Below are 55332 nucleotides of genomic sequence, written 5' to 3'. Positions count from 1 at the left end.
ACGGTGCGGGTGCCGTCCTGCGCGTCGACGGGCGGGGTCGGCACCGCGAGCAGCACGAGCACGACCGCCACGACCGGGACGAGGCCGACGACCCGGCGGGGACGCTGCAGGAACGCCGCCACGCAGAACCCGGCCGCGACCACCGCGACCGACACCAGCGGGGCCCCACCGATCGCGGCGAGCGGTAGGAACGGCCCCTCGACCTGCCCGAATGCGACCCGGCCCCAGGGGAAGCCGTTGAGCGGGAACCGGCTCTGCAGCCACTCCTGCGCGGCGAAGGCCAGCGCACCCCACACCGGCGCGGCGGGCAGCCGGGCGGCGAGGGCGACGAGCGCACCGCCGAGCGCCGGGAACCCCGCCATGACCAGCGACAGCCCCACCCACGGGAACGGGCCGTAGTCGCGGCCGAGGAAGTCCTGGATCCACATCAGGTGCGCCAGGTAGAAGGCGAACCCGAACACCGCACCCAGCCAGGCGGCGCGGCGCACCCGGACCCCGGACAGGGCCCACCAGAGCAGCGCGAACGCCACGATCGCGGTCCACCACACGGTGCGCGGCGGGAACGCCAGGTGCAGCAGCACCCCGCCGACGACGACCGCCGCGATCCGCAGCGCGAGTGCCTTCACCACACGGTCAGCATGATCCGGCCGCGGCGCGGGCCCGCGCGCGGGTCCCGGCGGCCACCGACCCCACCACCGCGACGACGAGCAGCGCGCCCGCGTAGGCGGCGACGAGCTGCATCGGCCGCCCGGAGAAGTCCCCCGCGAGCGGCGGCACCAGCACCGCGAACAGCACCACGACGCCCGTCAGCGCCGCCCGCGGCCGCGGCGGGAGCGGCACGCAGGCCAGCGGGGCCAGCGCCCACAGCAGGTACCACGGGTGCAGCACCGGCCCGAGCACGACGACGGCGCCGAGCACCAGGCCGAGCGCCGTCGTCGCACCGGTCCGGCCGCGGGCCTGTGCGACGAGCACCCCGGCGGCGAGGAGCGCGGCGAGCAGCGTCCCGGCGGTCCGCGTCGCCGTCAGTGCCGTGACCGGGTCGGCGCCGAGCACGCCCGCGACCGCCGCGGCCCAGTTGGTGGGCGCCATCCAGCTGAACAGCTGCCCGGGAGCGGAGACCGCGCCGAGCCAGCTCCCCCCGCCGGCGTCGACGGCCGACACCGCGACCGCGACCGCCGCGGCCACCCCCGCGACCAGTACGACCGCCCCCCACCGGCGGGTACGGCCGGGCGCGGACCGGGCCGCGGCGACCGCCAGGACCACGAGCCCGGCCGCCGCGGGGGCCTTCACCAACGCCCCCAGCACGACGAGCGCGGCGCCCGCGGCGAGCGCCGCCCACGGCCCGCGCAGCCCGACGGCGAGGCCCACGAGCAGCAGCGCGAGCATCGGGCCGTCGTTGTGCATCCCGCCGACGACGTGCCAGAGCACCAGCGGGTTCGCGACCCCCCACGCCAGCGCCGTCCCCGGTGGGATCCCGTGGGCACGGGCCAGGCGCAGCACGGCCCACCCGATCCCCACCACCGCGACGACGGCGAGCAGCCGGTACGCCGCCACCCCGGCGACCACCCCGTCCCCGGCGACGGCGGCGACCGCCTTCTGCCACAGGTCGGTCACCGGCCCGTACGGCGACGGCGTCTCCCTCCAGTAGCCGTCGACCCGCGCGAGGACCGGCGACCCGGCGGGCAGCCCGGCCGCCGGACCGGTCCGGTGCGGGTCGGCGCCGCCGAGCGCGACCATCCCCTGGGCGAGGTAGCTGTACACGTCGCGGGAGAACAGCGGCGGTGCGACGAGCAGTGGCGTGGCCCAGGCGAGCAGCGCCCGCACCGCCTGCACCGGAAGCACCGGAGCGCGCACCAGCAGCAGCCAGGCCACGACGACCAGCCCCGTCCCGGCCACCGCGGCGCCGAGCGCCACCGTCGACCCGGGGCGGAGCACCACCGCCCAGGCGCCGCCGGTCAGCAGCACCGACCCGGCGGCGCCGAGCGCGGTCGGTGCCGCGACCGGGCGGCGTCGCTCCCCCACGGCCGGGGTCAGGCGGTCGGGGCCGCCGGGCCGTCGGAGGCCTGGAGTGCACCGGCGGGGAGCCGGTCGGCGCCCCAGCTGCGTTCGATGTAGCCGACGATCGTGGCGATGTCCTCGGCGGGCACGCGCTCGGGCTCCCCGTGCTCCAGCGGGTCGCCGTGGAAGATGTAGAGCCGCGACGCGAACTGGTCGAACGGCAGCGACGCCTCGCCGAAACGCTCCCCGTTGCGCGCCGTCGAGACGACGACGCCGTCGCCCCAGTCCTGCCCGCTGTCGTTGTTCGGGTTGTAGAAGTACACCCGCATCACGTCGTTCGGGTCCGGCGCGACCCGCAGGATGGCGATGGCATGCCAGCCGACGTAGCGGGCGGCGCTGTCGGTGACCGCGATCCCGGCGGGCTGCGGGTGGATCAGCGGCTGGCCGCCGTTGTATCCGGGGTGGTAGCCGGCGTGGAACTGACGCAGGAAGGCGTCGAGGTCGGTGAGGTTGCCGGTCCCGACGTCGACGTTGATGTGGAAGCCGCGGGCCGCCCACCAGCCGTGGAACTCGGGGTTGACCCAGCGGTGCGGGTCCCCGGGCCGGTCGGAGCAGCGGCGGCCCATCTCGGCGTAGATCCGGTCCAGGTGCGGGACGACGACCAGTGACACCGGGTCGAGGTCGATCGGCAGCTTCTCCGCGACCCCGGCTCCGCTCTCCTGCGACGAGATCCGCTGGCCCTCGAAGTGCATGACGATCTCGTCGTCGCGGGCCGCCCAGACGACCATCTGCAGCAGGTAGTCCGGGTCGTTGTAGGCCCACATCGACAGGGCGCGGGCGGACTGGCAGGTGGGGTTGTCGCCCTGCCCGACGCCGAGCGGCTGGCCCAGCATCGACAGCACACCGGCCAGCAGCCGCACCTCGGGTGCGGGCTCCTCGCCGAACGCGGCGACCAGGCGCTCCCGCGCGGCCGGGCCGATCTCGAGCGCGATCTGGCGCCACAGCCCGGGCACGACCGGCGGCTCGTAGAGGATGCCGCGGTCGAGCAGCAGCGCCAGGCCGTAGATGCACTGCGCGGTGTGCGGGGTGACGGCCTCCTCGATCAGCCGGTGCACCAGGTCCCGGAAGCGCAGCAGGCAGTTCTTGCCGGTGTCGGACAGGCCGAGCGCCTCGGCGAGCAGGTAGTCGCTCTCGTGGCGCAGGAACTGCAGCAGCTCCGCGTGGTACGGCGACACGAGCCCGGTGTCGTGCATGGCCCGGGCGAACCCGGCGGCCTCGTACTGCAGGCCTCCGGTGTCCATCGCCTCCAGCCGGGAGCGGAAGACGTCGATGCCCGGGTCCTCGCGGCTCGCCTCGGTGGTCCCGAACAGCGCGGTGATCAGCCGGTCGAGTCCCTGCCCGGAGGACAGGTCCACGCTCGGGTCACCGCGCCACACCGACAGCCGGGTGATCAGCGACGACACCTGGTCGACCTGGATCGGGCGCTGGCGCAGGATCCGCCAGATCTCGGCGACCAGCTTGTCGAGGACGCTGTCGTAGCCGATGCCCTCGGCGATGTGGCGGAACAGGTCGCGGATCATCTGGGCCGTCCGGCCCTCGTGGACCCGCTCCGCCTCGGTCGGCGGTGTGAACAGCAGCTCGAGGTTCATCGCCAGCACCTGGGACAGGAACTGACGGGCCTCGTCGGCGGAGATCGCGGGGTGGTCGTACTCCCCGAGGGCGACCGCGAGCATCCGCAGCTCGCTGGTCGCCTCCATCACCACCGTGTCGGCGACGCCGCTGTGCAGCCCCGCCCCGACCAACGCCGGGACCAGGATGTCCGGGTGGGCCCAGTCGGTGCCGGCGAACACGCCGGCCTCCTCCAGGTCCCGGGCGCGGGCCTGCACGGCGGCGGGGCCCCCGTCCTGCAACAGGACGCGACGGAGCTGCTCCAGAACCCTGCGGATCTTCGTCGTCTTACCGAAGTCCGGGGTCCGGGCAAGGTCCCGGGTGGCGTCGTCGAGCGAGACCAGGCGCCTGTCCAGCACCGAGGTCCCACTCGCGACGTCGACGGTCGGTTTCACACGGCTTCCCTCGTTCGGGCTCCACGGCCGTGGGCGGGTACCCGCCCTCAGACGTAGAAGTCGAGTTCTTCCTGCTTCTTCAACAGATCGCGCATCCGGTAGGGGTCGTCCCCGAAGAAGTAGAGCAGACCCCAGTGCGTGCCGAACGCGGTCCTCTTCGTCACGGTCTCCTCGACCGGCGACGTGAGGTCGTGCGACTCGTAGTAGTCGTCGTCCTCGGTCTCCTCGGGGATCCGCAGGCTGCTGACGACGCGGCGGCGCGGGTAGACCCCGAAGCAGCCGGCCACGCCGGAGGCCCCCTCGACCTCCGTCGGGAAGAAGGCGTCGATCTCCTCCTCGGTGGTCTTCGGGTCGAACGCCAGCACGAGGCCCTGGTAGGCGTTGAAGCCGTAGGAGCGCTCGAGCAGCTCGAAGACCTTGAAGCCCGGCGGGCGGTAGGCGACCTCGCCGAAGTACATCTCGCCGTCGGAGGTGACGAAGTACTCCGGGTGGACGAAGCCGAACTCGATGTCGAAGGTCTTGATCAGCTTCTCGATCTGCGCGGTGATCGCGGGCCGGTACTTCTCCAGCTCCGGGGTCGCCGGCACGAACACCGAGTAACCGAGGGTGACGTACTCGGAGATGTTGAGGAACTTGATCTTCCCGTTGTGCACCCACGCCTCGACGGCGAACTCCCACCCGTCGAGGTGGGACTCCATCAGGAGCGGGAACTCCTCGTCCGGGATGTTGTCGATGTCCTCGTAGGTGCGCACCACGCGGTGCCCGAGGCAGCCCGCCTTGTCGAACGCCTTGATGTGGATCGGGTCGTTCGGGTCCCCGTCGAGCTTCAGCAGGGTCTGGTTGACGCGCTTGAGGAAGCGGACGATGTCGTCACGGTCGTGGGCCTCCTCGAAGATGCCCACCCGGATCCCGCCGAGCTGTGCGCGACGCTTCATCAGCGCCTTGTCCCGGAGCAGCATCGCCTGCCCGAACAGCCGCGGGTTGTCGAGCAGCACCGAATTGATCGCTCCGGCCCATTCGACGGTTTCCTCGAACAGCGGGATGGCGACGTCGACGCCCATCTCCTGCAAGGTCTCCGCGATCTCCATCGAGCGGTCGTTCAGCCGCTCGAAGTTCCACGGGACGTACGGGATCTCGTGCTCCTTGCAGTACTCCTCGGCCCAGTCCGGGGCCACGACGACGTAGCGGCGGTCGAAGCGGTCGATCGCCTCCACCGCATTGAGACTCCACCCGAGAAGCGCGACGTATCCCTTTTCCGGATTCTTGGTGGCCGAGTCGGACCGAGGCATGGAAAAGCAACCTCCCGATTTAGACGAATTTAGGCGGCGAATGCTTGAGTCCACACCGTACCCCGAGTACGCCGCAGCGGCGGATCGTGGCGGCGGGACTCAGTCGTCGTCGGGTCCGGCGACCCCGGAGAGCCGGACCAGCCTGCGCAGCCGCCCGGCGACGGTGTCCTTCGTCAGCGGCGGGTCGGCGAGACGGCCGAGCTCCGCCAGCGACAGCGACGGGTGCTCCAGACGCAGCAGCGCGGTCTCCCGCAGGTGCGGGGCGACGTCGTCGCCGAGCGCGCGCAGCGCCATCCGGACCCGCTCGGTCGTCGCGGCGGCGGCCGTCGCCGCCCGGCGGGCGTTCACCGTCTGCAGCGACCCGTCCGCGGTGGTCGCACCCCGCGGGGCGACCGGCACCCGGCTCAGCATCTCGGCCACGCCCGGCGCGCCGACACTGCGCAGCAGCGCTTCGGCGCTCTCCGGGTCCCGCACGACGACGCGGTGCTCGCTCACCGTCTCCTGCGGTGCGGCCAGCACCCCGAGCCCGCGCGCCGCCCCGACCAGTGCGAGCACGACGGCCGGCCCCGGGCAGGTGACGACCAGGCGGACCCGCCCGGCCGGTCGCACGACCCGGCCGCGCGCGATCAGCGCCCCGCGCCACACCCCGGCGGCCACGGCGGGCCCCGCCGCGACGACGGCGGGTGGCAGGCCGAGCACCGGCCGTCCGGTCCGGTCGACCAGACCCGTCGCCCGGGCCAGGTCGGTCCCCGGCGCCGTGACCCGCACCTGGTAGCGCAGGATCGCCCCGCCGCCGGTCACGACCTCGGCCCGCAGCCCGCCGCGACCGTGCAGCGCCCCGAGCTCGGAGCGCATCCGCAGCGCGGGGGCCGGGGCGTCGAACTCGGCGTGGATCGTCGTCCTGCCGTCGCGGACGTCGACCTCCCCCGCCAGACGCAACTGGGTGACGAGCCCGGCATGCCGGACACCGGGGCGTTCCTCGCGGACCACGCCGAGTTCACGGTGCAGCTCTGCGGTCACGCGCTCCAGGTCGAACACGATCGTCTCCTGCGGATGGGAGGCGGCAGGGCGGGGACACATCCCCCGAGGTGAACCCCGCCCTGCCCGGAAGGGCGGAGCGCCGGGGCGCCCCACCGTGGTGGGATCAGTCCTCGGACGGGTCGGCGTGCATCGGGCAGCGCGGGTCGATACAGGGCCTGCTCTCGGCCCCGGCCCGGAACGCCGCGTTCGCCAGCACCGAACACAGGCAGCCCTGGGCCTTCGCCCGCGGCCCGCCCGGCGCCAGATCGTCGACCGGCACCGGTCTCGGGCCCGGCCGACCCCCGCCGTTCGCCCCCTCGGACATGGCTCCCCCTCCGCACGACTGCGCGCCCGGAGTTCCCCGGCGACGGGGCCCGTGCGCAGATACATCCGGCGGTCGCCACGAGGGTCCGAGACCTGCCGGGGCGACCGGCTCGCGACGGTACCCTATACGCGGGGTAACGCCTATTTCGGCTCGACGCGCACAGGGAGTGGCGATTCGGGACTCACCGTGACCCCGTGCCGCCGGGCCAGCCCCTCGATCTGCGCCCAGATCAGGTCCGTCAGGTGGGTCGCGACGACGTCCCGCCCCGGGACGTCACCGGTCGCCCGGCCGCGCAGCCACCACTCCGCGGTCGCCTGCACCGCGCCGACGAGCGACTGCGACCACACCCGGACGAGGTCGGGCTCGTCGACGTCGAGCATCAGGGCGTAGGCGCCGAGCAGGCCGGTCAGCGCGGAGGCGATGAACTCCCGGCCCGCGTCGACGACCTCGCCCCGCTGCCCGGGCAGGCGTCGGCGGAACAGCAGGTCGACTCCGGGCGAGTCGTCGAGGAAGCCCAGGACCGCGTCCACCGAGTCGTGGATCCGCGTCCACGCCGGGCTCTCCCGGTAGATGGCGGGCATCAGCCGCTCCATGAGGCGGTCGGTGGCCCGTTCGGCCATCGCGTCGAGCAGCGCGGCCCGGTCGCCGAAGTGCCGGTAGATCACCGGCTTGGTGACGCCGGCCGCCTGCGCGACCTGGTCCAGGCCGAAGTCCTGCCCGTCCCGGCCCAGCACGATCAGCGCCGCGTCGACCACCTGCTCCCGACGGCGCGCGCGGTGCGCGTCCCAGCGCGTACTGCGGCCGTCGGACCGGAGGTCGTCCGCGGCCCCGGGGCCCGTGCGGTCGGACGACACGCCCACCATGCTCCTCCCTCGGCGGGCCCGGCGGGAGGAAGGCCGGACCCCGGGCGACAGTGGATCACGAAGGCCGTCGGCCGACTCGGTGCGGCGCGGTCATCCCCCGTGCGACGAGCCGGGCGAGGGCCGCCGCACCCTCGTCGTCGATCGGGCCGCCGTGCACGGCCACGCGCCAGAACGGCACGCTGCCGAGCAGGTCGACGACGAGCTCCGCCTCGACCCCGCCGGCCTGCTCCGGGGTGATCTCCCCCCGCGCGACGGCCCGGGCGAGCACCTCCCGTGACCGGTCCCGGCGCGGCCCGGACAGCCGCTCCCGGAACGCCTCGGCCAGCCGCGGCGACCGGCGTGACTCGGCGAGCAGGTCCGGCACGATCGACGCCAGCCGGGGGTGGTCGAGCCAGTCCCGCATCCCGACGACGAGCGCATGCAGGTCCCCGACGAGCGTGCCCGTGTCCGGCGGCGGCTCGGCCGGGACCCCGAACCGGCCGACGACGTCCATGACCATCTCGTCCTTGCCGGGCCAGCGCCGGTACAGCGCACTCTTGCCGACCCCGGCGCGCGCCGCCACCCGCTGCATCGACAGCCGGCCGTGGCCGACCTCGGCGAGCTCGGCCAGCACGGCGTCGACGACGGCCTCGGTCAGCTCGGGCCGCAGGACGGCGGCTCCGGACGGGGCACGGCGCGGAGTGGACACATCCACAGCATAGCGACTGGACGGGACGGTACCGTCTCGTCCATAGTCGTCGGGACGGAACCGTATCGACGCAACGGAGAGACCGATGGACGACGACGCCCGACGCCGGCGCGCCCACGCCGCCGTGGACGCGGCCCTGGACCGGGTGCTGGCCCACGACATGGCGGGCTTCGCCGCGCTCTGGGCCCCCGACGGCACGATGACCTTCCCGTTCGCCGCGCCCGGCTCGCCGCGCGCGCTCACCGGGCGCGACGCCGTCGCCGACTACGTGGCCGGGTACAACGACCTGCTGCTGCCCACCGCCGTCGTCGACGAGGTGCGGCACACGACCGGCGACCCGGACACCGTCGTCGTGGAGTTCGGCGTGCGCGGCACGGTCGTCGCGACCGGGGCGGACTACGCCCTGCACTACGTCGCGGTCGTGACCGTCGGCCCGGACGGCATCACCGGCTACCGCGACCACTGGAGCCCGCTGGAGGTCCAGCAGGTGCTCGGCCGAACGGGGCTGGCGGAGGCCACCCGATGACGGTCCTGGTCACCGGGGCCACCGGCACCACCGGGCGGCGGGTCGCCGCGCTGCTGGAGTCCGCCGGGGCCGACGTACGCCGGGCCGCCCGGTCCACCTCGCCGGGGTTCGACTGGCTGGAACCGGCGACCCACGACGCCGCGTTCGAGGGCGTCGAGAGCCTGTACCTGCTCCCGCCGCTCGCCACCCCCGACCCGGTCCCCGTGGTCGCCCCCGCTCTGGAGCGGGCGGTCCGGCGCGGTCTGCGCCGGGTGGTGCTCCTGAGCGCGGCCGCCGTCGAGCGCGGCACGCCCGGGCTGGGCGCGGTGCAGGACGTCGTCCTGGGCACGGTCCCGGAACCGTCGCTCCTGCGACCCTCGTGGTTCGCCCAGAACCTGCTCGGTGACCACCTCACCGCACGCGGGCTGCGTGCCGGTGACGTCGTGACCGCGACCGGGGACGGCCGGGTCCCGTTCGTCGACGCGGGGGACATCGCCGCCGTCGCCGTCGCACTGCTGCTCGACCCGGCACCGCCGGAGCCGGACGTGGTGGTCACCGGTCCCGAGGCGCTGTCCTACGACGACGTGTGCGCGATCTGGACCGAGGTCACCGGGCGGCCGGCCCGGCACCGCCCGGTGGGCGTGGCCGCGATGGCCGAGCGGCTCGTCGCCGACGGCATGCCTGCCGACTACGCCGACGTGCTCGCCGGACTCGACGGGCTCATCGCCACCGGGGCCCAGGCCCGTACGAGCGACGCGGTGCGCCGGATCATCGGGCGCGACCCGCGCAGCGTCCGGGACGTGCTGCGGGAGGCCTGCCCGGCCCGGTCATGACCGCGGCCACTCCGACGATCACCGCCGGGCACCCGCGTGCGAGGCTCGCCCACGGACGCAGTGGGCGACGCGAGGAGGCGTGGTGCGACGGGTGCTCTGCCGGGAGTTCGCCGATCCGGAGCGGTTCGAGCTGGTGGAGGAGCCGGACCCGGGGCCGGGACCGGGTGAGGTCCTCGTCGCCGTCGAGGCCGCCGCGGTCAGCTTCGTCGACGGGCTGATCGCCCGCGGCGGCTACCAACTACGACCGCCGCTGCCGTTCACACCCGGCACCGCGGTCGCCGGGACCACCCCGGACGGCAGGCGGGTCGCCGCCCTGCTCACGAGCTTCGGCGGGTTCGCCAGCCACGTCGTCGTCCCGGAGGATCGCCTGGTCCCGGTGCCCGGCGGGGTCGACGCGGGCGTCGCGGCCAGCTCGATGGAGAGCCACGGGACGATCGCCTTCGCCTTCCGGGACCGGGTCACCGTCCGCCCGGGCGAGTGGGTCGTCGTGCTCGGGGCGAGCGGGGGGATCGGGCAGGCCGCGGTCGACCACGCCCGCGCCGCCGGGGCGCGGGTGCTCGCCGTCGCGTCCACACCGGACAAGCGCGCGGCCGCGCTCGCCGCCGGAGCCGAGGCCGCCGTCGGCTACGACGCCCTCAAGGACACGATCCGCGAGCACACCGGCGGGGGCGCGGACGTCGTGATCGACCCGGTCGGCGGCGACGCCGCGGAGGCCGCACTGCGGGCGCTGGGCACCGGCGGCCGGTTCTGTGTGCTGGGCTTCACCTCCGGCGCGATCCCGAGACTGCCCGCGAACGTCGTGCTGCTGCGGAACCGGACCGTCGTCGGCGTCGACTGGGGCGACTGGTCGCGCACCGACCCCGCCGCGTCGCGGGACCTGGCCGAGGACGTGCTGCGCCGGATCGGCGCCGGGGAGCTGCACCCGGCCCGCCCGCGGGCCCTGCCCCTGGCCGACGCGGCCACCGCGACCCGCGCGTACGCCGAGCGCTCCGCGGTCGGGAAGCTCGTGCTCACGCCCTAGTCATCAACCCTGATGACGGGCGGTAGTGGCCGCGTCACACCTCTCGATAGGTCGTTCGTCGGAGCGGGCAGCTCCGGTCGGACCACCGTGAGAGGACCTCCCATGACCGCCACCCAGTCCTGGTCCGCCGTGGAGCCGGCGACGCAGCCGATTCCCGTCGTGCGGCGGGGGAACTCCCCGGCGACCGCCGGTTTCTGGCTGGGGATCGTGGGGCTGCTGGCCGGGTGGGTCCCGTTCCTGGGTCTGCTCGTCACGGTGCCGGCATGGGCGCTCTCGCAGGCCGGTCGGCGCCGGTTCCGCACCGGCGCGGCCACGACGGCGGGTCGTAGCGGCGCCGGGCTCGCCCTGGGCGTGGCGGGCAGCGTGCTCTGCCTGCTGACGACCACCATCGGCATCGTCGGTGCGGCGAACGCACCGCAGCCGGCGCTGCCGGCCGCGGCCCCGGCCGTCCCCGCCGCCGCACCCGCCCCGGCTCCGGTGCCGGTGCCGGTGCCGGACGTCGTCGGCATGACCGACGCCCGGGCACGCGAGGTCCTGGCGCAGGCCGGGTTCACGAACGTCGTGCTCGGTCCGCCGTCCGCGCCGGCCGCCGGGGTCACCGCGGGCACGGTCACCGCGCAGGACCCGGTGGGATCGACGACGCACGACCGCGCGGCCGCCGTCACGCTGGTCGAGGCCGCTGCACCGGCCGCACCCGTGGCCCCCGCCGCGGCGGCGACCGGCGCACCGGTGGACCCCGACGTCGACCGTCCGTACGTGCCCGCCCGCCCGCTCGTCGCGACCCCGCCCGCCCCGCGCACGGCCGTCGCCGCGCCCCGCCCCGCCCCGCCCCGCAGGCGTCGCGTCCGGCCGCTCCCGCACCGCGCCCGGCCGCTGCTCCCGCACCGCGCCCGGCGGCACCCGTGGCGCCGGCTCCGGCGCCGGCATCCGGCGGTGGGTCCGCCTACTACGCCAACTGCACCGCGGCCCGCAACGCCGGTGTGGCCCCGCTGTACCGCGGCGACCCGGGCTACCGCTCGGCCCTCGACCGCGACAACGACGGCATCGCCTGCGAGTGAGCCGACCCACGTGACCCGGTGCCCGGCGGGGGTCCCGCCGGGCACCGGCGCGTCTCAGGCCGGTCGGGCCGTCACCCCGGCCCCGCCGTCGCCGGACACCGGAACCGGGTCCCAGCCGTTGCGGCGGAGCCCCGACGCAACGGCCGCGGGTGGGGTGCCCTCGTAGAGCACGTGCAGCACCCCGCCCGGCGCGAGCACCCCGCGCAGCACCGCCAGCTCGGGCCCGGGGTCGCGGGTCCAGAACAGGTTGACGTTCAGCGTGAACGCGACGTCCACCGAGCCCGCCGTGAGCCGCAGCCCGGCCAGGTCCGACCGGAGCACGGTGAGCACGCCGCCGTCGACGGCGGCCGCGCAGCGCTCGGTGGTCCGCGCGACGGCGACGGCCGAGCGGTCCACCGCCCACATCGCGCCGCCCGCGCCCCGGTCGAGCCGGGGGCAGACCAGCGACGCCACGGCACCCGGCCCGCAGCCCACCTCCAGCACCCGGGTGCCCGGACCCGCGCCGACGACGGCGGCCGCGAACCGCGCCCGCGCCGGGACCGCCCTCGCCGCCACAGCGGTCATCCTGGCACGGACCGGGCACCCACAGGCATCATCGAGGAGGTGGACGAGGTGGTGGGACCCGAGCAGATCCGTATCTCCGACGCCGAACGCCAGGCCGTCGCCGACCGGCTGCGCGCCGCCCACGCCGAGGGCTACCTCGATCTCGCCGAGTACGACGAGCGCGTGACCGAGGTCTGGCGGATGCGCACCCGCGGCGACCTGGGCCGGGTGACCCGGGACCTGCCCGCCTCCTCGGCCCCCTCCCGCCGCGACGGCGTGCTGTTCTCCGCGACGGCCGGGGGCGTCGCGATGCGGGTCCTGACGGTCATCTGGCTGTGCATCACCGCCGCGGCCGCCGCCGGGACCTCGGTGCTGGCATTGCTGACCGACCTGAGCCCGTGGTGGTTCCTGGTCTTCTCCGCGCCGACCGGGGCGGTGCTGCTGACGTTGTGGGTGGCGGGCGCGGGGCGCCCGCGGCGCGGCGGCCGGTAGCCGCCGCGCCGGGACCCGTCAGCCGCCCGCCTTCTCCTGCTCGTAGCGCTTGGTCATGGTGTCGACGGCGTCGAGCTGGCTCTGGGCGTGCTTCTCGCGCGTGGAGCTGGCCCGGTCCTTGGCCGCCAGGGTGCCCGCGTCCCTGGAACTCGGGCACGACGTACTGGGCGATGAGCTCCCAGGAGCGCTTCGTCGCCTCGGGGTTGGCCCACTCGTGGCCGAGCAGCAGCATCGCGCCGAACCCGCCGGACTGGTCGACGAGCTTCTGCACCTGCGCCTTCGCGTCCTCGACGGTGCCGATCGCGCCGATCCCGGCGTCGTTGATGAAGTCGATCATCTCCTTGACGTCGCCGCCCTCGACCGCCATCTGCGGGAACGCCGCGACCTTCTGGAAGTAGCGGAACCAGTGCTCGATGCCGTACTCGACCTCGCGGTAGGCCTGTTCCCGGGTCTCGGCGACGTGCATGAGGCCGACCAGGCGCCACTTGCTGCGGTCGGGCGCGGGCTGCCCGTGGTGGGCGGCGCGCTCCTCGACGACGCTCCAGTGGTGGGCCAGCGCGTCGAAGCCGTCCTGGGTGAGGGTGGCGCCGGTGGACAGCAGGCCGATGCCGTGCTGCCCCGCCATCCGCGGCCCGGTCGGGGACGCGACGGCGGCGACCGCGATGTCGAAGCACGGGTCGCTGTAGGGCGCGAGCTGCGGCTGGGCGTCGATCAGGTTGTGGGTCCTGGTCTCGGCGTTCACGACCTCGCCGCGCAGCAGCCGCATGATGATGTCGAGGTTCACCTCGAGGAGCTCACGGGTGTCGGTGGGGTTCAGGCCGATCATCGACGAGTCGGTGGGCAGCGAGCCGGGCCCGCAGCCGAGCATCGTGCGGCCGCGGGTGAGGTGGTCGAGCATCACCATGCGGTCGGCCACCCACAGCGGGTTGTGGTAGCTGATGGAGGTGACGCCGGTCCCGAGCCTGATGTTCCGGGTCCGCTCCGCCGCCGCGGCGATGAAGATCTCGGGCGAGGCGATGATCTCCGAGCCCGCGGAGTGGTGCTCGCCGATCCACGCCTCGTCGAAGCCGAGCCGGTCGAGGTGTTCGACGAGCTCCAGGTCGCGCTGCAGCGCGAGGGTGGGGTTCTGCCCGGGCTGGTGGAACGGGGCCAGGAAGGTGCCGAATCGCAGTCTGCTCACGGTGACTCCTCGTGGCTCCGGTGCCCACTCCGTCGAGGACACCGCCATGACAGTCCTTACCTGCAGTGACCGGCGTCACGCAAGCGTTGCACGACAGTGGCAGACCGGGTGAACGGCCGGTGTACGGACGTCCGTGACGACCCGATAGGTTCCGCGATCATGGGACACCGCGAGGAGCTTCTGGACGGGGCCGCGCAGTGCCTCTACGAGAAGGGGTTCGGCCGCACGACCGCACGGGACGTGGTGGCCGCGTCGGGGACGAACCTGGCCTCCATCGGCTACCACTTCGGTTCCAAGGACGCCCTGCTCACCGAGGCCCTGCTGCGGGCGACGACGGCCTGGGGCGAGGAGCTCGACCGGGCGCTCGCCGAGCCCGCGGGCGGGACCACCGACCCGCAGCGCCGGGTCGAGGAGACCTGGAGCCGGGTGGTCGGCCTGTTCTCCACCCAGCGACGCCTGTGGGCCACCCACGTCGAGGCGCTCGCCCAGGCCGAGCGGCTGCCGGAGCTGCGCGCGAAGCTCGCCGAGGCCCAGCGGGAGGTCCGTGAGGGCCTGGCCCTGACCTTCCACACGCTGCCCGACGACCCGGCCGCCGCGGACCGCCGCGTGCACGTCCTCGGCTCCGTCTACCAGGCGCTGCTCACCGGGCTCATGGTCCAGTGGATGCTCGACCCCGGCACCGCGCCGTCCGGTGTGGACATCGCCGAGGGGCTGCGCGCCATCGCCGACCGGGCCGACGCCTTCGCCTGATCCCCCGGCGGGTCAGTGCCAGGGCTCGACCCGGCCGATGATCGTCCCGCCGCGGACCGCACCGGGCTCGGCCACCCGCACGGTGAACGTCCCCAGCGCGAGGAAGCGCAGGGTGACCGTGCCCCCGGCGCTGACGTCGAGGGCACGGCCCTGCTCCGGGACCAGCACCCGGCGCGCGACGTCGCTGCCGACGGTGAGCACCACCGTCGTCCCGCGGCGCACCCGCACCGTCGGGACGGCGGGCTCCGGATGCGTCGCGGAGTGGTCGAACCGGACCGCGGTGAGGCCCTGCGAGTCGGCCCTGGCGGTGACCGTCGGACCACTCACGACGGTGCCGGCGGTCGATCCGGCCGCACCGCAGCCCGCAGCGGCCGGGGAGAGGACGAGCACCCCGGCGAGCAGCAGCCGGGCCGGTCTCCGCATACCTCCATGCTGCCGGATGCGCGTCCGACGACCCCGCCCGGTGCACCCGTTCGTGGCGTTCGGCACGATCGGGGCGTGAGCCCGCACCCCAGCGCACCCGTTCCCCCGACGCTCTTCGACGACGAGCGCGAGCAGCGCTGGCGGTCCCGGTTCACCGCGGTGCGCATGTCGCGCCCCGGCTGGGCCCGCGACGCACCGGCCCGCTCGGTCTACGTGTCCAACGCGACCGGGACCTTCGAGATCCACGCCTGGGACCGCGACTCCGGGGAGCACCGCCAGGTCACCGACCGGCGCAACGGCACCACCTCGGCCGTGCTGCCGCCGGACGGCGGGCACGTCTGGTGGTTCGCCGACACCGACGGCGACGAGTTCGGCCACTGGGTCGCCCAGCCGTGGTCCTCCGCGGCGGGCACCGACACCGTGCCCGCCGTCCCCGGCGCCGGCGACGGCTACCCGGCGGGCCTGGAGATCGGCCGCCGGGTCACCGCGATCGGGGTGTCCACCGACGACGGCACGGTCCTGTCGGTGCACGAGCGCGGCTCCGGCACCGACGCCCGGGAGATCTACCGGCACACCGAGGACGCGGGCGTCGGCGCGCTGTCGGAGGACGAGACGCTGCTGGCGATCTCGCACTCCGAGCACGGCGACTCCCGCCACCCGTCGCTGCGGGTGCTCGACGTCGCCACCGGGGACACCGTCGCCGAGCTGCACGACGGGCCCGGCCGCGGCCTCGCCGCGCTGGAGTTCTCCCCCGTCGCGGGCGACCAGCGGCTGCTCGTCGGCCACGAGCGCCGCGGCCGCGACGAGCTGCTGGTCTGGGACCCGACCACCGGTGAGGTCACCGAGCTCGCGGTCGACCTGCCCGGCGAGCTGGTCGGCGGGTTCGTCCCGGACGCCTCCGCGCTGCTCCTCGCGCACACCCACGCCGCCCGCACCCGGCTGTTCCGCTATGTCCTGGCCTCCGGCGAGCTGACCGAGCTGCCCACCGCGCCCGGCTGCGTCGGGTCCGCCGAGGTCCGCGACGACGGCACCGTCGAGTACTCCGCGTCGTCGGCGGCCACCCCGTCGCAGATCCGGGCACTGCGCCCGGACGGCACCGACGACGTCCTGGTCGCCCCGCCCGGGGAGCGCCCGCCCGGCTCGGTCGCCGTGCGCGACGTGTGGACCGACGGACCCGGCGGCGCCGTGCACAGCCTCGTCGCCGAGGCGCCGCGCACCGCCGACGGCCCGGCCCCCGCGGTGTTCGTGCTGCACGGCGGCCCGCACGCCGCCGACGAGGACCGTTTCGACGCCGGCCGCGCCACCTGGGTGGAGGCCGGGTTCACCGTCGTCGAGGTCAACTACCGCGGCTCCACCGGCTACGGCTCGGCCTGGCGGGACGCGATCGAGGGCAGGCCGGGGCTGACCGAGCTGGAGGACGTCGCCGCCGTCCAGGACGCGCTGGTCGCCGACGGCGCCGTCGACCCGGCCCGCTGCGTCGTCGACGGCTGGTCCTGGGGCGGGTACCTGTCGCTGCTCGCCGCCGGGACGCAGCCGCAGCGGTGGGCCGCGGCCGTCGCCGGGGTGCCGGTGGCCGACTACGCCGCCGCCTACGCCGACGAGATGGAGCAGCTGCGCGCGTTCGACCGGGCGCTGTTCGGCGGCTCCCCCGACGAGCTGCCCGACCTCTACCGGGAGGCCTCGCCACTGACCTACGTCGACGAGGTCCGCGTGCCGGTCCTGGTGCTGGCCGGGGAGAACGACCCGCGCTGCCCGATCCGGCAGATCGACAACTACCTGGACGCGCTGGCCGGACGCGGGGACGTGACCTACGAGGTCAGCCGGTTCGACGCCGGGCACGGCTCGCTGGTGGTGTCCGACCAGCTGGACCTGATCGCGACCGAGGTCGATTTCGTGCGGCGGGCTCTGGGCTAGTCGCCGAGCAGGCCCAGCACGTTCTCCGGCGGCCGGCCGACGACGGCCCGGTCACCGTCGATCACCACGGGCCGCTCGATGAGCTTCGGCTCGGCGGCCAGCGCGTCGAGCAGGGTGTCCCGGTCGGCGCCGGCGAGGCCCTGCCCGCGGAACGCGGGCTCGCCGGTGCGGGTGATCGCGAGCGGGTCCTCGGTGCCGAGCGCGGCCAGGGCCCGCTCCAGCTCGGCGCGGGTCGGCGGGTCGTCGAGGTAGCGCCGCACCGTCGGTTCGACGCCGCGGTCGGTCAGCAGCGCGAGGGCGGCGCGGCTCTTCGAGCAGCGCGGGTTGTGCCAGATCTCCACACCCCGAGCCTAGGACGCACGACGGCCCCGGGGGTGTCCCCGGGGCCGTCGGTCGGTGCGCGGAGCGGTCAGCCGCCGTTGCGGACGGCCTGCTCGATCCGGTCGCCGATGTTCTTGTCGACGTTGCGCCAGTACTCGAAGGCGCGCTGCAGCACGGGCTCGGTCACGCCGTCGAGCAGGTGCCCGGCGACGTTGCCGACGAAGCGCTCGCGGGCGGCGTCGTCGAAGACCTCGCGGACCATGATCCCGGCCTGGCCCCAGTCGTCGTCGGACTCGCGCAGGGAGTACGCGCTGCGGACCATCTCACCGTCGGCGTACCAGAGGGCCTCGGAGACGCGCTTCGGGTCGGCCGCCGGGCCGCCGTAGGAGTTGGGCGCGTAGATCGGGTCACGGGTGTTCGTGATCCGCATGGCGCCGTCCTTCTGGTAGTTGTTCACCTCGCTGCGGGGCGCGTTGACCGGGATCTGCTTGTAGTTGACCCCGAGCCGGGCGCGGTGGGCGTCGGCGTAGGAGAACCCGCGGGCGAGCAGCATCTTGTCCGGCGACAGCCCGGTGCCGGGCACCAGGTTGTTCGGCTCGAACGCGGCCTGCTCCATCTCGGCGTGGTAGTCCTCGACGTTCCGGTCCAGCGTCAGCTTCCCGACCTTGATCAGCGGGTAGTCGCTGTGCGGCCACACCTTGGTCAGGTCGAACGGGTTGTACCGGTAGGTCTTGGCGTCGGCGAACGGCATGACCTGCACGTACAGCGTCCAGGACGGGTGGTTGCCCGCCTCGATCTCGTTGTAGAGGTCGGCCTGGTGGTAGTCGGGGTCCGAGCCTGCGAGGGTGTCGGCCTCGTCCTGGGTCAGGCACTCCACGCCCTGGTCGGACTTGAAGTGGTACTTCACCCAGACCATCTCGCCGGCCTCGTTGATCCAGCTGTAGGTGTGGCTGGAGTAGCCGTTCATCTGCCGCCAGGTCTTCGGGATGCCCCGGTCGCCCATGAGCCAGGTGACCTGGTGCGCCGACTCCGGCGACAGCGTCCAGAAGTCCCACTGCATGTCGTGGTCGCGCAGGTTGTTCGCGACGCGCCGCTTCTGGCTGCGGATGAAGTGCTGGAACTTCATGGGGTCGCGGACGAAGAAGACCGGCGTGTTGTTGCCGACCATGTCCCAGTTGCCCTCGGTCGTCCACAGCTTCAGCGAGAAGCCGCGCGGGTCGCGCCAGGTGTCGGGGCTGCCGCGCTCACCGGCGACGGTCGAGAACCGGATCACGCCACGGGACTCGACGCCCGGCTGGAGGAACGCGGCCTTGGTGTACTGCGAGACGTCCTCGGTGGTCTCGAACCGCGCGAACGCCCCACCGCCCTTCGCGTGCGGCTGACGCTCCGGGATGCGCTCCCGGTTGAAGTTCGCCATCTGCTCGATGAGGTAGTGGTCGTTGAGCAGGAGCGGGCCGTCGGGGCCGATCGTCAGCGAGTGCTCGTCGCTGGCGACCGGGCTGCCGGAGTCCGTGGTGGTGGGCTTGGGCTGGTGCGACGTGGTCACGGCCGAGCCTCCTCGTACGCGTCATGGGTGGGGCGGGCGGCGCCCCGCCGGGTCGACCGGGACGCTCCCGCGGCTGCGCGGCCGCGTCGCGGTCGGCGGTGTTCGGTCCCCAAGGACTTCCCGTGGGGTCCCGGCCGAAACCCGAAACCGGTGCGCGACGACGACGGGCGCGGGTCAGGATGGGGTCGTGCCCGACACCGCCGCCACCGCACCCCGCGCCGGCCCGGGTGCGTTCGCCGACGTGCTGCGCCTGCCCGGGGTCGGTGCGATCACCGCGATCGGCATGGCCGCCCGCATCCCCGCGACGGCCGTCGGCGTCACCCTGACCCTGCACACCGTCACCACGCTCGGCCACGGCTTCGGCGCCGCCGGGCTGGTCGCCGCCGCGGTCCCGACCGGGATGGCGATCGGCGCCCCGCTGCTCGGCACGATGGTCGACCGGCACGGGCTGCGGCCGGTCCTGGCGCTGACGATGACCGCGGGCCTGCTGTTCTGGTCGGTGGCGCCGCTGCTGGGTTACGCCGGTCTGCTCGGCGCCGCCTTCGTCGCCGGCATCCTGACCCTCCCGGTGTTCTCGCTGGTCCGGCAGGTCATCGCGGCCGCCGTCCCGGCCGGACGACGCCGCCCCGCCTTCGCGCTGGACTCGATGACCGTCGAGATCTCCTACATGACCGGGCCCGCCGTCGGGTCGCTGCTGACGGTGTGGCTGGGCTCGGCGACGACGATGCGCGTGATCGGCGCCGGGTTCGTCCTGGCCGGGATCGCGCTGTGGCGGCTCGACCCACCGGTCCGTGCCGACGGCGACGGGGCCGCCCGCACCGGCCCCCGCCCCCCGCTGCGCAGCTGGCTGACCCGACCGCTGGTCGGCGCGCTGCTGGCGGTGACCGCCGCGGTGATCGCGATCATGGGCACCGAGTTCGCGTTCATCGCCGCCCTCACCTCCTCCGGGCAGGCGTGGGCGATCGCGCTGGTCAACGCCGTGTGGTGCCTGGCGTCGCTGGTCGGCGGGTTCCTCTACGGCAGCGCCCGCCGCAGCCTGCCGCTGCCGCTGCTGCTCGCCGCGCTCGGGCTGGCGACGCTCCCGGCGGCGCTGGCCTGGTCGTGGTGGAGCCTGCTGTTCCTGCTGCTCCCCGCGGGTCTGGCGACCGCGTCGACGCTCGCGGCGGGCAGTGCCGCGATCGGCGACCTCGCCCCGGACCGGGTGCGCGGCCTGGTCACCGGCCTGCAGGGCTCCGCGACGACGCTCGGCATCGCCATCGCGACCCCGCTGGCGGGGGTGCTGGTCGACACCGCCTCACCCGGCGTGGCGATGCTGGCCTGTGGGTCGGTCGCGGTCGTCGCCGCCGGGGTGGCGGCGCCGCTGCTGCGCGTCCGGGCCTGACCGGCCGGGGCCGCACGGCCGTCGGTGTCACCGAGATGCACGTCAGCGGGATTCGTGGATCTTCCAGGCCCGCTGGGCTGCATCTCGGCGATCCCGCTGCCGCCGAGATGCACCTCGGGGTCGTCCGAATCGCTCCGCCGGAGCCCTGAGCTGCATCTCGACGTGCGAGCGGTCGACGAGCGGTCGCGCAAGTCGGACACTGAGAGCGCCCACAGACGATCGGCGCAGGGCACCGTCCGGATGCGGCGGGCAGGTGTGCCCCTCGGGCAGACTGGATCGAGTGAGCGCACCGCCCCACCCCGACTCCGAGACCCAGCCCATCCCGAGTGGGCGGCCCCGTCGTCGGGGAGGTCGGGTGCGCTGGGGGTTCGCGCTGTTCCTCGGTGCCGCCGCCGCGCTCGCGACGCTGCCCGACCTCGTCGGTCTCGACGCCCACTCCCCGTTCGCGCAGGTCATCGCCTTCCGGCCGTTGATGGTCGCCGCGCTCGGCGTGCTGGTGGTGGTCGGCCTGCTGATCACCCTGGCCGCCCGCCGGTTCTGGCCGGTGCCGGTCGTCCTCGCGCTGGTCGCGCTGGTCGGCGCGGCGATGGTGCTCCCGCGCACCGTGGCCGACCCCGCGCCCACCGGCGGCACCCCGCTGAAGGTGCTGGCGCTCAACGTCTACGAGGGCAACGCCGACGCCGACTCCCTCGCCGCGCTCGTCGCCGCGGAGAACCCCGACGTCGTCTCGATCCCGGAGGCGGGCGGCCGCTACGAGAGCGAGATCGCGCCGCTGCTGGAGCCGCTGGGCTACCGGACGGCGTCCAGCGTCGACCGCTGGGACCGCGACGTCACCGGCAACACCGTGGCCTGGTCGGACCGGCTCGGCGACGTCCGCACCCGGATCGGCAAGGACGTCCGCTTCGACTACATCGAGATCACCGGCGGCGGCCTGGGGAACCTGCGCTTCGTCGCGTTCCACTCCGTCGCCCCGGTCCCGCGCTCGGTCGGACAGTGGCGCTCGGACCTGGAGACCGTCGCGAAGTGGTGCTCCGGGGCGAGCCCGGCGATCGTCGCCGGCGATTTCAACGCCTCGCTCGACCACTCGGTGTTCCGGGACGCGATCCAGGGCTGCGGCGACGCGGGCTCGCAGACCGGCAACGGGCTGGCCGGGACCTGGCCGACCTGGGCGCCGTCGTGGCTGGGGCCGCAGATCGATCACATCGTCTACAACGGCGGGATCGCCGCCGAGTCCTTCGGGACGCGGTTGGTGCCCGGCACCGACCACCGCGCGATCGTGGCGACGCTGCGCCTGCCGTAACAGTCAGTCCGGAATGTCGAACTCTCCCGCCTTGACCCCCGAAAGAAACGCCGTCCACTCATCCGGCGTGAAGATCAGCGTGGCGCTTCGGCTCTTGCTGTCCCGCAACACGATGTCTGCTCCCGCGGCGATCGCCACCTCGACGCAGTTCTCGGTTCCGGAGTACGAACTCTTCCGGAAAGCGACCTGATCAAGGTCACGGTGGTCCGTCACCCGCGTCGGCCCCCTCGTAGTGGCGATGTGCGACGGAGTGTAGCCCGCGAACACGGAGAGGTGAACACGATCGACTGAGAGGTCGTCCGAGCTAGTCAACCCTCGTTCGCGATGATGCCCTCGATGAGAGCGACCGCTTGACTGTCATGCAGAGCCGAACCAGCGAGAACGTCGAACTGCCTCTGGTAGCTGGCGACGTCTGCGGGGTCGCGCAGGTAGGTCGAGCCCGCTCGACCCTCGATATAGACAACGTCCTGGTCCCGATCGTCGAGAAAGGTCATGACGACGAACGGCCCGCCGATCGCGGCCGGGACGGCAAGTGCGGCAGGTACGACTCGAACCCGCACGGTCTTACGACCGTCGGTGATCTCATCGGCCAACGCCTGCAGCTGTCCCTTCATCGTCTCGGCGGATCCGAAGCGACGACGCAGAGCGATCTCACCCAGCACGACGTCGATCTCCAAGGGGTGCGCTTTGTCGAGATGCCTCTTGCGGAGCATCCGGAGTTGCACCAGGCGTTCCCGCTCCTGCTGATCGCGCTCCGGAAAGAAGGCATCGACGACAGCGGTGGCGTACTGCGGAGTCTGCAGAAGACCAGGGACAAGGTCCGGCTCGAACGACACGAAGCCGGCCGCGAAGCTCTCGTACTCCATGTACGTGCCCACATGCTCAGCAGTCATGTCACTGTTGATCACGTCGCGATACGGCTTGAACCACTCCTGACGCCTGCTGTCTGACAGCAGCGACAGCAGGCTCTCGCGAGTGGAGGCATCAATGGTGGCGTATTCGGAATAGATCTCCAACAGCTTCTCGATGTCGACGACACGAGCCGGCGTAGTGCCATTTTCCAGCCGACTCACCGTCGCCTGCGACCGCTGCAATCGTTGACCGACATCCGACAGGCGCAGACCGGTCTGCTCCCGCAGTCGACGAAGCTCGACGCCCAGCCGCCTCCGCGCAGCCGAAGGGCTGACCCGCCCGGCAGAAGAGAGTGGGGGGTGGGCGTTCGGCTGACTTGAGTCAGACACGGGACTCCTCGGAGGGGCACGACGCTCGACCGAAACATCGTCGTGAAAATTCAGTGGGCAACCGTGTAATCGACTAGTCACCACCCAGAGGTACGGCTCACACCCATCTTCAAAGCGAACGGTGCCAGACGAGCGACGGGTGGACGACCCTTACATTGTCCACCCCCAGACAGGACACGCAGCAAGGCAAGCGGTCAAAGTGATGAGCCGAGCGGTCGTTGGCGAGTGCTGATGCCTGGGATCTAAGACGCCCGTGCCACGCCAGACCCACGAGGTTCGAGCGCTCCTCCGCCAAGGCGGCTCGACCGCTCCCCGCACCACCTCGACCCCAGTCGCAGGACGTCGGACCAGCTCTACCCACTCCTGACGACCTGGCCGACTTAGGTTGTGAAATTTCATGAAGCGATCCCATAATGGCTTCACACTGTCCATACGGGTCGGGTGGTCACCGTGCTGTGGAGCGTCGTCGTCACTGGAATCCTTGTTCTCGCCGGACTGGCTGTGATCGTCGGCCTGCTCGATGACCATGCGACGCGGACGGCCTGGCATGGCATCTCGATCGCCCGTCGCCGGAACGGGGACGTCTCTCGGGCCCAGTACACGCGGCAACAGGAACTCGAGACGTGGGAGGACGATCTCACAGCGTGGGAGATCGAGTTGCGCGCCTGGGACCGGCGACTGCGAGCCGCCGCGGATCGCTCGCCTCCCGACCCCGGACCGACTTCGACCCTGCCCGGGCAGGTGGACTTCGAGACCGAGGACGACCGTGAGGCACGCACGGAGCCGTTCCGGGCCGAGCCCGAGGAACCCGGAGACGAACAGACCGCCTGATCGCACTTCTCACGAAACGATCCGCCGAACCCGTCCGGGCCCGCACACGACGACGGCCGCCACCCCGGGCTCCGGGGCGGCGGCCGTCGTCGGTGCGGAGGAGGTCAGCCGGCCGCGGCGACCGTCTCCGCCACCTCGTAGGTGTTCAGGGCGGCACCCTTGCGCAGGTTGTCCCCGCACACGAACAACTCCAGGGTGTTCGGGAAGTCCAGCGACTGCCGGATCCGGCCCACCACGGTCGGGTCCCCGCCGACGGCGTCGGCCGGGGTCGGCCACTCGCCCGCGGCCGGGTCGTCCTTGACGACGATCGTCGGCTGCGCGCCGAGAACCTTGCGGGCGGCGTCCACCGAGACCTCCGAGGAGAAGGTCGCGTGGATCGCCAGCGCGTGCGTGGTGACGACCGGGACGCGCACGCAGGTCGCGGAGACCTTGAGCTCCGGGATCCCGAGGATCTTGCGGGACTCGTTGCGGACCTTCAGCTCCTCCGACGACCAGCCGTCGTCCTTGAGGGAGCCGGCCCACGGCACGACGTTGAGCACCAGCGGAGCCGGGAACGGCGAGTCGCCGCCGACCGGGATGCCGGCCTCGGTCAGGACGGCCGCGACGTCGCCGGCGGCCTTCCCGAGGTCCTTGCCGGCGACCGCGGACAGCTCGGCCTGCAGCTGGTCGATGCCGGGCTGGCCGGCACCCGACGCGGCCTGGTACGACGACACGACCAGCGCCTCGAGCCCGAACTCGCGGTGCAGCGCACCCATCGCCGCCATCATCGACAGCGTCGTGCAGTTCGGGTTGGCGATGATCCCCTTGGGCCGCTCGGTCACCTTCTCCGGGTTGACCTCCGGCACGACGAGCGGGACCTCGGGGTCCATCCGGAACGCGCCGGAGTTGTCGACGGCGATCGCGCCGCGGGAGGCGGCGATCGGCGCCCACTCGGCGGAGACCTCGTCGGGCACGTCGAACATCGCGATGTCGACGCCGTCGAAGACCTCGGGCTTCAGCTCCAGGACGGTGATGTCCTGGCCGCGGACCGTCAGCACCTTGCCGGCGCTGCGGGCCGAGGCGATCAGGCGGATCTCGCCCCACGGCACCGACTCGCGGGAGTCGATGATCTCGATCATGGTGGTGCCGACGGCACCGGTCGCGCCGACCAGCGCGAGAACGGGTGAGTCCATGGCCATCTCAGCTCACCGGCCCGTTCCGGCGGCGACCACCGCGTCGTCCTCGGCGCCGAGCTCGAACGCCTCGTGCAGCGCCTGCACCGCGTCGTCGAGCTGGTCGGAGCGGCAGATGACCGAGATCCGGATCTCCGAGGTGTTCATGGTCTCGATGTTGATCCCGGCGTCGGAGAGCGCCTCGCAGAACTTCGCGGTGACGCCGGGGTGGTTGCGCATGCCCGCGCCGACCAGGGACACCTTGCCGATGTCGTTGTCGTAGATCAGCTCGGTGAACCCGATCTCGCCCTTCGCGCGCTCCAGCGCCGCGACGGCGGTGTCACCGTCGGTGCGGGGCAGCGAGAAGGTGATGTCGGTCTTCTTGTCCGACACGTTGGAGATGTTCTGCAGCACCATGTCGATGTTGATCTCCGCGTCGGCGACCGTGCGGAAGATCTTCGCCGCCATGCCGGGGGTGTCCGGCACCCCGGTGACGGTGATCTTGCCCTCGGACCGGTCGTGGGCGACGCCGGTGATGATCGGATTCTCCAACGGGATCTCCTCGATCGAGCCGGAGACCAGGGTGCCCGGCTTGTCGTTGTAGGAACTGCGCACCCGCAGCGGGACGCCGTAGCGGCGGGCGTACTCGACGGCGCGCAGGTGCAGCACCTTGGCGCCGGACGCGGCGAGCTCGAGCATCTCCTCGTAGGTCACCGTCTCGAGCAGGCTCGCCTTGGAGACGATCCGCGGGTCGGCGGTGTAGACGCCGTCGACGTCGGAGTAGATCTCGCAGACGTCGGCGTTCAGCGCGGCCGCGAGCGCGACGGCGGTGGTGTCCGAGCCGCCGCGGCCCAGCGTGGTGATGTCGCGGGAGTCCGCGCTCATGCCCTGGAAGCCGGCGACGAGCACGATGTGCCCCTCGTCCAGGGCCTCACGCAGCCGCCACGGGTTCACCTCGGTGATGCGGGCGTCACCGTGCTTCGAGGTGGTGAGCATGCCCGCCTGCGAGCCGGTGAACGACCGGGCCTCCGCGCCGAGGGCGTGGATCGCCATCGCGACGAGTGCGTTCGAGATCCGCTCACCGGAGGTGAGCAGCATGTCCATCTCCCGCAGCGGGGGCTTCGGGGAGATCTGCTCGGCGAGATCGGTCAGCTCGTCGGTGGTGTCCCCCATGGCGGACACGACGACGACGACATCGTGGCCCTCCTTGCGGGTACGGACGATGCGCTCGGCGACCTTCTTGATCCGCTCAGCGTTCTCGACCGACGAACCGCCGTACTTCTGCACGACGAGGGCCACGCCGACCTCCAATCCTGGCTCCGCGGTGGGAGCCGTCGGGTGCTCTCTCTTCGACCGCCGGAATGCGCAGGTGACGCACCGGCGGCGTTGGTCGGAACGGAACAGTACCGGCGAGCGCCGTCCGTTTTCAGGATCTGGACGGTCACCGATGACCCAGACCACACGGGCTCGCCCGCGGACCCCCCGCTCGGGTATGGGCGCGGGCCGTACGGCCCCGGACCGGGGGCTCAGGCCCGGACGGGCTGCTGCCTGCCGCGGTGCCGACGGACCGCGTCGGTGTTGCCGCAGCGTGCGCTGCAGTACCGCTGCCTGCCGTTGCGGGAGACGTCGGCGTAGACGCGGGTGCAGCCCTCGGCGGAGCACCGGCCGAGCCGGTCCATCCCCCGGGTCGCCAGGTGGGTGGCGGTGCCGGTCGCGAGCAGGGCGCGCAGCACACCGGCCAGGCCCAGACCGTCGTCGCGGTGGTGCAGGTGCCAGTGGCCGTCGTGGTCGGTGAGGCGTGGCGGCCCGGTCGACTCGGCGAGCAGGGCGTTGAGCAGCCGTGCCCGCTCCGCGCCCGGCTCGGCGTCGACGACCGCCTCCCACCGGCGCAGGAAGTCGAGCACCGTCGGCAGGTCGGCGCCGACCGGGTCCCAGTCGCGCGTCACCCCGGCGGCGAGACAGCGCGCGACGAGCTCCCCGGTCGACGACGGCGGCGCGTTCACCAGGTCGGCGGCGAGGAGCACCGGATCCCGTCCGTAAGGGTTGATGTGCACTGACCCATTACAGCAACGTCGTCGTCGTGAGTACACCCCTGGACCACGAGTGGGAGACGACGTCGCGGCACCGCACCTCCGACGGCGTCGTGAGCTACCAGCGCTGCCGGTGCGGGGCGTGGCGGATCCGGCTACGCCCGGACCGGGTGGACGGCCCGCGGACCCTCGCCCCGGCCGAGCGCGGGTAGGACCCTTCAGGCCGCGGGACGCGCCAAGCGCTCGACGGCCGCGGCGATCTCCAGCAGGGCGCGGTCGGCGCCGTGGCGGGCGACGAGCTGGACCCCGACCGGGAGCCCGTCGGGGGTCCGGCCGAAGGGCACCGAGACGGCAGGGCAGCCGGTCACGGTGATCAGGTACGCCGAACGCATCCAGTCCAGGTAGGAGGCCATCGGGACGCCGTCCACGGTGGCCGGGAACTCCTGGTCGGCCGGGAACGGCGGCACCTGCGACACCGGCAGCACCAGCACGTCGTGCTCGGTGAAGAACTCCCGCATCCGCTGGGCGAGCGTCGTGCGGCGCTGGTACGCGACGGCGACATCAGCGCCGGTCAGCGCCTCGCCTGCCCTGATGTTCGCGGCCAGCGAGGCCTTGAACTCCTGCGGGTGCACGGCGAGCTGCATGCCGAACCGGGCCTGGAAGTGCCAGGCGCGCAGGGTGCGGAAGCACTCGTCGGCGCCGGTCAGGTCGGGCGCGGTACCCGACACCGCCGCCCCGGCGCCGGCCAGTGCGTCACCGGCCGCCTCGACGACCGCGGCGACGGAGCGGTCCACGGTGAACGCGCCACCGAGGTCGGCCGACAGCGCCACGCGCAGCCCGGCGAGCGGGACCGGGCGCAGCGGCGAGGCGAAGGTCTCCCCCGGGTCGCCCAGGGCGTGCGGGGCGCGCGGGTCCGGACCGGCGAGCACCGACAGCAGCAGCGCGGCGTCGTCGGTGGTGCGGGCCATCGGACCCCCGGTCGACGTGGTCTCCCACATGTTCGACGACGGCCACTCCGGCACCCGTCCCCACGAGGGGCGCAACCCCACGACCCCGCAGAACGACGCCGGGTTGCGCAGCGAACCGCCCATGTCCGAGCCCTCGGCCAGCGGGACCATCCCGGCCGCCAGCGCGCACGCCGCGCCGCCGGACGACCCACCCGCGGACCGCGTCGGGTCGTGCGGGTTGACCGTGGTGCCGAAGACGCGGTTGAACGTGTGCGAACCGGCCGCGAACTCCGGCACGTTGGTCTTGCCGATCGGCACCACACCGGCGGCCCGGATGCGCTCGACGATCAGGTCGTCGGTGTCCGGGACGTGGTCGGCGAACAGCGGCGAGCCGTAGGTCGTCCGCCACCCCGCGACGGCATGGGTGTCCTTGAACGCGAACGGCAGCCCGTGCAGCGGCCCGACGGGCGCACCGGAGGCCAGCCGCTCGTCGGCGGCGGCGGCACCCGCCCGCGCGCGCTCCACGTCGAGGGAGACGACCGCGTTGAGCTCGGGGTTGCGGGCCTCGATCCGGGCCAGGTGCAGGTCCATCAGCTCGCGGGCCGAGATCTCCCGGGCGCGCAGCGCCGCGACCTGCTCGCGGGCGGTCGAGGCGACCGTGACGGTCACCGCGACCGCACCCGGACGGCCCCGACGCCGGTGGGTCGGGTAGTGCTCATGGGTGGTGCTCCTCCGGGCCGGACGGGTCCGGCGTCGCGGCGCCGGTACGTCCCGGCATCCTGCCACCGCACCCGCGCCCGGCGGGGGACGTGTCAGACCCGGCGCAGCAGCCGCACGACCACCGTGGTGATGATCAGCCACAGGATCGCGGCGACCCCGTAGTTCAGCGTGACGGCCATCTTCGGCTGGGACGGGGTGAACAGGTCACCGAGACCGAGGTTCAGCTGGGCCGCCCAGGAGGACACGAACTCGGTGAGGAAGTTCGCCGGGTTGGCGTCGAGCAGGGTCAGCACGATGTGCGCGACCAGGATGGCCACGATCACCAGGCCCACGATCCGCACGATCGTCGCGATGATGCCCATGCCCTGCCGCACGGTCGTACCCACGGTTGCCGCCATCACAAACCCCTTCGTCACGGACGGCGTCATGGTTGCACCGCCGCACCCTCACTGCCCTTCCAACGAGGGGAAACGCCGCTGGTTGTGATCACTTCGTTGCGAGCCGGGACTCGGGGGCCGGGTTCGACCGTGCGGGTGGCGACTTGCCGCGCAACGGGGGTTCGGGTCTACGGTAGGAGGCATGGCGCGCCTGCTCCTTCGCCGCCGCGGCGGGGTCTGAACCGACCGGCCCCTCGTCGCGGGGTTTCGCGTGTCCGCCGGTCGCCACGACGGCACGACGACGGAGCATTCCCGTGACCACCTCTCCCGACGCCTACGAGGCCCGCGCCCGCAGCAACGTCCGCACCCCCGAGGGTGCGCCTCATGCGGCCCAGCCCGCCTGGAACCGCCAGCGCGGCTCGCAGATGCCGGTCCACCGGTACAAGCCCTTCCATCAGCTGGTCGAGCCGGTCTCGCTGCCCGACCGCACCTGGCCGGACAAGGTCATCGACACCGCGCCGCTGTGGTGCGCGGTCGACCTGCGTGACGGCAACCAGGCGCTGATCGACCCGATGAGCCCGCTGCGGAAGCGGCGCATGTTCGACCTGCTGGTACGCATGGGCTACAAGCAGATCGAGGTCGGCTTCCCGGCGGCGAGCCAGACCGACTTCGACTTCGTCCGCGAGATCATCGAGCAGGGCGCGATCCCGGAGGACGTGCAGATCCAGGTCCTGACCCAGGCCCGCCCGGAGCTGATCCAGCGGACCTTCGAGGCCTGCGAGGGCGCGCACTCGGCGATCGTCCACCTCTACAACTCGACGTCGATCCTGCAGCGCCGGGTCGTCTTCCGCTCCGACCGCGCGGGCATCACCAAGATCGCCACCGACGGTGCGGAGGAGGTCAGCAAGTTCGCCGAGAAGTACCCGGCGACCGACTGGACCTTCCAGTACTCCCCGGAGTCCTACACCGGCACCGAGCTGGAGTACGCCGTCGAGATCACCAACGCGGTGAGCGCGATCTGGCAGCCGACGCCCGAGCACCCGATGATCGTCAACCTGCCGGCGACGGTCGAGATGGCGACGCCGAACGTCTACGCGGACTCCATCGAGTGGATGCACCGCAACCTGGCCCGCCGCGACGCGCTGGTCCTGTCGCTGCACCCGCACAACGACCGCGGCACCGGCATCGCCGCCGCCGAGCTGGGCTACCAGGCCGGCGCCGACCGGATCGAGGGCTGCCTGTTCGGCAACGGCGAGCGCACCGGCAACGTCGACCTGGTCGCGCTGGGCATGAACATGTTCACCCAGGGCGTCGACCCGCAGATCGACTTCTCCGACATCGACGAGATCCGCCGCACCGTCGAGTACTGCAACCAGCTGCCGGTGCACGAGCGCCACCCGTGGGGCGGCGACCTGGTCTACACCGCGTTCTCCGGCTCCCACCAGGACGCGATCAACAAGGGCTTCGCCGCGATGGAGGCCGACGCCGCGGAGGCCGGTCACCCGGTCGCCGACCACACCTGGGAGGTCCCGTACCTGCCGGTGGACCCGAAGGACATCGGCCGCACCTACGAGGCCGTCATCCGGGTCAACAGCCAGTCCGGCAAGGGCGGCATCGCCTACATCATGAAGACCGAGCACCAGCTCGACCTGCCGCGCCGGCTGCAGATCGAGTTCAGCCACGTCATCCAGGCCTTCACCGACACCGAGGGCGGCGAGGTCGAGCCCAAGGCCATGCGCGACGCGTTCGACGTCGAGTACCTGGGCCGCGAGACCCCGCTCAAGCTGGTGCGCCACCGCGTCCACAGCGACGGCGAGGGCCGCGACGAGATCGTCGCGACCGTGCGCGTCGAGTCCGACCTGCACGAGATCGCCGGGTCGGGCAACGGGCCGATCGCGGCGTTCGTCGACGCGCTGGCCGGGATCGGTTTCGACGTGCGGGTGCTCGACTACCACGAGCACGCGATGGGCGGTGGTGACGACGCCCGCGCCGCGGCCTACGTCGAGTGCGCCGTCGAGGAGAAGGTGTTCTGGGGCGTCGGGATCGACAGCTCGATCACCAGCGCCAGCCTCAAGGGCGTCGTGAGCGCGATCAACCGCGCCCTGCGCTGAGTCCGCGGACCCCTCCCCGCCTGCCCCCAGGGTCACCCTCGTAGCGCTCTAAGCCACGAGAGTTCCCCTGGGGGCACCGCGGGCCCGGGGCTCAGCGGCCGATCGCGTCGCCGAGGGTGATCTGCTGGTCGGGGACCTCCGGGCCGCCGCCCGGACCGACGGCGGCGTCGGCCTCCTCCGCGGTCACCTCGTGCGGGGTGATGCGTCCGTCGCGGATCGCCTCGGCGTGGTGGCAGGCGACCCGGTGCCCCGAGGTGTCGCCGTCGAGCACGCGCAGCTGCGGGCGCTCGGTGGAGCACCGGTCGTCCTGGCGCCACGGGCAGCGGGTGTGGAACCGGCACCCGGACGGCGGCGCGGCGGGCGAGGGCAGGTCCCCGGACAGGAGGATCCGCTCGCGGGTGTCCTCCACGGTCGGGTCGGGCTGGGGCACGGCCGAGAGCAGCGCCCGGGTGTAGGGGTGCAGCGGGCCGTCGTAGAGCGCGCGGGCGGGCGCCTCCTCCACGATCGACCCGAGGTACATCACCCCGACCCGGTCCGACACGTGCCGCACGACGGCCAGGTCGTGCGCGATCACCAGGTAGGTCAGGCCGAGCTCGCGCTGCAGCGAGCGCAGCAGGTTGAGCACCTGGGCCTGCACCGACACGTCCAGCGCCGAGACCGGCTCGTCGGCGACGACGAGGTCGGGCTCCACGCACAGGGCCCGGGCGATCCCGATGCGCTGACGCTGCCCGCCGGAGAACTCGTGCGGGTAGCGGCGCAGCGCGGACTCCGACAGCCCCACCGCGCGCATGAGCTCGGCGAGCCGGTCCGGACCGGCCTCGATCCCGTGCGCGGCCAGGCCCTCGCGCAGCAGCGACCCGACCGACTGGCGCGGGTCCAGGCTGGACATCGGGTCCTGGAACACCATCTGGAACCGGCGGCGCATCCGGCGCAGCGGCTCCCCCTTCAGCGCGGCGACGTCGGTGCCGTCGAAGGACACCGTGCCCGCGGTCGGCTCGGTGAGCTTGAGGATCGCCCGCCCGAGGGTCGACTTGCCGCAGCCGGACTCGCCGACCAGGCCGTAGGTCTCGCCGCGCTCGATCCGCAGCGAGACGCCGTCGACGGCCCGGACGTGCCCGACGGTGCGCTGCACCAGCACACCCCGGGTGATCGGGAAGTGGACCTGCAGGTCCTCGACCTCCAGCAGGGGGCTCATGCCGTCGCTCCGATCGGCTCGGGATTGTGGCAGCGCAGCAGCCGGCCCGCCTCGTCGTCGGCCACCGGGGTGACCGAGGTGCAGGTCTCCAGCGCCCGCGGGCAGCGCGGCGCGAACGCGCAGGCGTGGTCCCAGGGCAGGTTGTCCGACACCGACCCGGTGATCGCGGGCAGCTCCGCGGCGGGGTCGGAGTCCAGCCGCGGGATCGACCGGATGAGCCCCGCGGTGTACGGGTGGCGCGGGCCCCCGAACAGGGCGTGCCGCTCCGCGCGTTCCACGACCCGGCCGCCGTAGAGGACGTTGACCCGGTCGCAGAGCCCCGCGACGACGCCCAGGTCGTGCGTGATCATGATCAGTGCCGTTCCCGTCTCGGCGACGAGTTCGCGCAGCAGCTCCAGGATCTGGGCCTGGATGGTGACGTCGAGGGCGGTGGTCGGCTCGTCGGCGATGAGCAGCTTCGGCCGGCAGGCGAGCGCGATCGCGATCAGCGCGCGCTGGCGCATCCCGCCCGACATCTGGTGCGGGTAGGCCGACACGCGTCGTGCCGGGTCGGGGATGCCGACCCGCTCCAGCAGGGCGACGGCCTCCGTACGCGCCTCGTCCTTGCTCATCCCGCGGTGCCGGGTGAGCGCCTCGGTGATCTGGACACCCACCGGGACGACCGGGTTCAGCGACGACAGCGGGTCCTGGAAGACCATCCCGATGTCGCGGCCGCGCCGCTCGCGCAGCTCGGCGTCGGACAGGGTGAGCAGGTCGACGGACTCGTCCCCGGAGGAGAACAGCACCGAGCCGCCCACCCGGGGGGTACGGCCCGGCAGCAGTCCCATGATCGCCAGAGAGGTCACGGACTTGCCGCAGCCGGACTCGCCGACCAGGCCGACGACCTCGCCGGGGCGGACGTCGAACGACACACCGTCGACGGCGACGACGTCGGCCTCGCCTTTGCGGACGAAGCGCACGGACAGGTCCTGGACCTGCAACAACGGGTTCATCGGAGGTGTGGTCATCTCCGGCCTTTCGGGTCGATGGCCTCGCGCAGCGACTCGCCGAGCAGCGTGAACCCGAGCGCGACGACGATGATCGCGATCGCCGGGTAGACCGCCAGCCCGGGCCGGACGTCGAGGTAGGGCTGCGCGGAGGCGAGCATCAGGCCCCACTCGGCGCGGGCCGGGTCGGCGTCGCCGAGGCCGAGGAAGGACAGCGCGGCCGCGTCGAGGATCGCCGTCGCCAGGGTCAGCGTGGCCTGCACGATCACCGGGCCGATCGCGTTGGGCAGCATGTGCCGCAGCACGACCGCCCGTCGCTTCACGCCGAGCGCGGTGGCCGCGAGGACGTGGTCGGAGTCGCGCTGGGCGAGCATCGACCCGCGCAGCAGCCGCGCGAAGATCGGCACGTTCACCAGCGCGACGGCGATGATGACCGTGGTCTGGCTGGGCCGGGCGGCCAGCGCCGCGACCGAGATCGCGAGCAGCAGCGACGGGATCGACAGCAGCACGTCGGTGACGCGCATGAGGACGGTGTCGATCCAGCCGCCGAACGCGCCGGCGAGCACACCGATGACCAGGCCCGCCGCGAGCCCGAACACGGTCGCGAGCACGCCGACGAGCAGGGTCTGACGCGACGCCAGGATCATCCGGGAGAACTCGTCGCGGCCGTTCTGGTCGCTGCCGAGCAGGAAGCCGGGCTGCGGTCCGGGGATCGAGCCGGGGCGCAGCTGGTCGAGCAGCTGCGGGAACGCCTGGGCCGGGTCGTGCGGGGCCAGCAACGGCGCGAACACCGAGACCAGCACGAACACCCCGATGATCACCGCCCCGACGATCGCGGTGGGGCTGCGGCGCAGCCGGCGCAGTGCGTCCGCGGACAGACTGCGGCCGGCGGTGTCGTCGATCCGGTCCTTCCGCCGCTGCGCCCAGGTGGTCGGTGCGCTCATCGCAGCCTCACCCTCGGGTCGATCACGGCGTAGGACAGGTCGACGAGCAGGTTGACCAGCACGTAGATGAGTGCGCCGAGCAGCACCACGGCCTGCAGCCGCGGGTAGTCGCGGCGCTCGATGCCCTCGGCGATCAGGGTGCCGATGCCGGGCCGGTTGAACACCTTCTCCGTCAGCACCGCACCGGCGAGGAGCAGGCCGGTCTGCAGACCGATCGTCGTCGAGACCGGCAGCAGCGCGTTGCGCAGCACGTGCCGGCCGCGGACGGTGCCCGGCGCGAGCCCCTTGGCGTTGGCGGTGCGGACGAAGTCGGACTCCAGCACGTCGAGCACCGAGGCCCGGGTGATCCGCACGATGACGGCGAGCGGGATCGTGGCGAGGGTGACGGCGGGCAGCACGAGGTGCAGCAGCGAGTCCCAGCTGGCGTCGAACTCGCGGGTCAGCAGGCCGTCGAGGGTGGGGAACCCGGTGACCGAGGTGGCGTCGATGCCGGTCGACTGCAGTCCGGACGGCGGGAACAGGCCGAGGTCGACGGCCAGGAACTGCTTGAGCACGTAACCGAGGAAGAACACCGGCACGGCGACGCCGACCAGGGTCCCGACGATGGTCAGGTTGTCCCAGATCCCGCCGCGGTGGCGGGCCGCGAGGTAGCCCAGCGGGATCCCGAGGGCGACGGCGAGCAGCAGGGCCGACAGGGACAGCTCGATCGTCCCCGGCAGCGCGCGGCCGAGCTCGGTGATCACCGGGTCACCGGTGACCAGCGAGGCGCCGAAGTCGCCGGTCAGCGCCCGGCCGAGGTAGTGCAGGTACTGGATCGGGATGGGCTGGTCCAGGCCCAGCGTCTTGTTCAGTGCCGCGATCGACTCCGGGGTCGCCTTGTCTCCGAGCAGCGCACCGGCCGGTCCGCCGGGCAGCGAGCGCAGCCAGGCGAACAACAGCACGGACAGGATGAGCAGCGTCGGGACGACCTGGAGCAGGCGGCGCGCGACGAAGCGCAGCATGCGTGGATGTCCTCAGTGGTGGGAGGCGGGACACGCGACCGGGCGCCGCGGGGTCTCCGCGGCGCCCGGGGCACGGTCAGTTCTTGCTGACGGAGACGAAGCGCTCGTCGGTCAGCGGCGACGGGATCACGCCCTGCACGTCCGGTCCGACGACGATCGCCGGGCCGGTGGTCAGGATCGGCACGGCCGGCAGGTACTTGGCCATGATGTCCTTGTTCGCCTGCTGGTACGCGGCGGCGTGACCGGCCGGGTCCGGGATGGAGTCGGCCTTGGCCAGCTCGGCGAACATCGCCGGGTCCTGCGGCCCGAACTCGGCCTTCTCCCGGCCGAAGAACGTGCCGACGAAGTTGCCGGCGTCGTTGTAGTCGCCGGTCCAGCCGAGCATGTGCAGGTCGTGCTTGCCCGCCTTCTGGACGTCGTCCTTGTAGCCGCCGTTCCACGGCCGCGCGACCGGGTTGACCGTGATGCCGACGGCCTTCAGGTTCGCCGACATCGCCGAGAACAGGTCCGCCGGGTTCGGCATGTAGGGCCGGGTGATCTCGGTCGGGTAGTAGAAGTTCAGCGTCAGGTTCTGCGCGCCGGCCTCGGCGAGCAGCTGCTTGGCCTTCTCCGGGTCGTACGGGTACTGGGTGACGTCGTCGGCGTAGCCCGCGACGGTCGGCGGCACGAACTCCTTCGCGACCGCGGAGCCCTCGGGCATCTTGGTGCGGACCAGCGACTCGCGGTCGATGGCGTACGCGAGCGCCTGGCGGACCCGCAGGTCCTTGAGCTTCGGGTTGTTCTTGGTGTTGATGCCCATGTAGAGCAGCGAGAACGGCTGGCGGATCAGCACCTGGTCACCCTGGTCCTTCAGGGTCTGGTAGTCCGCCGGGGACGGGTAGTCGTAGCCGTCGATGGTGCCGGCGGCCAGCTCCTGCTTACGGGCGTTCTCGTCGGGGATGATCTTGAAGATGAGCCGGTCGAGCTTCGCCTTCTCGCCCCAGTACTGGTCGTTGCGGACCAGGGTGATCGTGTTGTTCGCCTTGTCGAAGCTCTCGAACTTGAACGGGCCCGGTGCCCGTCGGGTGCTCGTTCGCATAGGCGGGGTAGGTGAAGGAGTCACCACTCTGGGTGACGGCGTCGGCGTCGTACTGCTTGAGCGCCGCCGGGCTGGAGATCGAGAACGACGTGAGGCCGAAGGCGGCCGGGAACGCGCCCTTGAACTTGTTCAGCGCCAGGACGGCGGTGTTCGGGCTCTGCGCCGTGCAGGACTTGTACAGCGGGGCGCCCGAGGCGTCGCCCTCGTTCTTGGCGAAGCCCTCGAAGACGTCGCCGTAGTAGATCATCTGGCTCTGCGCCGCGGCGCCCTTCATGGTGAACCAGCGGTCGAAGTTCGCACAGACCGCGGTCGCGTCGAGCGGCGTGCCGTCGTGGAACGTGACGCCCTCGCGGAGGGTGAACGTCCAGGTCTTGCCGTCCGGCGTGGACGTCCACTCGGTGGCCAGGCCGGGCTCGAGCTCGGTGGTCCCGGGCTTGTAGGTGATCAGCGTGTCGAACATCTGCCGGGCCGGGCGGAAGCTCTCGCCGTCGTCGTTGAAGATCGGGTCGAAGTTCTTCGGCGCACCCGCGGCGCCGAACACGAACGTCCCCCCGGCGGCGTCGCCACCCGCTCCGCGCTCCGAGCTCGCGCAGGCGGTCATGCCCACTGCGAGCACGCCCGCCATGACCGCCGTCATCCACCGTCTGCGCATTCCGGTCCCCTCGTCGGCAGAGGCGTCCACCCGATGTGTGCGTGCGGACACCTGATGACGGGGAAACCTATAGCGGTCCGTTACCAACCGGTAGACCCTTGCGTCACGATAGTGCTACGAACTGGTACGCACGTCCCGTTCGTCCGGGCCGTCGTCGACGGCCGACCGGTGCGCGTCCCGGTGGGCCGACACCGCGGCCCGCGAGGCGTCCTCGCCGAGCGCGGCGGCCCGGACCTCGTCGAAGACCTCGCGGTAGGTGCGCAGGTCGGCGGGCGACTCCAGGAACGACTCCCCCGCGTGCCCCTCGGTGTGGACGACGTCGGGGCCGAGCTCGTCGGGGACGGTCAGGATCGCGAAGCGGCCGGCGTGCGCCCGCTGCGGCCCGGCGCCGAACGGGAGCACGCGCAGCGTCACGTCGGGCAGGCCCGACAGCGTGAGCAGCCGGTCGAGCTGCTCGGCCATCACCGCGGGGCCGCCGGTCGCGCGGGTGAGCACGGCCTCGTCGACGACGGCGTCGAGCACCAGTGGCGGCGTCGCGGTGAGCGCCTCGTGGCGACGTCCGCGCAGCCGCACGAGCTGGTCGATCTCCCAGTCCGGGCGCCCCGGGAGCCGGGCACGCAGCGCGGCGTGTGCGTAGGCGGGCGTCTGGAGCAGCCCGTGCAGCACGGTCAGGTCGAACGCGGCGACGGCGGTCGCGTCGGACTCGGCGGCGGCGTAGCGCCCCGGCGACGGCAGGAAGTGCGGGTCACTGCGCAGGCCCTCGGTGAACGGCTCCCACCAGCCGCGGGTGCGGCTCTCGGTGACGAGCCGCTCGAGCATCTCCGCCTCGACCCCGGCGACTCCGCCGTAGACCTCGACCAGCGCGGCGACGTCGGCCGGGCGCGGCACCCCCTTGCCGTTCTCCAGCCTGCTGATCTTCGACGTCGAGCAGCCCACGCCACCCGCGGCGTCCTCCAGCTTCAGACCGGCGTTGACGCGCAGCCTGCGCAGTTCGGCGCCCAGCCGTCGTCGCGCGCCGGTCGGCTCCTGCTCCACCTCGCGCTCCCTCCGTGGCCCCGCCGTGCAATCTACAGTTCTGTGCAATTCCCTGTGCCTGCAATTGCACGGACGCGTGTCGTCGTGCATCCTGGAGTCACCCGGACGTGACGGCGGACACACCGATCGTGGCGACCGGGGACCACGGACCGACCGCGACACACGAAGGGAGATTGACATGATCCGCAGGACGCAGGTGCCGCACACAGGCACGCACCACAGCGACCGTACCGGGCAGTGGTCGCCGTGATCGCGCTGGTGGTGGTGGCCCTGGCCGGGCTGGCCACGCTGGTCGTCTCGGCGATCGTGATCGGGGTGACCGAGCGGCGCCAGAGCGAGGCGTGGCGCCGGATCGCCGAGCAGCGACGCCGGGAGTGGGAGCGCAGGCAGCGCCAGCTCCACGGCCGGCCGCACCACGTGGACGCGTGGGGCGACGAGGATTCCGACTGACACCGCTCTCGGGACCCACCGGGAAGGAAGGACGGCGCAGCGGCGGGGGGTTGCTGCGCCGGGTGGCCGGTCACGGCCGGGGCGACGCGCCCTGGACGGACCGGCCCGTTCTGTGTCCGGGGGCTAGAGGGCCCGCCGGCCGGCGAGCGCGCGGCCGAGCGTCATCTCGTCGGCGAACTCCAGGTCGCCGCCCATCGGCAGGCCGGACGCGAGCCGCGTGACGCTCAGGCCCGGGAAGTCGCGCAGCAGCCGGACCAGGTAGGTCGCGGTCGCCTCGCCCTCTGTGTTGGGGTCGGTCGCGATGATGACCTCGGAGATCTCGGTCTCGTCGGTCGCCGGACCGGTGCCACCGAGGCGGGCGAGCAGCTCGCGGATCCGCAGCGTGTCCGGGCCGATCCCGGCCAGCGGGTCGAGCGCACCGCCGAGCACGTGGTAGCGCCCCTTGAACTCCCGGGTCCGCTCGACGGCCAGGACGTCCTTGGGCTCCTCGACCACGCACACCAGCGTCGGGTCGCGTCGCGCGTCGGAGCAGTAGCGGCAGCGGGTGTCCGACGCGACGTTGCCGCACACGTCGCAGAATGCGACGCCCTGCTTGACCGTCTGCAGGACCTCCTGGAGCCGGTTGATGTCGGCCGGGTCCGCGGCGAGCAGGTGGAACGCGATGCGCTGGGCGCTCTTCGGACCGACCCCGGGCAGGCGCCCCAGCTCGTCGATCAGGTCCTGGACCGGTCCTTCGAACACCTCAGGCGCCCGGGAGGCCCAGGCCGCCCATGTCGAGACCGCCGGCGAGCGGACCCATCTTCTCCTGCTGCAGCTCCTGCGCACGGCGGACCGCGTCGGCGAGCGCGCCGGCGACGAGGTCCTGCAGGGTCTCGACGTCCTCGGGGTCCACGACCTTCGGGTCGATCCGCACCGAGCGCGGCTCCAGGCCCGCGGTGACGGTGACCTCGACCAGCCCGTTCCCGGCCTGGCCGGTGACCTCGGCGGTCGCGAGCTCGGCCTGGGCCTGCTGGAGCTGCTGCTGCATCTTCTGGGCCTGCTGCAGGATCATCTGCATGTCGGGCTGACCGGGTTGCACGCGTACCCCTCGCTGTCGGGTCCGGCTCGCGCGATCGGGGGCTTCCCCGGCGCGACCGGCGCGGACGTGTCCTTCTCCCAGGGTAGACGTGTCAGGCTGACCGACCGTGCGCGCCCTGATCCGTTCCGCCACAGCCGTCCTCCCGGCCGTCGTCGCGCTGCTGTGCGCCGGCTGCGGCGCAGCGGCACCGGCTCCGCCCTCGGTCGACGCGACCCCGGTACCGGCCGCGACGACCCGTTCGCTGCCCACCACCCCGGCGCCGGTCCCCGCCCCCGTCGTGCTGCTCGACCCCGGGCACAACGGCGGCAACGCCGCGGACCCTGCCGCGGTGAACCGGCCGGTCCCCGACGGGCGCGGCGGGACCAAACCGTGCAACACGACCGGCACCTCCACGAACGCCGGCTACGCCGAGCACACCTTCACCTGGGACCTGGCCGGGCGGGTGCGGTCCCGGCTGGAGGCCGCCGGTGTGCGGGTGGTGCTCACCCGCTCCGACGACGACGGCGTCGGCCCCTGCGTCGACGCCCGCGGTGCGGCGGGCGGCCGGGCCGGTGCGGCGCTGGCCGTGTCGCTGCACGCGGACGGCGCGGCGGCCTCGGCCCGCGGGTTCCACGTCGCGTACGCGGAGCCCGCGGTGCACGGGACCAGACCGGCGTCGCTGCGCCTGGCCACCGGGCTGCGAGACGCGCTCCGCTCGGCCGGGTTCGCCCCGGCCGGTTACATCGGCCGCGACGGGCTCGACGGCCGCGAGGACCTGGCCGGCCTGAACACCTCGACCGTGCCGACCGCGCTGGTGGAGGCGGGCAACATGCGCAACGCCGGCGACGCCGCCGTGCTCACCGACCCCGCCGGGCGGGACCGGATCGCGGCGGCGGTGGCCGCTGCGGTGCTGGCACAGCTGCGCCGCTGACCACCTGCGCCCCGGCCACCACCCGTCCGGGCCGGGGGTCAGCGCGGGTCGATCGCGCGGGCCCCCAGGTGCGAGGTGAGGATCTCCAGCGCGGCGGCCTCGGGGTCCCGACGGGCGCCCGGCGACGCCGCCTCGGCCGCGGCCTCGGCGAGCATGTCCTCCTCCTCGGCGGCCTGGTTCCGTACCGGGGCGGGTCGTGCGCCCGGACCGTCGCCCCCCTGCGGTCCGGCATCACGAGGGTCCGGCGGTGCGTCCTCCGGCGGCGGCTCCGGCGGCAGCGGGACGTCGGGGTCCCCCGCGGGACGGCGGGTGGGCCGCCCGCCCTGCTCGCGCTGCGGGGCGTCGCGCTGGGAGGGGCGCTGCGGCACCGCCCGCTGCGCGCGTTCCGGTGTGGCGGCGCGACGCGCGGTCGCGGCCTCCCCGGTGTCGCAGTGGACCCGCCACTGGACCCCGAGGACGGCGCGCAGCGCATCGGCGATCACGTCGGTGTTGCGCGCCTCGGACAGCCGCCGGGCCAGCGGCGGGGCACCGATCGCGAGGACCAGGGTGTCGCCGTCGACCGCCCGGACGGTGGCGTTGACCAGCAGCGCCTCGGTGCTGCGGCTGCGCTGACGGACAGCGGCGAGGATCTCCGGCCAGACCCGGCGGACCGCCGTCGCGTCCAGCGACGACGCCGACGACACCGGCTGTGCCGACTCCGGCGGTACGGCGTCGGCGGGGGCGCCGTCGCGGGGCGGGGCGGGACGACGGGCCGGGGCCTCCTGCGCAGTGGGCTCCTCGGTCCCGCCCGCTCCCGGCCCGTCCGCCCGGCGACCGTCCGCCTGCCGCCCCTCTGCGGCCGGGCCGTCCGTACCCGGACCCCCTGCAGCAGGTCGGTCGGCAGCCGGGCCGTCCACCGGGGCCGGGCCGGCGGTCGCCGGAGCGCGCTCCGCGGAACGCTCCGCCCCGGACTCCGCACCGGCGGAGGGAGCAGCGAGGCTGCCCGAGGACGCCGCCTCCGTCGCGGCGCCGCCCGGCCCGCGTGGTCCGGTCGCGGCCTCGGCGTGGGGCGCCGTGGCGCCCGCCGGACGGTTCCCGGCATCCGCGGACGCGGGGCCACGACCGGAGGGCTCGCCGCCCCGGTCGTGGGCGTCGCCGCCCCGGTCATGGGGGCCGTCGCCCTGGTGCGCGCCGGGGGCTGCGGCCGGGGCGGCAGCGGTGGCCGTGGCCCGGCCGTCGTCGCGTTCCGCGGAACGCGCCGCGCCCGCCTCCGACCCGGTCCCCGCCGGCTCCGGGACGGCGGGTGACGGGGCGGTGGGTGACGGGACGGGCTCGGCGGGCCGCGGCGGTGCCGGGGCGGGCACGGCCGTCGGCGCCCCTGCCTCGCGTTCCGCGGAACGCGACGGTGCGCCGCCGGTCGGCTCCGGGGTGGCCGGGCGCTCGCTGGGCCGGACGAACCGCTTGGCGGCGCCGCCGTCGTCGGCCGGGCCGGCGGGGCCGGGCGCGATCGCGTTGCGCCGCTCGATGCGCTCCAGACGTTCGAGCAGCCCGCCGTCGGAGGTCGTGGCCGCCGGGAGCAGCATCCGCGAGACCAGCAGCTCCAGCAGCAGCCGCGGGGCCGTCGCCCCGCGCATCTCGATCAGACCCTGGTGCAGGATCTCGCCGTAGCGGGTGAGGGTGGCCGGGCCGAGCCGGGCGGCCTGGTCGGCCATCCGGGACAGCTCGTCCGCGGCGCCGTCGACCAGTCCCTGCTCGGCGGCGTCCGGCACGGCCTGCACGAGCATCAGGTCGCGGAAGCGCTGCAGCAGGTCCGAGGCGAAGCGACGGGGGTCGTGCCCGGCCTCGACGAGCCGGTCCACCGCGCCGTAGACGGCCGCGCCGTCGGCCGCGGCGAGCGCGTCCACGGTGTCGTCGATCAGGCCGGAGTCGGTCACCCCGAGCAGCGCGACCGCGCGCTCGTAGGTCACACCCTGCGGCCCGGCGCCGGCGAGCAGCTGGTCCAGCACCGACAGCGTGTCTCGGGCCGAACCGCCCCCGGCCCGGATGACCAGCGGGAACACCGGCGGCGCGACGGTCACCTGCTCCTCGCCGCAGATCTTCTCCAGCAGCGCGCGCATCGTGCCGGGCGGGATCAGCCGGAACGGGTAGTGGTGGGTCCGCGACCGGATCGTCGGGAGCACCTTCTCCGGCTCCGTCGTCGCGAACACGAAGACCAGGTGCTCCGGGGGCTCCTCGACGATCTTGAGCAGCGCGTTGAAGCCCTGGGTGGTGACCATGTGCGCCTCGTCGACGACGAACACGCGGTAGCGCGACTCGGCGGGCGCGTAGAACGCCCGGTCACGCAGCTCGCGCGCGTCCTCGACACCACCGTGCGACGCCGCGTCGAGCTCGACGACGTCGATGCTGCCCGACCCCTCGGGGGCGAGCGCGATGCACGAGTTGCAGACGCCGCAGGGATCCGGGGTCGGCCCCTGCTCGCAGTTCAGCGAACGCGCCAGGATGCGGGCCGAGGACGTCTTGCCGCAGCCCCGCGGCCCCGAGAACAGATACGCGTGGTTGATCCGCCCCGCGGTGAGGGCGGTGGCCAGGGGCTCGGTGACGTGCTCCTGCCCCACGACGTCGGCCAGCTTGGCCGGGCGGTACTTGCGGTACAGAGCCAGAGCCACGAGGGGAAGGCTACCCAGGGGGTCCGACACTCCGGGGACCCGCTCGGAGACAGAAGGGGACCCCGCGCACCCGCCAGAGCCTGTTGACCCTTGCTGCCTTCCGGCCCTGGGGGAGTTCACAGGATGGACGCCGCACGGGGTCCACGGACAGTGTGCCACGGACGGCGCCGTCGGGCGGCGAGGGGGCCGCGTCGGATCACCGAGGGCGTCGCGTAACCTCTTTCGCGGAGGATTCGCCTAGTGGCCTAGGGCGCACGCTTGGAAAGCGTGTTGGGAGCAATCCCTCAGGGGTTCAAATCCCCTATCCTCCGCCAGCAGGAAGGCGGAACGCCGGGCACACCCTCGCGGGTGGCCCGGCGTTCGTCGTTCCCGGGTCCGCTCAGCGACCGGCCGCGCGTACCAGCCGCAGCTGCCCGACCTCCGCGACGTTCTTCGCCAGCTCGGTGTTCACCCAGGCCAGGGTGTGGCCGACCGTCATCTCCGGATCCCCCTGCCACGGGAACGGGGCCTCCGCGGCGAGGTCGTCGTCGGACAGCCCGTCCAGGACGTCCGCCCACTCGTCACGCAGCGCGCGCATCCGGGCGACGGTCGATGCGGCGTCGCCCGGCCACACCACGTCGGTGCGGTCCCGCGGGGTCCGGCCGCGGAGGTGATCCAGCGTCACCGACCACCACCAGTCGATGTGCCAGGTGACCCACGCGATCGTCGGGACGGGGACCGGGTCGGGTTCGGAGTCCGCCCAGTCGGGCCGCCACGTCCCGTCGCCGGACGGGTGCACCGTCCAGCAGACGCGCGCCGGCCGCCACAGGGTCTCGTGGTCGTCGAGCCGGTCGAGGTGGTACTCGAACAGGGCCCACGTCAGGTCGAACTGCCACCGCAGGAGCGCGACACGGGATGCGGACATCGCCCGAGCCTGGCATTCCACGGTCCCGGCCGAAAGTACGACGCCCCGCAGGCGGAACCGGCCTCCGGGCCGATCCGCGAGCTCTGCACGGCCGCCACGCTGAACCGGTGCAGCGAACAGACGTGAGCGTTCCCCCGGATCCGACGACCACCGCGCCCGGCCGGGTCGACGCCCTCGACGCCCTCCGCGGGCTGGCCCTGTGCGGGATCCTGCTCGTCAACATGCCCGCGATCGCCGGGCTGCCGCCCGCCACGGGGTCCTGGAGCGGCACCCTGCCGCAGTGGCTGGAGCTCACCGCGCACCAGCGCTTCTTCCCGCTGTTCTCGTTCCTGTTCGGGCTCGGCACCGCCCTGTTCCTGGACGGGGCCGCCCGGCGGACCACCCGGCCACGGCTCGTGCTGCTCCGCCGGCTGCTCGTGCTCGGCGTGCTCGGCGCCGCGCACCATCTCCTGCAGCCCGGTGAGGCGCTGCTCCCGTACGCGATCGTCGGCGTCGTCGTCCTCCTGCCGGCCTCCTGGCTGCCGCGGCCGGTGATCGCACTCGGCGGCGCGGTCGCGACGGGCGTGGCGCTCGCGTTCACCAGCGGCGGGCTCCTCCTCGTGCCCGGGCTGTTCCTGCTCGGTCTCGCCGCCGCCCGCTACGGCCTGCACCACCGGATGGCGGCGCCGAACCGGGCCGTGTGGACGGCCGTGCTGGTCGGGGCCGTCGTCGTCGCGGTGCCGCTGCTGAGCATCCAGGTCGACACGATCGAGCACAGCGGGTTCGACCGGGTGTCCTCGACCGCCGGGCTCGTCATGGCCGTCGGGTACGCGAGCGCACTGGTGCTGCTGACGGCGTCCCGGGTCGGGCCGTGGGTGTCGTCCGTGCTCGCCCCGCTCGGCCGACTCGCGCTGACGAACTACCTCACGGCGACGCTGCTGGTCGTGCTGCTGACCACGGCCCCGGCGTTCTCCGGCCCGGGCGGGTACCGCGCCCTGCTCCCGCTCGCCGCCGGGATCCTGGTGGTCCAGGTCGTCGCGAGCCGCCGGTGGCTGCGGCGCTTCCGGTACGGGCCCGCGGAGTGGTTGTGGCGCAGCATCTCCTGGTGGTCACCCGCACGGATGGTCTAGCCCGTCCCGGGTCACCCGAGCGGTGCGATCCACCGGCCGGACGCCGGTCCACCTCGCCCTGTGGTCATGGTCCCGGCTACTGCGACGACCCCGTCGCCGCCACCCCGACGCCGAGCCCGATCATCGCGAGCCCACCGGCACCGCCGACGGCCGCGATCCGCCTCGGCGACGACGCGAACCAGGCCCGGGCCGATCCGGCGGCGAGGGCCCACACGCTGTCGAGCACCAGACCGATGGCGACGAAGAACGCCCCCAGCAGCAGGATCTGCGTGGCGACCGGCCCGCGGGCGTCGACGAAGTGGGGCAGGAACGCGACGAAGAAGACGACGGACTTGGGGTTCAGCACGCCGACCACCAGACCGTCGACGACGCTGCGGGCCGGACCCACCTGCCGGGCGTCACCGCCCGAGCGCTGCATCGCGCGGACGACGTCGTGCCGGTGCCGGAACGCCGTGATCCCCAGGAACACCAGGTAGGCGGCACCCACCAGCTTCAGGACGGTGAACGCCACGGCGGACTGTGCGACGAGGTGCCCGAGGCCCACCGCCACCGCGACCACCTGCAGGAAGACGCCGACGGCGTTGCCGACGACCGTCGCCAGCGCGGCGGACCGGCCGGCCGCGAGCGCGCGGCCGACGGTGAACACGACGCTGGGTCCGGGGACGACGATGACGACCGCCGCGGCGGCGGCGAACGCGAGGAGTCGATGGTCCACGGCGGAAGCGTCCGCCGGCCGGCCTCCGGTGTCGAGCCCGTTCCCGATCAGCGCCGGGGCGGTGCCGGCCGGTCCCCACCGTCGACGACGCAGAACCGGTTGCCCTCGGGGTCCTGCATGATCACGTAGTCGGCGTCGGCCGGCCGGTTGGTCCACGGGACCTCCTGCGCGCCGAGGGCGACCAGGCGCCGGACCTCGGCCTGCTGGTCGTCGGCGTAGAGGTCCAGGTGGATACGCGGCGGCAGGACCCGCTCGGACGGGGCGACGTCGAGCGAGAGGTTCGGGCCGGGGCGGCCGTCGCCCGGGCGGAGGAGCACGAAGTCGTCGTCCGCGGGGGTGCGCGCCTCGTAGCCGAGCGCCTCGGTCCAGAACCGGACCTGTCGTGCGAGGTCGGTGACGCGCAGGACGACCGAGCCGACGACCAGCATGCGACGACGGTAGCGGGATCGATGCGGCTCGGGCCTCAGCGCAGCCGGGCGATCAGCCGGAACACCAGCCACAGCAGCGCCGCGCCCCCGCAGACCAGGCCGATGCCGACCAGCACGACTCCCAGGATCGGCCAGGTCAGGTCCGGACCAGGTGGCTCGGGGGCCCCGGGCGGAAGGTGGTACACGTACGGCTGGTCACCCTGATCGGGCAGCACCCGCTCCAGCCAGGACGGCAGCAGCACGATCCCGCCGGTCACCAGGCACAACCCCGCGAGGACGGCGAGCAGGCGCACCCGAGAAGGGTAGGGGGCGGTCCGACCGGTCACCATCACTCGACCCGGGCCCGGCGGTCCGCCATCCTGGTGCCGGACCGCCCACCCGGCGGCTCCCCGGACGAGACGCGCCGTACCCGGAACGCCAAGACGACGCATCCTTCCGGGAGGAGCTCGTCATGGCCTGGATCTACCTCGTGGTCTCCGGTGTGCTGGAGACGGTGTGGGCCGCGGCGCTGTCGCAGAGCCGCGGCTTCAGCAGGCTCGGCCCGTCGCTGCTGTTCGCGGGCGCGCTGGCCCTGAGCATGGGCGGGCTGGCCCTGGCGTTGCGCGACCTGCCGGTCGGCACCGCGTACGCCGTGTGGGTCGGCATCGGTGCGGTCGGCACCGCGCTCTACGGCATGGCCGCACTCGGCGAGCCGGCGACGACGGCGCGGCTGCTGTGCCTGCTCGCGATCGTCGCGGGAGTGGTGGGGCTGAAGGTCCTGCACTGAGGCGGGGGACGACGACGGGGCCGGACCTCCTGAGAGGTGCCGGCCCCGCCGCCTGGGAGCCCCTTACTCGAAGGGTCCGTCCTTCAGCAGCCCACCGACGGGACCCTCGACGAAGCGGGGGTCGGCCTGCGGGAACTCGGTGTCGGTGCCGTTGACTCCGTCCGGCCGGTTGTTCGGCGAGAACGTGTCCGCGGCGTCGAGGAAGCTGTAGCCGAACGTGTCGGAGGTCTCGAGCACGGCGTCGAGGCCCTGCGTCGGGCTCTGGGTGCTCGGGTAGCCGTGGTCGCGGTCCTCGTCGGCCGCGGCGATGCCGGCCAGCGGGAACGCCACGGCGCCGAGGGCGCCGACGGCGATCAGTGAGCGGCGCATCCGGTTCTTCATCGAATCCGTCCTTCGGTTGGGGAGCAGGCCGTTCACACTAACGGCCCAGCGCGGTACGGCGTACGGAGCACGCCGCATGGTCGTCACATGTTGTCGGCGCCGGCCTTGATCGCCTCGCGGATGCGGTTGTAGGTGCCACACCGGCAGATGTTGCGGATCTCGTCCAGGGCGTCGTCGTCGATCGAACGGCCCTCGGCCGCACACCGCTTGACCAGGTCGATAGCGGCCATGATCTGACCGGGCTGGCAGTAGCCACACTGGGCGACGTCGTTGTCGATCCAGGCCTGCTGCATCGGGTGCAGCTCCTCACCCTTCGCGATCCCCTCGATGGTGGTGATCTCGTCGGACTCGGAGATGGCGCCGACCGGCACCGAGCAGGGGTTGAACGCCTTGCCGTTGATGTGACTGGTGCAGGCCTTGCAGACGTTGATCCCGCAGCCGTACTTCGGACCGGTCACCCCGAGCAGGTCACGCAGGACCCACAGGACCCGGACGTCGTCCTCGACGTCGACGGTGACCTTCTCGCCGTTGACCGTGAAGGTGTGGGAAGGCATGTCAGTCTCCTCAGCGGACGAAGTCGAGGCCGTTGGTCGGCGACGGCGGGATCGGCGGCACGGTCGGATACGGCTCGAACGGCAGCGGCTCGTTGTGCAGGATCGGGAAGTGGTCCGGCACCCGGCCGGTGGCGCGCGCGTAGGCGTTCGCGATCGCCCCGCAGGTCGGGGCGACGCCGAACTCGCCGGCCCCACCGGGCTCCGGCCGGCCGTTGTCGACCAGGTGGACCTGCAGGTCGAGCGGGGTGTTCCACTGCCGGGTGTAGAAGTAGTTGTCCCAGCTCGCCTCGAGGAAGTGACCGTCGACCAGGTGCAGGCTTGAGGTCAGCGTCATCGCGATCGCGTCGTTGATCCCGCCCATGATCTGGGCCTTGAAGCCGAGCGGGTTGATGACCAGACCGCCGTCGACGGCGAAGACCGCCTTGGTCACCCGCGGGCCGGTCCGCGCCTGGCGGACCTTACGGTCCACGGTCTGCGGGCGGCAGTCGATCTCGACCAGGCAGGCGGCGAAGCCCTTGTACTCGACGTGGAACCCGATCCCCTGCGCCGTGCCGTCGGGCATCGACCGGCCCCAGTCGCCCTCCTCCGCGACCTTGTCGAGCACGGCGCGCATCGCGTCGTTGCGGAGGAACTCGCGGCGGAACTCGTACGAGTCCTTGCCCATCTTCTCCGCGATACGGTCGACGATCAGGTCGCGCGCGGTGCAGACGTCGGGCGAGTACACGTTGCGCATCGAGCCGGTGTTGAACCGCATGTCGACCTCGTTGAGCACCCGGGTCTGGGCGCCGAAGTCGTAGGGCGTGGCCTGGGTCAGCTCCCAGAGCGCCTCCGCGACCGAGACCTGGCCCAGCGGCGCCTTCGCGGCGGCCGCGGTGACGGCGTCACCGAAGCCGTGCCCGAAGTCGCAGCTGACACCGGTGTGCCGCTGCTCGAAGCTGACGACGGACTCGCCGGCGACGACCGCCCGGATCCGGGAGGTCGCCATCGGGTGCACCCGGCCCTGGCGGGAGTCGTCGGCGCGCGACCAGATCAGCTTGACCGGCTTGCCGAGCTTCTGGGAGATCTCGGCGGCCTCCTTGGCCGCGTCGCCGAAGAGGCGACGGCCGAACGAGCCGCCGCCCGGGACGATGTGGATGGTGACCGCGTTGACCGGCAGCCCGAGCTGCTCGGCGATGTCGTGCTGCACGGTGATCGGGAGCTTCAGCGAGGTCCAGATCTCGCACCGGCCGTCCCGGACGTCGGCGATCGCGGTGTTGGTCTCCAGGGCCGAGCTGCTGCGGAAGTAGAAGGTGAAGTCGCCCTCGACGGTCTCCCCCGGCACCGACGGGACCGCCAGCGGCAGCTCGGCCGCCCGTACCTTCTGCAGCACGGACTCGTCGTTCTCGCCCTCGACGGTGCCCGCGTCCCAGCGCACGCGCAGCGCGTTCGCACCGTCGACGGCCTGACCGTAGGTGTGTGCCCGCACGGCGACGCCGGTGGCGCACTCGACGACGTCGGTGACGCCCGGCATGGAGCGCACCTCGTCGGCGTTGGCGACCGAGACCGGGGCGCAGTTCAGGTTCGGGCCGCGGCAGATCACCGTCGGCAGCGCGTCGGGGATCTTCATGTCGGCGATGAACTGCTTGCGGCCGGTGACGATGTCGCGGGCCTGCGCGTTGCGCCGGTCGGTCCCGATGACCGTGAACTCCTCGCGCGGCTTGAGCACCACCTCCACCGAGCGGGTGGCGTCGACGGCCGCGGCCTCGGTGAGCTCCCCGAACGGGATCGCGCTGCCCCCGGCGCCGGTGATGAGCCCCGCGCGGCTGGTGAGGGTGCCCACGTCCTGCTGGAGGAGGGCGGCGGCCGCGTCGAGCAGCCGGCCCTTCGCGATCGCCGCGGCGACCCGGATCGGGGTGTAGGTCGAGAACGTCGTGCTGGAGCCACCGGTGAGCTGGTTGAAGACCAGCTCGGGACGCGAGTCGGCCAAGGTGACCGTCACCTGGTCCGGGTCGAGGTCCATCTCCTCGGCGATGATCATCGCGGTCGAGGTGATGATCCCCTGCCCGTTGTCCGACCGCGGGAGCTGGAACGACACCGTGCCGTCCCGGTTCACCTCCACCCGGATCAGGGCCGAGGTCGGCCGGGAGGAGTCGCGGACGGCGTCGAGAAAGTCGTAGGCGTCGGCCACCTGGGGCGGCGACGGGATCGCGGCGGCCGAGGCCCCCGGCGGGGCGAACAGCTGCTGGCGGCCGACCTCCGCCGCGACGACGAGGGTGGGTGCGGCGACCAGGTAGCCGAGGAATCGGCGACGGCTGACATCGCGGCGTTCGGTGCGTGCACGTGTCGGGGCAGACATCGTTTTCCTCTCCTTCGCTCCGTGGCCCGGGGGGGAGCGGCCGGCGGAGTCCGTTGGAGAGCGTAACGAGAGGGCAGTGGTCGTGATGCGCTCGGCGATGTGACCCACGGAACCCACTGAGATCCGCACAACGCCGATAATCGGGCCGAACATACCCGCAGATGCGGATGCGATGTGTCTCACAGGTCCGAATCAGGAGGTTGTGCGCCCGATATTCCGTTCACCTGTTCGAGCGAGCGTCGCTACCAACTTCAGTGGGTACGCCGACCGGCGCGCAGGAGCTTCACGAAGGTCCAGGGCAGGACGACCAGCGCACCCAGGACACCGACGATCCCGGCGACGACGATCGCCCAGTGCCCGGCACCCGGCTCCGGGGTCGCCACGAAGCCGGCGACCAGCACCAGCGCCGGGACGGCCACGATGCCCGGCCACACCAGGGTGCCGAGCCACTTCTCCCCGACCGTCCAGGAGCGACCGGTCCATAGCATCACGACACCGGCGAGCCAGCCGACGACGGGCAGTACGAAGCCGCCGAGCATCAGCATCAGGACGGTGAGGACGGGGTAGGCGTCCGGGTCGCCGGGGCGGGCGGGCTCCGGGGTCGCGTGGTCGTGCGGGGTGGTGGTCATCGTGGTCATCTCCAGCTCCTCGTGTCGGGGTGCGCACCCACTGTCGCGCCGGACAAGGGTCGGCCACATCGGAGCCGGGAATGATCCACGCCGTCGGACCACGGTCGGAGACGGGACGCGCTCACTCCGCCCGCGAGAGTGCCTCCACCCCGGGACCGGTGAGCGCGTCGCCCCCCGGCGGCCGGCCCGAGATCGCGAGGAGCAGGGCCAGCGCGGTCCCCCGCACCTCCGGGCCGCTGCCGACCACCAGGCCGGTGTCGGTGGCCGACAGGCGGAGGCCGGCGACGGTCTCGCGGGCACCCCCGAACGAGGTGGAGGTCCGGATCTGCAGCGCGAGCGCGCCGGCCACCGCCGCGGGGGCGTAGGTCCGGACGATCCCGAGCGGACGACGGACGTCCTCCCCGTGCACGACCATCTCGACCAGCCGGGTCGCGAGCGGGGCCGGCGGCGTGGCGGTCATCGGCACGCACTCCGCGAACCGGCGCAGGGTCTCGTCCGGCGTCGCACCGCGTGCGCGGGCGAGCCCGTGCTCGTTCTGCCGGTCGAAGTCCATGCGCGCCCGCAGCATGCCGACGACGAACCGGCCCCGGGTCGTCCGGGCGGTGTCGACGAGGTGGGCCAGCACGTCGTGGACGGTCCACCCGGGACAGAGCGACGGCGTGTCCCACCGGTCGCCGGACACGTCCCGCAGGTCGGCGACGAGCGCGGCGCGCTCGGAGTGGACGAGCTTCCAGACCTCGGTCACGGTGGTCCTCCCGGGCGTCGAGCGGATGGTCGGCTGCTCCTGGGGACCGCCCGGCGGCCGTGGACTCATCGGCCCGACGACAGAGGGCCGGACCCCCGACCCGGGGATCCGGCCCTCTGACCAGCGGTAGCGGTGGGATTTGAACCCACGGAGGCGTGAACCTCACGCGCTTTCGAGGCGCGCTCCTTCGGCCGCTCGGACACGCTACCGCCGACAAGGTTACAAGAAGCTCAGTCGCGGTCGGTGCACGGGGTCCGGCCGAAGAACTCGCGCATCAGCGCGGCCGCCTCACCTGCGCGGACCCCGCCGACGACCTCGGGCCGGTGCGCGAGCCGCCGGTCGCGCAGCACGTCCCAGAGCGAGCCCGCGGCACCGGTCTTGGGCTCCCACGCCCCGAACACGACGCGCTCGACCCGGGCCAGCCCGATCGCGCCGGCGCACATCGTGCACGGTTCGACGGTCACGGCGAGGGTCGTCCCGGTCAGCCGCCACTCCCCCACGACGGCCGCGGCGGCGCGCAGGGCGAGCACCTCGGCGTGCGCGGTCGGGTCGCCGGTGGCCTCGCGGGCGTTGCAGGCCGCGGCGAGCTCGGTGCCGTCGGCGGCGAACACGACCGCGCCGATCGGGAGGTCCCCGGTCGCCGCGGCATCGCGCGCCACGTCGAGGGCACGGCCCAGCGCGAGCCGATCGGCCGGGCGGAACAACTCAGGAGCCGACGAGCTCGTCCAGCGCGGCGGCGAACCCGCAGCGGCGGGCGATGGTGTCCAGCTGCTCGTCGGGGTACAGCTCGAGGTCGGAGACGAGGATCTCCAGCTCGTCGGCGGGCAGGCCGAGGTCGGCCAGGATGCCGAGGTCGCCCTCCGGCCAGGCGTCGTCGAGGGCGTCGTCGTCCGGGGGGAGCTCGACGCGGAGCAGGTCGAGCACGTCCGCGGCGATGTCGTAGTCCAGCGCGGCGACGGCGTCGGAGATCAGCAGCCGCACCCCGCCCGCGGACGGGCGGAGGAGGACGAAGAACTCGTCGTCGACGTCGAGGAGGCCGAGCACCGCGCCGGTGGAGCGCTGCGCGCGCAGCGCGGTGATCGCCGCGTCGAGGTCCACGAGCGCTTCGGAGTCCAGCCGGACACAGCGCCAACGGCCCTCCTCCCGGATCGCGGCGACCGCGAATCCGGGCAGGGCGGCGCCCCGGGTGTCCGGGGCTGCCTCGACGCTCTGTGTGGCCACGCGTCAACGGTACGTCGCTCCGGGGTTGTGAGTCACGCCACGACCAGGTACGCGTGGTCACACCGGGCCCGCGGGCGCCGGACGGGCTCCGGTCAGCGACGATCGGTCCATGCCCATCACGCCCGCCTCGGTCGCGGGGCTCCCCGGCGGCCTGCTCGAGGCCGCTCGTGTCCTGCAGCCGCGGACGGTCGCGCTGCGCCGGGCGCTGCACCGGGCACCGGAGCTCGGACTGCACCTGCCCCGCACCCGGGACGCGGTCCTGCGGGCCCTCGACGGGCTGCCGCTGCGGATCCGCACGGGCGGGTCCTGCACCTCGGTGACCGCCGTCCTCGACGGCGACCGTCCCGGGCCGACGGTGCTCCTGCGGGGTGACATGGACGCGCTGCCGCTGCCCGAGGACAGCGGACTGGACTTCGCCTCGGCCACCGACGGCGTCATGCACGCCTGCGGGCACGACACCCACACCGCCATGCTCGCCTCGGCCGCGCGGCTGCTCGCGGACCGGCGGGACCGGATCGCCGGCCGGGTGGTGTTCATGTTCCAGCCGGGCGAGGAGGGGTTCCACGGCGCCCGGCACATGATCGACGAGGGCGTACTCGACGAGGACCCCGAGCTGGCCTACGCCCTGCACATCACCTCGACGGTGCCGACGGGGCAGCTCCACCACCGGCCGGGCCCGATCATGGCGGCCGCGGACGTGCTGCGGGTCCGGGTGACCGGCCGCGGCGGGCACGCCTCGGCCCCGCAGGACGCCTGCGACCCGGTCCCCGCCGCCGCGGCGATGGTCGGCGGCCTGCAGACGCTGCTGACCCGCCGGGTCGGGCCGCAGGAGTCCGCGGTCCTCACGGTGTCCCGGATCGAGGCGGGCACCACCGACAACGTCATCCCGGAGACCGCGGAGCTGACCGGGACACTGCGGACGTTGTCGCAGCCGGTGCGCACGCTGCTGCACCGGGCGGTCACCGAGCACTGCCGGCACACCGCGCTGGCCTACGGCTGCACGGCCGAGGCCGAGATCGTCCCGGGCTACCCCGTCACCCGCAACGACGACCGCGCGACCGCCGGGCTGGTCCGAGTCGCGGAGAAGGTGCTCGGCCGCGGCGCCTGCGTGGCGATGCCGGACCCGCTGATGGGGGCGGAGGACTTCTCCTACGTGCTGGACCGGGTGCCGGGCTCGCTGGCGTTCCTGGGGGCGCGGCCGCCGTCGGTCGACCCGGCCCTCGCCCCGCCGAACCACTCGAACCGGGTGGTGTTCGACGAGGCCGCGTTCCCGGCGGGGGTCGCCGTGTACGCGGGACTCGCCCTGGCCGCGACCGGCTGAGCCCCGCCCGGTACGCGACGGCGCCGCACCCCCCTTGTGGGATGCGGCGCCGGGAGCGCGAACGCTCAGACGGTCTCCTCGACCTGCTCGGCCGGGGCCACGCGGCCGTAGCCCTTCCAGGTGCGCTGGGCGTAGGCGGCCAGCGCGGAGGTGACCGCCAGGCCCACCCCCGTGCTCGCGATGATCGACAGGAAGACGGCGTTCGACACAGCCATGACGGCTCCTCCTCACACGGGCACGCGCCGGGTCCGGTGACCGGGTCCGGATGACCCGGGCGGAGTCGCGACGCTTGCGAGTCCCACGGGCGCTGCCTGCGCCCGCCGACCACGGTCCCACGTCGGAAAAGCGCTGTCCCGCCTGCGGAAGTACCGATTCGAATGACTCCGCTCACAGACATGTCGGTGCCTCATCCGGCATGGGGGGCGACGTCTCGTTAACGTCGAGGAGAACTGTTTCACGAAACGGACAGAACGCCACGGATCGACAGTTTCCCGACGAAAGCTTCATCCGTGGCGTGCACTGTCGCCAGGGGGAACGCGTGGACGACACAGCAGAAGGGGCGGTCGACGGCGTCACCGTCACCGATCCCGCGACCATGCGGCGCGCTGTTGCGGCGGCCGCGGTCGGCAATATCACCGAATGGTTCGACTTCGGTGTCTACGGTTATCTGGCCACGACCATCGAGGCCGAATTCTTCCCACCCGGGCCGCTGTCCCAGGTGGCGGTGTTCGCGACGTTCGCGATCGCGTTCTTCTTCCGTCCGCTGGGCGGGCTGTTCTTCGGTCCGCTGGGCGACCGCATCGGCCGGACCAAGGTCCTGTCGATCACGGTCATCCTGATGGCGCTGGGCACGTTCCTGATCGGGCTCATCCCGTCGTACGCCTCGATCGGGCTGGCCGCGCCGATCCTGCTCGTCGCCGCCCGCGTCCTGCAGGGCTTCTCCACCGGCGGTGAGTACGCCGGCGCCATGACCTTCATCGCCGAGTACGCCCCCGACCGTCGTCGCGGGTACTTCGGCAGCTTCCTGGAGCTCGGCACGTTCGTCGGCTACGCACTCGGCGCCACCATCGCCTCGGTGCTGCCGCTGGTCCTCAGCGCCGAGTCCATGTCGAGCTGGGGCTGGCGGATCCCGTTCTTCGTCGCGCTGCCGCTGGGCATCGTCGGGGTGTACCTGCGGGTCAAGCTGGAGGAGACCCCGGCCTTCCAGACCCTGCTCTCGGAGTCCGAGGAGCGCGAGGGCACCCAGGTGAAGGACGGCCTCAAGCTGATCTTCACGAAGTACCTGCCGACCTTCGTCATGGTCGGTGGCGTCGTCGTCGCCTGGAACGT

General features: G+C 73.2%; 57 protein-coding genes, 2 tRNA genes, 1 other RNA gene, 3 pseudogenes and 1 riboswitch (2 of these 64 only partly in view). Of the genes and pseudogenes, 20 read left to right on the top strand and 43 right to left on the bottom strand.

From position 1 onward, the window contains the following. The 8 genes from lnt to MTO91_RS01695 form a co-directional block, all read right to left on the bottom strand. A protein-coding gene (gene lnt / locus MTO91_RS01730; RefSeq protein ID WP_476653478.1) for an apolipoprotein N-acyltransferase crosses the window boundary here: on the bottom strand, nt 1–629 show its start. Its footprint begins 856 nt before the window's first position; only the first 629 of its 1485 coding nucleotides appear in the window; the start codon lies at nt 627–629; the stop codon falls past the left edge of the window. A gap of 4 nt (nt 630–633) precedes the next feature. Continuing rightward, nucleotides 634–2022 carry a polyprenol phosphomannose-dependent alpha 1,6 mannosyltransferase MptB gene (gene mptB, locus MTO91_RS01725; protein ID WP_476653476.1) on the bottom strand — a complete coding sequence of 463 codons (1389 nt, stop codon included), beginning with the start codon at nt 2020–2022 and terminating at the stop codon, nt 634–636. 8 nt (nt 2023–2030) lie between these two features. After that, nucleotides 2031–4061, bottom strand: a complete 2031-nt coding sequence (locus MTO91_RS01720) for a hypothetical protein (RefSeq protein WP_476653474.1) — start codon at nt 4059–4061, stop codon at nt 2031–2033. Between the two features lie 47 nt (nt 4062–4108). After that, entirely contained in the window at nt 4109–5350 is a 1242-nt protein-coding gene (locus MTO91_RS01715; RefSeq protein ID WP_476653472.1) for an ATP-grasp domain-containing protein, read from the bottom strand. Between the two features lie 99 nt (nt 5351–5449). After that, nucleotides 5450–6388 carry a DNA-binding protein WhiA gene (whiA, locus tag MTO91_RS01710; RefSeq protein WP_476653471.1) on the bottom strand — a complete coding sequence of 313 codons (939 nt, stop codon included), beginning with the start codon at nt 6386–6388 and terminating at the stop codon, nt 5450–5452. Nucleotides 6389–6494: 106 nt separating this feature from the next. Then, complete coding sequence (locus MTO91_RS01705) at nt 6495–6650, bottom strand: hypothetical protein (protein ID WP_226354787.1); 156 nt, start codon at nt 6648–6650, stop codon at nt 6495–6497. Between the two features lie 185 nt (nt 6651–6835). Next, nucleotides 6836–7549, bottom strand: coding sequence for a TetR family transcriptional regulator (locus MTO91_RS01700; protein WP_208823387.1), 714 nt, complete (start codon nt 7547–7549; stop codon nt 6836–6838). 64 nt (nt 7550–7613) lie between these two features. Then, nucleotides 7614–8246, bottom strand: coding sequence for a TetR/AcrR family transcriptional regulator (locus tag MTO91_RS01695; RefSeq protein WP_346106413.1), 633 nt, complete (start codon nt 8244–8246; stop codon nt 7614–7616). Between the two features lie 85 nt (nt 8247–8331). Here MTO91_RS01695 and MTO91_RS01690 point away from each other — a divergent pair, with 85 nt between their 5' ends. The 5 genes and pseudogenes from MTO91_RS01690 to MTO91_RS01670 all read left to right on the top strand — a co-directional run bounded on the left by MTO91_RS01690 (nt 8332) and on the right by MTO91_RS01670 (nt 11663). Beyond that, nucleotides 8332–8772, top strand: a complete 441-nt coding sequence (locus MTO91_RS01690; RefSeq protein ID WP_062399596.1) for a nuclear transport factor 2 family protein — start codon at nt 8332–8334, stop codon at nt 8770–8772. Further along, nucleotides 8769–9584, top strand: coding sequence for a Rossmann-fold NAD(P)-binding domain-containing protein (locus tag MTO91_RS01685; protein ID WP_476653468.1), 816 nt, complete (start codon nt 8769–8771; stop codon nt 9582–9584). The genes MTO91_RS01690 and MTO91_RS01685 overlap by 4 nt, the downstream gene beginning before the upstream one ends. Before the next feature lie 82 nt (nt 9585–9666). Continuing rightward, entirely contained in the window at nt 9667–10605 is a 939-nt protein-coding gene (locus MTO91_RS01680; RefSeq protein ID WP_476653466.1) for an NADPH:quinone oxidoreductase family protein, read from the top strand. A 12-nt stretch (nt 10606–10617) separates the two neighbouring features. Further along, nucleotides 10618–11262 (top strand): annotated as a pseudogene (locus MTO91_RS01675) (PASTA domain-containing protein); the annotation flags it as partial. Nucleotides 11263–11507: 245 nt separating this feature from the next. Further along, on the top strand, nt 11508–11663 hold the full coding sequence (locus MTO91_RS01670; protein WP_476653464.1) for an excalibur calcium-binding domain-containing protein: 156 nt from the start codon (nt 11508–11510) through the stop codon (nt 11661–11663). Between the two features lie 54 nt (nt 11664–11717). On the opposite strand, the gene MTO91_RS01665 is transcribed toward MTO91_RS01670, so the two are convergent. Next, nucleotides 11718–12218, bottom strand: a complete 501-nt coding sequence (locus MTO91_RS01665) for a class I SAM-dependent methyltransferase (RefSeq protein WP_476653462.1) — start codon at nt 12216–12218, stop codon at nt 11718–11720. Nucleotides 12219–12266: 48 nt separating this feature from the next. Here MTO91_RS01665 and MTO91_RS01660 point away from each other — a divergent pair, with 48 nt between their 5' ends. After that, nucleotides 12267–12698 carry a DUF1707 SHOCT-like domain-containing protein gene (locus MTO91_RS01660; protein WP_476653460.1) on the top strand — a complete coding sequence of 144 codons (432 nt, stop codon included), beginning with the start codon at nt 12267–12269 and terminating at the stop codon, nt 12696–12698. 319 nt (nt 12699–13017) lie between these two features. Here MTO91_RS01660 and MTO91_RS01655 read toward each other — a convergent pair. Continuing rightward, nucleotides 13018–13926: pseudogene (locus MTO91_RS01655) on the bottom strand (LLM class flavin-dependent oxidoreductase); the annotation flags it as partial. Nucleotides 13927–14037: 111 nt separating this feature from the next. Between MTO91_RS01655 and MTO91_RS01650 the strand changes: the two are divergent. Then, complete coding sequence (locus tag MTO91_RS01650) at nt 14038–14628, top strand: TetR/AcrR family transcriptional regulator (protein ID WP_073575772.1); 591 nt, start codon at nt 14038–14040, stop codon at nt 14626–14628. A gap of 12 nt (nt 14629–14640) precedes the next feature. Here the strand turns inward: MTO91_RS01650 and MTO91_RS01645 are convergent, their stop codons facing one another. Beyond that, a complete protein-coding gene (locus tag MTO91_RS01645) occupies nt 14641–15051 on the bottom strand; it encodes a hypothetical protein (RefSeq protein ID WP_405420191.1) in 411 nt (136 codons plus the stop codon). 75 nt (nt 15052–15126) lie between these two features. Between MTO91_RS01645 and MTO91_RS01640 the strand changes: the two genes are divergently transcribed. After that, nucleotides 15127–16965 carry a prolyl oligopeptidase family serine peptidase gene (locus MTO91_RS01640; protein ID WP_476653459.1) on the top strand — a complete coding sequence of 613 codons (1839 nt, stop codon included), beginning with the start codon at nt 15127–15129 and terminating at the stop codon, nt 16963–16965. On the opposite strand, the gene arsC is transcribed toward MTO91_RS01640, so the two are convergent. Next, nucleotides 16962–17306, bottom strand: a complete 345-nt coding sequence (gene arsC / locus MTO91_RS01635) for an arsenate reductase (glutaredoxin) (RefSeq protein ID WP_100879322.1) — start codon at nt 17304–17306, stop codon at nt 16962–16964. The genes MTO91_RS01640 and arsC overlap by 4 nt on opposite strands. A 68-nt stretch (nt 17307–17374) precedes the next feature. Beyond that, a complete protein-coding gene (locus MTO91_RS01630) occupies nt 17375–18832 on the bottom strand; it encodes a catalase (protein WP_073575767.1) in 1458 nt (485 codons plus the stop codon). Nucleotides 18833–19019: 187 nt separating this feature from the next. Here MTO91_RS01630 and MTO91_RS01625 point away from each other — a divergent pair, with 187 nt between their 5' ends. Together MTO91_RS01625 and MTO91_RS01620 are read left to right on the top strand one after the other, a co-directional pair. Continuing rightward, entirely contained in the window at nt 19020–20213 is a 1194-nt protein-coding gene (locus MTO91_RS01625; RefSeq protein WP_476653456.1) for an MFS transporter, read from the top strand. A 355-nt stretch (nt 20214–20568) separates the two neighbouring features. Next, nucleotides 20569–21513 (top strand): endonuclease/exonuclease/phosphatase family protein, encoded by a 945-nt coding sequence (locus MTO91_RS01620; protein ID WP_476653455.1) that lies wholly within the window; start codon nt 20569–20571, stop codon nt 21511–21513. Nucleotides 21514–21516: 3 nt separating this feature from the next. On the opposite strand, the gene MTO91_RS01615 is transcribed toward MTO91_RS01620, so the two are convergent. After that, nucleotides 21517–21726: a DUF397 domain-containing protein gene (locus tag MTO91_RS01615; protein WP_476653453.1), complete on the bottom strand. Its 210-nt coding sequence runs from the start codon at nt 21724–21726 to the stop codon at nt 21517–21519. A gap of 95 nt (nt 21727–21821) precedes the next feature. Next, nucleotides 21822–22754, bottom strand: a complete 933-nt coding sequence (locus tag MTO91_RS01610; RefSeq protein ID WP_476653452.1) for a helix-turn-helix domain-containing protein — start codon at nt 22752–22754, stop codon at nt 21822–21824. A 441-nt stretch (nt 22755–23195) separates the two neighbouring features. Here MTO91_RS01610 and MTO91_RS01605 point away from each other — a divergent pair, with 441 nt between their 5' ends. Continuing rightward, complete coding sequence (locus tag MTO91_RS01605) at nt 23196–23585, top strand: hypothetical protein (protein ID WP_476653451.1); 390 nt, start codon at nt 23196–23198, stop codon at nt 23583–23585. Nucleotides 23586–23689: 104 nt separating this feature from the next. Here the strand turns inward: MTO91_RS01605 and MTO91_RS01600 are convergent, their stop codons facing one another. The 3 genes from MTO91_RS01600 to MTO91_RS01590 form a co-directional block, all read right to left on the bottom strand. Further along, entirely contained in the window at nt 23690–24763 is a 1074-nt protein-coding gene (locus MTO91_RS01600) for an aspartate-semialdehyde dehydrogenase (RefSeq protein WP_251783105.1), read from the bottom strand. 6 nt (nt 24764–24769) lie between these two features. Next, on the bottom strand, nt 24770–26035 hold the full coding sequence (locus MTO91_RS01595) for an aspartate kinase (protein WP_073575765.1): 1266 nt from the start codon (nt 26033–26035) through the stop codon (nt 24770–24772). A gap of 227 nt (nt 26036–26262) precedes the next feature. After that, on the bottom strand, nt 26263–26760 hold the full coding sequence (locus tag MTO91_RS01590) for a CGNR zinc finger domain-containing protein (protein WP_476653449.1): 498 nt from the start codon (nt 26758–26760) through the stop codon (nt 26263–26265). Between the two features lie 56 nt (nt 26761–26816). Between MTO91_RS01590 and MTO91_RS01585 the strand changes: the two genes are divergently transcribed. Further along, a complete protein-coding gene (locus MTO91_RS01585) occupies nt 26817–26978 on the top strand; it encodes a hypothetical protein (protein ID WP_167379067.1) in 162 nt (53 codons plus the stop codon). 6 nt (nt 26979–26984) lie between these two features. On the opposite strand, the gene MTO91_RS01580 is transcribed toward MTO91_RS01585, so the two are convergent. Next, nucleotides 26985–28382 (bottom strand): amidase, encoded by a 1398-nt coding sequence (locus tag MTO91_RS01580; RefSeq protein WP_405420203.1) that lies wholly within the window; start codon nt 28380–28382, stop codon nt 26985–26987. A gap of 143 nt (nt 28383–28525) precedes the next feature. Next, the gene (locus MTO91_RS01575) at nt 28526–28831 is read right to left on the bottom strand and encodes a hypothetical protein (protein ID WP_073575761.1); all 306 of its coding nucleotides are present in this window, start codon (nt 28829–28831) and stop codon (nt 28526–28528) included. A gap of 293 nt (nt 28832–29124) precedes the next feature. On the opposite strand from MTO91_RS01575, the gene leuA reads away from it, so the two are divergent. Further along, nucleotides 29125–30921, top strand: a complete 1797-nt coding sequence (gene leuA, locus MTO91_RS01570) for a 2-isopropylmalate synthase (RefSeq protein ID WP_357438631.1) — start codon at nt 29125–29127, stop codon at nt 30919–30921. Nucleotides 30922–31012: 91 nt separating this feature from the next. Here leuA and MTO91_RS01565 read toward each other — a convergent pair whose 3' ends face one another. The 6 genes and pseudogenes from MTO91_RS01565 to MTO91_RS01540 form a co-directional block, all read right to left on the bottom strand. Then, the gene (locus MTO91_RS01565) at nt 31013–32116 is read right to left on the bottom strand and encodes an ABC transporter ATP-binding protein (protein ID WP_476653447.1); all 1104 of its coding nucleotides are present in this window, start codon (nt 32114–32116) and stop codon (nt 31013–31015) included. Continuing rightward, nucleotides 32113–33123, bottom strand: a complete 1011-nt coding sequence (locus MTO91_RS01560) for an ABC transporter ATP-binding protein (RefSeq protein WP_476653445.1) — start codon at nt 33121–33123, stop codon at nt 32113–32115. Before MTO91_RS01560 ends, MTO91_RS01565 begins: the two co-directional genes overlap by 4 nt. Then, nucleotides 33120–34046, bottom strand: a complete 927-nt coding sequence (locus MTO91_RS01555; RefSeq protein ID WP_062399557.1) for an ABC transporter permease — start codon at nt 34044–34046, stop codon at nt 33120–33122. The genes MTO91_RS01560 and MTO91_RS01555 overlap by 4 nt, the downstream gene beginning before the upstream one ends. Beyond that, nucleotides 34043–35047 (bottom strand): ABC transporter permease, encoded by a 1005-nt coding sequence (locus MTO91_RS01550; protein ID WP_062399555.1) that lies wholly within the window; start codon nt 35045–35047, stop codon nt 34043–34045. Before MTO91_RS01550 ends, MTO91_RS01555 begins: the two co-directional genes overlap by 4 nt. 76 nt (nt 35048–35123) lie before the next feature. After that, a pseudogene (locus tag MTO91_RS01545) lies at nt 35124–36762 on the bottom strand (ABC transporter substrate-binding protein). Nucleotides 36763–36891: 129 nt separating this feature from the next. After that, a complete protein-coding gene (locus MTO91_RS01540; protein WP_476653443.1) occupies nt 36892–37812 on the bottom strand; it encodes a helix-turn-helix domain-containing protein in 921 nt (306 codons plus the stop codon). Between the two features lie 237 nt (nt 37813–38049). Here MTO91_RS01540 and MTO91_RS01535 point away from each other — a divergent pair, with 237 nt between their 5' ends. Next, nucleotides 38050–38262: a hypothetical protein gene (locus MTO91_RS01535; RefSeq protein WP_405420217.1), complete on the top strand. Its 213-nt coding sequence runs from the start codon at nt 38050–38052 to the stop codon at nt 38260–38262. Nucleotides 38263–38385: 123 nt separating this feature from the next. Here the strand turns inward: MTO91_RS01535 and recR are convergent, their stop codons facing one another. Together recR and MTO91_RS01525 are read right to left on the bottom strand one after the other, a co-directional pair. Continuing rightward, on the bottom strand, nt 38386–39003 hold the full coding sequence (gene recR / locus MTO91_RS01530) for a recombination mediator RecR (RefSeq protein ID WP_062399547.1): 618 nt from the start codon (nt 39001–39003) through the stop codon (nt 38386–38388). Between the two features lies 1 nt (nt 39004). Beyond that, nucleotides 39005–39319: a YbaB/EbfC family nucleoid-associated protein gene (locus MTO91_RS01525; RefSeq protein ID WP_060713646.1), complete on the bottom strand. Its 315-nt coding sequence runs from the start codon at nt 39317–39319 to the stop codon at nt 39005–39007. Between the two features lie 127 nt (nt 39320–39446). On the opposite strand from MTO91_RS01525, the gene MTO91_RS01520 reads away from it, so the two are divergent. Continuing rightward, on the top strand, nt 39447–40250 hold the full coding sequence (locus MTO91_RS01520; protein ID WP_405420220.1) for an N-acetylmuramoyl-L-alanine amidase: 804 nt from the start codon (nt 39447–39449) through the stop codon (nt 40248–40250). A 38-nt stretch (nt 40251–40288) separates the two neighbouring features. Here MTO91_RS01520 and MTO91_RS01515 read toward each other — a convergent pair whose 3' ends face one another. Next, on the bottom strand, nt 40289–42895 hold the full coding sequence (locus MTO91_RS01515) for a DNA polymerase III subunit gamma and tau (RefSeq protein ID WP_476653441.1): 2607 nt from the start codon (nt 42893–42895) through the stop codon (nt 40289–40291). A 51-nt stretch (nt 42896–42946) separates the two neighbouring features. Next, nucleotides 42947–43041: signal recognition particle sRNA small type (gene ffs / locus MTO91_RS01510), an RNA gene on the bottom strand. An 80-nt stretch (nt 43042–43121) separates the two neighbouring features. On the opposite strand from ffs, the gene MTO91_RS01505 reads away from it, so the two are divergent. Then, a tRNA-Ser gene (locus MTO91_RS01505) sits at nt 43122–43209 on the top strand. Nucleotides 43210–43274: 65 nt separating this feature from the next. Here the strand turns inward: MTO91_RS01505 and MTO91_RS01500 are convergent. After that, entirely contained in the window at nt 43275–43799 is a 525-nt protein-coding gene (locus tag MTO91_RS01500) for a DinB family protein (protein ID WP_253069279.1), read from the bottom strand. A gap of 122 nt (nt 43800–43921) precedes the next feature. On the opposite strand from MTO91_RS01500, the gene MTO91_RS01495 reads away from it, so the two are divergent. Then, nucleotides 43922–44908, top strand: coding sequence for a DUF418 domain-containing protein (locus tag MTO91_RS01495; RefSeq protein WP_346106376.1), 987 nt, complete (start codon nt 43922–43924; stop codon nt 44906–44908). 76 nt (nt 44909–44984) lie between these two features. On the opposite strand, the gene MTO91_RS01490 is transcribed toward MTO91_RS01495, so the two are convergent. The 3 genes from MTO91_RS01490 to MTO91_RS01480 are packed head-to-tail and all read right to left on the bottom strand — an operon-like array spanning nt 44985 to nt 46344. Beyond that, nucleotides 44985–45623: a LysE family translocator gene (locus MTO91_RS01490; protein ID WP_405420225.1), complete on the bottom strand. Its 639-nt coding sequence runs from the start codon at nt 45621–45623 to the stop codon at nt 44985–44987. A gap of 47 nt (nt 45624–45670) precedes the next feature. After that, on the bottom strand, nt 45671–46051 hold the full coding sequence (locus MTO91_RS01485) for a VOC family protein (RefSeq protein WP_405420228.1): 381 nt from the start codon (nt 46049–46051) through the stop codon (nt 45671–45673). A 35-nt stretch (nt 46052–46086) separates the two neighbouring features. Beyond that, nucleotides 46087–46344 (bottom strand): hypothetical protein, encoded by a 258-nt coding sequence (locus MTO91_RS01480; protein ID WP_405420231.1) that lies wholly within the window; start codon nt 46342–46344, stop codon nt 46087–46089. Between the two features lie 72 nt (nt 46345–46416). Beyond that, nucleotides 46417–46483, top strand: a riboswitch (guanidine-III (ykkC-III) riboswitch). Between the two features lie 19 nt (nt 46484–46502). On the opposite strand from MTO91_RS01480, the gene MTO91_RS01475 reads away from it, so the two are divergent. Beyond that, on the top strand, nt 46503–46817 hold the full coding sequence (locus tag MTO91_RS01475; RefSeq protein WP_060713653.1) for a DMT family transporter: 315 nt from the start codon (nt 46503–46505) through the stop codon (nt 46815–46817). Nucleotides 46818–46880: 63 nt separating this feature from the next. Here the strand turns inward: MTO91_RS01475 and MTO91_RS01470 are convergent, their stop codons facing one another. From MTO91_RS01470 to MTO91_RS01435, 8 genes are all read right to left on the bottom strand, one after another. Next, entirely contained in the window at nt 46881–47198 is a 318-nt protein-coding gene (locus MTO91_RS01470) for a hypothetical protein (protein WP_405420233.1), read from the bottom strand. 83 nt (nt 47199–47281) lie between these two features. Then, a complete protein-coding gene (locus MTO91_RS01465; RefSeq protein ID WP_073575739.1) occupies nt 47282–47752 on the bottom strand; it encodes a (2Fe-2S)-binding protein in 471 nt (156 codons plus the stop codon). Nucleotides 47753–47762: 10 nt separating this feature from the next. Then, the gene (locus MTO91_RS01460; RefSeq protein ID WP_476653437.1) at nt 47763–50087 is read right to left on the bottom strand and encodes a molybdopterin cofactor-binding domain-containing protein; all 2325 of its coding nucleotides are present in this window, start codon (nt 50085–50087) and stop codon (nt 47763–47765) included. A 251-nt stretch (nt 50088–50338) separates the two neighbouring features. Next, nucleotides 50339–50725, bottom strand: a complete 387-nt coding sequence (locus MTO91_RS01455; RefSeq protein ID WP_157818418.1) for a hypothetical protein — start codon at nt 50723–50725, stop codon at nt 50339–50341. A 112-nt stretch (nt 50726–50837) separates the two neighbouring features. Further along, the gene (locus tag MTO91_RS01450; RefSeq protein WP_100879301.1) at nt 50838–51461 is read right to left on the bottom strand and encodes a maleylpyruvate isomerase family mycothiol-dependent enzyme; all 624 of its coding nucleotides are present in this window, start codon (nt 51459–51461) and stop codon (nt 50838–50840) included. A gap of 124 nt (nt 51462–51585) precedes the next feature. Further along, a tRNA-Ser gene (locus MTO91_RS01445) sits at nt 51586–51670 on the bottom strand. A 21-nt stretch (nt 51671–51691) separates the two neighbouring features. Beyond that, nucleotides 51692–52165 carry a nucleoside deaminase gene (locus MTO91_RS01440; protein WP_083658636.1) on the bottom strand — a complete coding sequence of 158 codons (474 nt, stop codon included), beginning with the start codon at nt 52163–52165 and terminating at the stop codon, nt 51692–51694. A gap of 1 nt (nt 52166) precedes the next feature. Further along, nucleotides 52167–52682 carry a tRNA adenosine deaminase-associated protein gene (locus MTO91_RS01435; protein ID WP_174525539.1) on the bottom strand — a complete coding sequence of 172 codons (516 nt, stop codon included), beginning with the start codon at nt 52680–52682 and terminating at the stop codon, nt 52167–52169. 109 nt (nt 52683–52791) lie between these two features. Between MTO91_RS01435 and MTO91_RS01430 the strand changes: the two genes are divergently transcribed. Continuing rightward, the gene (locus MTO91_RS01430; RefSeq protein WP_405420238.1) at nt 52792–54003 is read left to right on the top strand and encodes a M20 metallopeptidase family protein; all 1212 of its coding nucleotides are present in this window, start codon (nt 52792–52794) and stop codon (nt 54001–54003) included. A gap of 65 nt (nt 54004–54068) precedes the next feature. On the opposite strand, the gene MTO91_RS01425 is transcribed toward MTO91_RS01430, so the two are convergent. Further along, nucleotides 54069–54218 carry a hypothetical protein gene (locus MTO91_RS01425; RefSeq protein ID WP_157818417.1) on the bottom strand — a complete coding sequence of 50 codons (150 nt, stop codon included), beginning with the start codon at nt 54216–54218 and terminating at the stop codon, nt 54069–54071. Nucleotides 54219–54541: 323 nt separating this feature from the next. Here MTO91_RS01425 and MTO91_RS01420 point away from each other — a divergent pair, with 323 nt between their 5' ends. Continuing rightward, nucleotides 54542–55332, top strand: the 5' portion of a protein-coding gene (locus MTO91_RS01420; RefSeq protein WP_073575729.1) for an MFS transporter. It continues 616 nt past the right edge of the window; only the first 791 of its 1407 coding nucleotides appear in the window; its start codon is at nt 54542–54544; the stop codon falls past the right edge of the window.

It is taken from the genome of Pseudonocardia sp. 2-7 (assembly GCF_056341085.1).
This window is presented reverse-complemented; position numbering and strand designations above follow the sequence as displayed.

Excerpts from the sequence above, each read along its gene's own strand:
- MTO91_RS01685 (WP_476653468.1), top strand. The coding sequence starts at position 8,769 with ATGACGGTCCTGGTCACCGGGGCCACCGGCACCACCGGGCGGCGGGTC.
- MTO91_RS01715 (WP_476653472.1), bottom strand. The coding sequence starts at position 5,350 with ATGCCTCGGTCCGACTCGGCCACCAAGAATCCGGAAAAGGGATACGTC.
- MTO91_RS01650 (WP_073575772.1), top strand. The coding sequence starts at position 14,038 with ATGGGACACCGCGAGGAGCTTCTGGACGGGGCCGCGCAGTGCCTCTAC.
- MTO91_RS01465 (WP_073575739.1), bottom strand. The coding sequence starts at position 47,752 with ATGCCTTCCCACACCTTCACGGTCAACGGCGAGAAGGTCACCGTCGAC.
- MTO91_RS01430 (WP_405420238.1), top strand. The coding sequence starts at position 52,792 with ATGCCCATCACGCCCGCCTCGGTCGCGGGGCTCCCCGGCGGCCTGCTC.
- MTO91_RS01470 (WP_405420233.1), bottom strand. The coding sequence starts at position 47,198 with ATGAAGAACCGGATGCGCCGCTCACTGATCGCCGTCGGCGCCCTCGGC.
- MTO91_RS01575 (WP_073575761.1), bottom strand. The coding sequence starts at position 28,831 with ATGGCGGCAACCGTGGGTACGACCGTGCGGCAGGGCATGGGCATCATC.
- MTO91_RS01525 (WP_060713646.1), bottom strand. The coding sequence starts at position 39,319 with ATGCAGATGATCCTGCAGCAGGCCCAGAAGATGCAGCAGCAGCTCCAG.
- MTO91_RS01555 (WP_062399557.1), bottom strand. The coding sequence starts at position 34,046 with ATGAGCGCACCGACCACCTGGGCGCAGCGGCGGAAGGACCGGATCGAC.
- MTO91_RS01565 (WP_476653447.1), bottom strand. The coding sequence starts at position 32,116 with ATGAGCCCCCTGCTGGAGGTCGAGGACCTGCAGGTCCACTTCCCGATC.
- MTO91_RS01460 (WP_476653437.1), bottom strand. The coding sequence starts at position 50,087 with ATGTCTGCCCCGACACGTGCACGCACCGAACGCCGCGATGTCAGCCGT.
- MTO91_RS01690 (WP_062399596.1), top strand. The coding sequence starts at position 8,332 with ATGGACGACGACGCCCGACGCCGGCGCGCCCACGCCGCCGTGGACGCG.
- MTO91_RS01425 (WP_157818417.1), bottom strand. The coding sequence starts at position 54,218 with ATGGCTGTGTCGAACGCCGTCTTCCTGTCGATCATCGCGAGCACGGGG.
- MTO91_RS01645 (WP_405420191.1), bottom strand. The coding sequence starts at position 15,051 with ATGCGGAGACCGGCCCGGCTGCTGCTCGCCGGGGTGCTCGTCCTCTCC.
- MTO91_RS01475 (WP_060713653.1), top strand. The coding sequence starts at position 46,503 with ATGGCCTGGATCTACCTCGTGGTCTCCGGTGTGCTGGAGACGGTGTGG.
- MTO91_RS01550 (WP_062399555.1), bottom strand. The coding sequence starts at position 35,047 with ATGCTGCGCTTCGTCGCGCGCCGCCTGCTCCAGGTCGTCCCGACGCTG.
- MTO91_RS01500 (WP_253069279.1), bottom strand. The coding sequence starts at position 43,799 with ATGTCCGCATCCCGTGTCGCGCTCCTGCGGTGGCAGTTCGACCTGACG.
- MTO91_RS01485 (WP_405420228.1), bottom strand. The coding sequence starts at position 46,051 with ATGCTGGTCGTCGGCTCGGTCGTCCTGCGCGTCACCGACCTCGCACGA.
- MTO91_RS01600 (WP_251783105.1), bottom strand. The coding sequence starts at position 24,763 with ATGGCCATGGACTCACCCGTTCTCGCGCTGGTCGGCGCGACCGGTGCC.
- MTO91_RS01560 (WP_476653445.1), bottom strand. The coding sequence starts at position 33,123 with ATGACCACACCTCCGATGAACCCGTTGTTGCAGGTCCAGGACCTGTCC.
- MTO91_RS01455 (WP_157818418.1), bottom strand. The coding sequence starts at position 50,725 with ATGACCACGATGACCACCACCCCGCACGACCACGCGACCCCGGAGCCC.